This window comes from Paraburkholderia sp. CI3, assembly GCF_050436505.1.
In the GTDB taxonomy this organism is placed as follows: domain Bacteria; phylum Pseudomonadota; class Gammaproteobacteria; order Burkholderiales; family Burkholderiaceae; genus Paraburkholderia; species Paraburkholderia tuberum.
The window spans coordinates 1,324,172-1,380,688 of record NZ_JBNDMI010000003.1 but is presented as its reverse complement, the minus strand read 5'-3'; the positions used below and the strand labels follow the sequence as shown (position 1 = coordinate 1,380,688).

Genomic DNA, 56,517 nt, shown 5'->3' with positions numbered 1-56,517 from the left:
GATCCCCCAATCTTTGCTACATTCCTGCACAAGCACCGAATACGCGGCACCATGAAGATGCGTCCGCCAGCGACGCGCACGATCGGCAAATCGAAATCTTTCAAGAGGCTCAAGATGCGAATTCTGGTAGTAGGAGCGGGCGCGGTAGGCGGTTATTTCGGCGGACGTCTGGCCGCGGCCGGGCAGGACGTGACCTTCCTCGTACGCGCCGGTCGCGCGGAAAAGCTACGGAGCGACGGCCTCGTCATCAACAGCCCGCGCGGCAATCTCCAGTTGCCCGACGTGAAGACGATACTGGCCGGTGTCGCCGCCGAGCCGTTCGACCTCGTGCTGCTGAGCTGCAAGGCCTACAGTCTCGACGACGCGATCGATTCGTTCACGCCGTTCGTCGGCGAAGACACGCTGATCCTACCGATGCTCAACGGCATGCGCCATATCGACGTGCTGACCGCGAGCTTCGGCAAGGAGCGCGTGCTCGGCGGTCAGTGCGTGATCGCCGCGACGCTCGATGCCGAGCAGCACATCGTGCATCTGAACGACATGCACGCGATCACGTTCGGCGAACTCGTGGGCGGCACCTCGGAGCGCACCGAGGCGATTGCCGATGCAATGTCCGGGGCGAACTTCGACGTCGCAATCAGCGACAACATCCTGCTGCGCATGTGGGAAAAATGGGTGTTCCTCGCCACCTTGGCCGCGAGTACGTGCTTGATGCGCGGTTCGGTCGGCGATATCCTGGCTGCGCCGGACGGCAAGCGCGTGATTGAGAATCTGCTCGGCGAATGCCGCGCGGCGGCCGAGCACAACGGCTTCACGATGGCCGCGGACTTCGACGTGCGCGCCACCCAGGTGCTGCTGACGCCGTCGCCGCTGACCGCGTCGATGCTGCGCGACGTCGAAAATCGCTCGCACACCGAGGCGGATCATATCCTCGGCGACCTGATCTCGCGCGGCGGCGACGCGCAAAAGGGCGAACACGGCGTGTCGCTGCTGCGCATCGCCTATAGTCATCTGAAGACGTACGAAGCTCGCCAAACCCGCACTTCCTGACGGCTCGCCGCGGCCGACGCGAACGCGGATCGGGCGGATGGCGCGACGCACGCGAGCGCCGCCGCAACCTGACGATCGGAGGTCAAGCATGCCGGCTCCAACTGGATCGGTGCCCGCGCTCAGCGCCGCTTCCGCGACCGTGTTCTCGATCGGCATCGTGTTTCTCGGCTACTGGGGTATGTATGAGCCGACTGCCTGGCACAAGGCCGACGTCGTGGTCTTTGTGCTCGCGCTGGCCGGCTTCGCGTGCCTGGGCCTCGTGCCATGGATGGCGACGAGTCCCGTCGAGCCGGAGAACAGCGACTCACGCGTGCGTATCGCGCGGCATCTGTTTCTCGCGGGCGTGACCGCGATATGGCTCGCGGTGGCGGTCTCCGTGATCTTCTGAAGCTCCGCGAAGACGCGCCGCCGCTTACTCCGGCATCTTCCTGAACGAGACCGCAATGCGGTTCCAGCCGTTGATCGCAACGATCAGCAGCGTCAGGTCGCTGATTTCCTGCTCGCTGAAATGCGGCTCCACCGCGTCCCATACCGTATCCGGCTCTTCCCCGAGCTGTGGATCGGCTACCTGGTGCCGCCCGCGTCGTTGCACGGCCCGCTGCTGAAGGCGCGGCAGATCGCCGATTGTCACGGCTGCACGCTGACGCAAACGGCGCTCGCGTCGTTCATGCTCAATGGCGACTTCGCGCGTCATCTGCGGCGTATGCACATGGCTTACGCGGCCCGCCGCGCGATGCTGCTCGAGCATCTGCAAGGCGGTCTCGCGCGCTGGTTCGAGCCGATCGTGCCGAGCGCCGGCATCCATCTGGCGGCGCGGCTCAAGGGGCCGTTGGCGTCGCTCGGCGAAGAGGTGCTCGTTGCCGCCGCGCGTGAAGCGTCGATCGGCCTCTATGGACTCGCGCCATTTCACCATCGCGTGACACCGCAGCCTGGGTTGATCTTCGGCTATGGCAGCATCGCGGCCGAACATATCGACACGGCGCTGGCGACGCTCGCCGACATCCTGCAGCGCATCGCACGCTGAAACGGAGCTCGCCGCAAGCGAGGCGTGGGCATCGTCGAAACGTTGGGGGGTGCGTTGCTTGACGCGTCAAACGAAGAAAATGCCCTGTTTCAAGGGGCGAAAACACCGGCTCGTCCCCACGCAACCGCCTCGAAACCACGGCCGAAACGAACTGTAACGAGCGTTACTCCTGCATGTCAAAGAGCTCGCCACGCACGTTTTAGGCGCTAAAACAGGGACTAAAACGTGTTGCACCGTCGGCGCCGCGCAAAAAACTTCATCGCAATACATAAAAGAGTCGCGCAAATCGCTTTAGCGCTTGTAGAATCCGGCGTTGAAGCGTGCACATACGGTGTGCGCTTCGAGCAATTCACTGACCACAACAGGTAGGAGAAACATGCCGACTTCCGCAAAAAAGGTGGCCAAGAAGGCTGCTGCCCCGGTACCGACCAAGAAGGTTGCTGCAAAGAAAGTTCCTGCGAAGAAAGCCGTCGCAGCCAAGAAGGTCGCCGTGAAGGCGTCTGGCGCACCGTCGCCGATCAAGGACACCTTCACGAAGGCCTCGTTGGCAGCTCACATCGCTGAACGCGCTGCAGTGGAACCGAAGACCGCCAAGGCCGTGCTGGCCGCGCTCGAAGACACGATCCTCGGCACGGTGCACAAGAAGGGCGCTGGCGAATTCACGCTGTCGGGTCTGCTGAAGATCGTCGTGCAGGCTGTGCCGGCGAAGAAGAAGCGCTTCGGCAAGGACCCGTTCACGGGTGAAGAGCGCTGGTTCCCGGCCAAGCCGGCCAGCGTGCGCATCAAGACACGCGCGCTGAAGAAGTTGAAGGACGCAGCGGCAGCCTGAACGCGTTGCTCGCACGACTCAGACGTCGGCATGGCGCTGGTGTGTTTAACCATGCCTGACGTTTGAGTGCGTGAAAAAGCGCCTGCATGCAGGTGATCGAAGTCCCCGTGGATGAAGATTCACGGGGACTTTTTTATGCGCTCGCTTCGTAGTGCGCGTCGAGTCCAATGGCGAAACGGCAAGCGCGCCTCTCATAGTGTGCTCCCTGATGGCGCACACGCACCTGACTGGCGCATCATGATCCACGACAGTACGATCAAGGCAATCCGACGCCCTGCGGATGCGCCGTTAGGGGGCACGGCAACGCGCTCTATCCCGACACATTCAATGGCATAACGCTTGCTTGATCGAAGATCGAATACCGAATGCGCAGCGCATTCGCCTTCTATTTGACAACAAGACGGGGCTGACATGCGATGCTATGACGAGATGCGCCATCACGCCGATGGCGTACGGCCGCATTACGCGCGCTTTGAGCGATGGTTGGACAGTCAGGGCGATGAAGCGATCGCACGCAAGCGCGCGGAAGCGGACCTGCTGTTCCGGCGCGTCGGCATCACGTTCGCAGTAAACGGCGACCTGTCAGGCACCGAGCGGCTGATTCCCTTCGATCTGATTCCGCGCATCATCCCGCGCGGCGAATGGCAGACGCTCGAAGCGGGTTTGCGACAGCGCGTGCAGGCTCTCAATCTGTTTATCCACGACGTCTATCACGATCGCAACATCGTGCGCGCGGGCATCGTGCCGGCCGACCAGGTCTATACCAACGCGCAGTATCGTCCCGAGATGCAGGGCGTCGACGTGCCGCTCGGTGTTTACGCGCATATCGCGGGCGTCGACGTGGTGCGCGCCGGCGATGAAGGCGAATTCTACGTACTCGAAGACAATCTGCGTGTGCCGTCGGGCGTGTCGTACATGCTCGAAAACCGCAAGATGATGATGCGGCTCTTCCCCGAACTGTTCGTGCAGAACCGCATCGCACCGGTCGCGCATTATCCCGACCTGCTGCTCGATACGCTGCGCTCGGTCGCGCCCGCGGGCGTCGACGATCCGGTCGTCGTCGTGCTGACGCCGGGCATGTACAACTCCGCGTATTTCGAGCATACGTTCCTCGCGCAGCAGATGGGCGTCGAGCTCGTCGAAGGCAAGGATCTGTTCGTCGACGACAACTACGTGTTCATGCGCACCACGCAAGGACCGAAGCGCGTCGACGTGATCTACCGGCGCGTCGACGACGATTTTCTCGATCCGCTTGCATTTCGCCCCGACTCCGCGCTCGGCGTACCGGGTCTGCTCACCGCCTATCGCGCCGGCCGCGTCGCGCTCGCGAACGCGATGGGCACCGGCATCGCCGACGACAAATCGATCTACCCGTACGTGCCCGACATGATCGCGTTTTATCTTGGTGAAAAGCCGATTCTGAACAACGTACCGACCTATCAGTGCCGTAAGCCCGAGGATCTCGCCTATACGCTCGCGCATCTGCCGGAGCTGGTGGTCAAGGAAGTGCACGGCGCGGGCGGCTACGGGATGCTGGTCGGCCCCGCCTCGACGAAGGCCGAAGTCGAGGCCTTCCGCGAGCGGCTGATCGCGCGTCCGGCCGGTTATATCGCACAGCCCACGCTGGCGCTGTCCGCGTGTCCGACTTTCGTCGAATCGGGCATCGCGCCGCGCCATATCGACCTGCGGCCGTTCGTGCTGTCGGGCAAGACCACCACGATGGTGGCGGGTGGCCTCACGCGGGTCGCGTTGCAGGAGGGCTCGCTCGTCGTCAATTCATCGCAGGGAGGCGGGACCAAGGACACCTGGATGGTCGACTGACGCGGTTGCCGCCGCGCTTTTCGCCTCGCTCGCAACAGAGCAGAGCAGGGCGCGACACTCGCAACCTGATGCGCGCTGGCGCTCAACGGATAACCAGCGCGGACCTTCGTCGCTGACGAAGGCCTCGCGCGTTCAGATCACAGACATGGAACGTCGTCATGCTTAGCCGAACCGCCGATCACCTCTTCTGGATGGCCCGCTATATGGAGCGTGCGGAGAACACCGCCCGCATGCTCGACATCAACCTGAAGGCGCAACTGCTGCCGCAGACGGCCGAACAGGAGGCTCGCGCGCAGCGCTCGGTGCTGCGCATCTCCGAGCTCGAAAGCGCCTTCGCGCAGCGCTACGACGAACCGACGCGCGACCACATGCTCGACTTCATGGTCGCCGACGCAAGTAATCCGTCGAGCATTCATTCGTGCCTGCAGGCCGCGCGTGAAAACGCCCGCGCGGTGCGCGGCACGCTGACGACCGAGTGGTGGGAAACCATCAACGACACGTGGCTCGAATTCAACGAGCGGCTCGCGAGCGGGCAGGCCGCGAGTAATCCGGGCTCGTTGTTCGAGTGGGTCAAGTTCCGCTCGCATCTGTCGCGCGGCGTGACGATCGGCACCGCGCTGCAGGACGACGCGTTCTTCTTCACGCAGCTAGGCACGTATCTGGAGCGCGCCGACAACACCGCGCGGATTCTCGATGTGCGTTTCGCGAACGTCGAGCCGAATTCACGCGACGCGGCGCGCCAGCTCGAGGACTTCTATTACTGGACCTCGATCCTGAGTTCGGTGTCGGCGCTCGAGATCTACCGCAGGGTATATCGCGACGTCGTGACGCCCGCGCGCGTCGTCGAGCTGATGATCCTCAATCAGCAGATGCCGCGCTCGCTGCTCGCCTCGCTCGACGGCGTGTGCAGCAATCTCGCGATGCTGCGCACATCGGGCTCGAACCAGTGCGAGCGCTTCGCCGGCAAGCTGCGCGCCGAGCTGTTGTATGCCGACATCCGGCAGATTTTCGAAAGCGGTCTGCACGCCTATCTGACGCAGTTCCTTGCTCGCGTGTTCGATCTGGGCAATCTGGTGGCGCGTACTTATCTGATGCTGCCAGTGGCCTGACGGAGTTTTCTCATGTACCTGACGATCCGCCACGACACCTCTTACCGCTACGAAGCGACGGTTCACTATTCGATCCAGCAGTTGCGCCTGACGCCCGCGAGCGGCGCCGGACAGACCGTGCGGCGCTGGAACATCGACGCGCCGGGCAAGCTCGACGCGACGCTCGACGCCTACGGCAACGTGCTGCACACGCTCGTCATGAACAAGCCGCACGACGAGATTCATCTGCGCGTGTCGGGCGAGGTGGACACGATGCCGCTCGTCGACGGCGTGCTGGGTGATCCGCCCGGCCCGATTCCGCTCGAGCATTTCACCTGCGCGACGCGTCTGACCGACGCCGACGGCGCGATCCGCGAACTGGCGGAGTCGGTGGCGAATCTGGCGAGCCCGGCAAGCCTGCTCACGCTGTCCGAGCAGATCGTGCAGCGCGTGCAGTACCGGCCCGGCGTGACCGAGGTTACGAGCACGGCCGCCGAGGCGCTCGCGCTCGGCAACGGCGTGTGTCAGGACCATGCGCATCTGATGCTCGCGTGCTGCCGCGCGCGCGGCGTGCCGGCGCGGTACGTGAGCGGATATATCGAACCCGGCGACGTGCCGCATGGCGCGAGTCACGCGTGGGTCGACGTATGGCTCGAAGGCAAAGGGTGGATTTCGATCGACGTCACGCATGCCGGGTTTGCCAGCGAGATCTACTGCCGGCTCGCGGTCGCCCGTGACTATGAGGCCGCGGCACCGGTGCGCGGCCGACGCATCGGCGGACTCGAAGAGGAGCTTCACGTGGCGGTGGCGGTCAGCGCGCAGATGTCGCAGTAGCCGCGTTACAACGCCAACGCGCGCGACGGCATTTAACATGCCTGCCACGTGTTCGGAATCAGCTGCCAAAAGGCTGCAAAAAAAGGCTGCAAAAAAGGCCGTAAACACGGATAAAAGGCGCCTGTGCGCCGCATTACAATAGCCCCGTTCCTTGGCCTTCCGCGGATTCCTTATGACTTACTGCGTAGCGATGGCCGTCAACGACGGCCTCGTATTTTTGTCCGACACGCGTACCAATGCGGGCGTCGATCACATCAGTACCGCGCGCAAGATGTCGGTGTTCGAGCAACCCGGCGAACGCATGCTGGTGCTGCTCGGCGCCGGCAATCTGTCGATCACGCAAGCGGTGCTGCACGAGCTGTCCGAGCCCGCCGATGCCAGCGAGCCCACGCTGTGGAGCGTGCCGACCATGGCGGACGCCGCGCGCGTGGTCGGCAGCGCGGTGCGTCGCGTGCATGAGCGCGAGGCCGAGGCGATGCAGAAATTCGGTGTCGACTTCAATTGCAGCTTCATTCTCGGCGGCCAGATCGCGGGCAACCGGATGCGCCTTTTCATGATCTACGCGGCGGGCAATTTCATCGAGGCGTCGGCCGTGAATCCGTATTTCCAGATCGGCGAGGCGAAGTATGGCAAGCCGATCATCGACCGGGTTCTGACGCCGTCCACACCGCTCGACGAGGCCGCGAAGTCCGCGCTGATCTCGATGGACTCGACGCTGCGCTCGAACCTGTCAGTGGGCTTGCCGCTCGATCTGCTCGTGTACGAGAAGGATGCGCTGCGCGTCACGCGGTTCGTGTCGATCGATCGCGACAACGCGTACTTCGACATGCTTCACCGCACGTGGGGCGAGCGTCTGCGCCAGGTGTTCGCCGAGATTCCCGATCCGGACTGGCAGCAGTCGCTGGATGCGCCGTCGCCGCAGTCGGAGCGGGCGCTGGTGCTATATCGCGCGCCGGTCGGCGCCGATGGCGTCGAGCATGAGCAGGATGTGTCGCCCGCGCAGATTCTCGCGCAGGCCGACAAGGGCAAGGCGCAGCGGCGCTAGCTGCGTTGGGTTCGGAGCGCGCGTCAGGCTCGCTCGGGCCCGCACCAAAACCTCAGGACGAAAAAAAACCAGCCATCGGCATCGCCTCTGGCTGGTTTCTGGTCTCTGGCTACGCAGCTCGTCAGCTGCGTAGCAGGTCCGATTCGAAGTCCGATTAGAACTTGTGACGGATACCGAGGCTGACCATGACCTGGTTGTTGGTGCTCGACTGGTTGCCATACGAACCGATCGAAGCCGTGGACGAAACGAGTGCGCCCGTAGCCGGATCACGCTGTTGGCCGCTTGCATGCTGCCATGCGGCGACCGTGTACACGTCGGTGCGCTTCGACAGCGAGTAGTCGCCGCCCAGCGAAACCTGGTTGTACGTTGCCTTCGCGTCGCCCGTACCGCGGGTGTACGCGTAGCCGATACCCAGCAGGGCTGCCGGCGTGATCTGGTAGCCGACGTACACGCGGCCGACGTTGAAGATCTGCGTCGACGTGAACGCCGATTGTGCGTCCGGCTTGTAGCGCGCGTTGCTGTACGACAGGTTAGCCGTCAACGGGCCCGTCACGTACTGAGCAGCTGCCGAAGCGATACTGATCGACTTCGCCGTGGTGTAAGCCTGGTTGATGCCTGCGTTGTCCGGGAAGTTCGTGTCGAACGTAGCGCCGGGGACCGTCGTGCTGTTCCAGCCCGTGCGGACAGGAAGGTTGGTGCTTGCGTTGTCAGTCCTCAGGTAGCCACCCGCGAGGCTGAACGGACCCGTTGCGTACGTTGCTGCGCCGGCCCACGTTTGACCCGAACCCGTCGCGCCTGCGACGCCGCCCAGAGCGTACATGCCTTCGAACTGGAAGCCCGACCACACCGGCGACACATACTTCAGCGAGTTGTTCACGCGGAAGCTGTTGTCGTTGTTGTCGACGTCACCCGGCGTAGCGAACGTGCTGCCGAAGTAGTTGTCGCCCGTCAGCGGCTGGATCATGTCGACCAGCGGGTCGTATTGACGACCAGCTGTGAAGGTGCCCCAAGAGTCGCCCGTCAGACCGACGTAAGCCTGACGACCGAACATCAGGCCGCCTTGACCGAGCTTGCCGGTGTTGATGTCAAAGCCGTTTTCCAACTGGAAAATTGCCTTCAGGCCGCCGCCGAGGTCTTCCGTGCCCTTCAGGCCGAAACGGTTACCTTGCAGGTTGCCGCCAAACATTTGTACGAGGCTACCGCCGTGGGGCGTAGCGTTGTTCACGTACTGGACCGATTCATCCAGCACGCCATACAGGGTCACGCTGCTTTGCGCGTGAGCGATACCGGCGACGCCGAGGAGCGCCAGCGAGAGGGTAGACAGTGCGATTCGTTTCATCCATTTCTCCACGCAGATGATTGTTCGTTGTTGCGGAAAGCAGAATAGCTCACCGGCTCGGTGGGGTAGAAACGGAAAAAAAAGAGTGTCGCCAAAAACTGACAATCGATGCAAACCCTTGTATTTAAAGCTCTCAACGATTGTTTCCATTTGCGCAACATTTATTGGTCTGATGTGCATTATTGTTGAATTGTTGATAGTGGCTGGGTGAATGAACGCACTATGAGCATCGATTTGCATGCTAAATGTAATCTAGTCGTCTACACGTCCACTCGTCTTTGTAGTGAAATCATGAAAGAGACGGCTGACGAAAGGACTAGACAGGCTGGACAGAAGGGGCGCGTTGTGTGTCCAGGCGCAATCGACTGGATTGACGGCGCAACACGTGCATCTATAAGGGTATGGACGGTAGCGTGGTGAGAAGCGCCCGCTTCAGCGCCGGTCGGCGCCACGGCGCGCCATGGCCGCGGCCGTGAGCCCCGCGGCGGCCGCGAGCAGCACCGAGGTCCACGGGTTGCGTCGCACGTAGCGGTCGGCGGCCGTCGCCTGGCGGCGCGCTTCGACGAGGGCGGACGCCGCGAAACGGGTGGCTTGCGCTTCGGCGTCGAGCACCTTGCGCGTAACGTCCACCGCGGTCTCATGCGCGGAGCGCCTTTGCGCCGCCGCGTTGATTCCCGCGGGCAGCGGCGTAGCCGTTTGGCTGGCAACACCCACAGCAGCGGGAGCAGACGGCGCGGCATTTGCCGCGACGGTCGATGCCGCCAGTACCGACGCGAGCTTCGCGCGGCTGCCCGGCGGCGACTCGCCCTGCATGCCCCAGCCGCCACGCGGATCGTGCAGCCGGCCGCGCGCCGCCGAGAACTCCGCGCCGAGCAGCAGCACCAGCGCCGAGAAGTACAGCCACATCAGCAGCACCGCGAGCGAGCCGGCCGCGCCGAACGCGCTGGCCATTCCCGCATGCGCGAGATACAGCGCGAACAGCTTCTTGCCAGCCGTGAACAACACGGCCGCGACGATGCCGCCCACCACCGCATCGCGCCACAGCACCCGAGCGTCGGGCAGAAACTTGAGCAGTCCGGCGAACGCGAAGATCAGCACGAACAGCCCGACGCCGAGCTGCAGCAGATTGCCGATCACGACATACGGCGAGTCGCCCCACAGCCAGTTGCCGATAAAGACGATCACCGTATCGAGCACCAGCGACACGATCAGCAGGAACGCGACGCCGAGCACGAGCCCGAACGAAATCAGTCGCACCCGCACCAGCGCGAGCCAGCTGGAAGTGCGCGGCCCGCTGTACGGCCACACTATATTGAGCGCGCTGTTCAGCGACGAGAACGTCGCCGACGCGCCGATCGCCAGCAGCGAGAACGAGATGATCGTCGCGATGCCGCCTTTGGCGCCCGCGTGATGCGCGTTCTCGACGATCGTCTGCACGCCGGCCGCGGCCTGGTCGCCGATCAGCCCGTTGATGTGGCCGAACAGCTCGCCGCGCGCGGCCGCCGGGCCGAAGAACCAGCCGGCCACCGCGATCACCATCACGAGCGTCGGCGCGAGCGAAAACGCCGCATAGAACGCGATGCTCGCCGCCAACGCAGGACAGCGGTTCTCCGCGAACTGCCGCAGTGCGCCCATCGCCCAATTGGCCTGATGACGCGCGGCCTGCTGGAGGTTCTCGCGAGAGAGCGTGTCGATGTCCATGATCGTGTCTGAATCGTGAGGGCGCCTTCAGGGTGTTTGCTTCATTGCCTTTCGCAAACCTCGTGCCCGTCACTATACAAGTTAAGCGGCGCGCTGCATGGCCTGCGTTCATGGCCTGTTTTGCGGCCCGTTTCGCGGCCGCCCGCGCGTACCGCTAGAATGCAGCGGGTTAATGTCACCTTTCCGCTCATCATGCATTCGCACGAACTCGTACAGCAACTGGACGTCATCGAGCGCGACCAGTGGAGCGCGCATCTGCCCGCGCACGTCATCGAACAATTGCCGGCGCGCGGGATCACGGTGTTCGCCGTCACCGACGACGCCTCCGACACCGCCGCATTCAGCGCTCGCTACGGCTTCGGTCTCGAAGACTGCGCGAACACGATCGTGATCCGCTACAGGAAAGAGGGTGGCGAGCACTATGCGGCGCTCGTGTCGCTCGGCTCGCGGCGGCTCGACATCAACGGCGCGGTGAAGGCCGCGCTCGGCGCACAGCGGCTGTCATTCGCGAAGCGCGAGGCGGCGGTCGAGCATAGCCAGATGGAGTTCGGCGGAATTACCGCGTTCGGTCTGCCGGCCGACTGGCGCATCCTCGTCGACGCCGCCGTGATGGAGCGTGCGCAGATCGTGATGGGCGCCGGCGTGCGCGCGGCCAAGCTGCTTATGTCGTCCGACGTGCTGCGGCAATGGCCGCGCTGCGAGGTGGCCGCGCTGACGCTGCCTGCGGACGGAAACCCGCAACCTTGAAGCCGCACTGAAGTTTTCTTCCGTCGCGCCGTTAATCCCGACAACGACATGAAACGTTTGCGGCGTCCGTTCGCGTGGACAGCCGCCGACCACGACAAGGGATACGGAAGATGGAACGGTTTCGCCTGAAAGTGCGGCTGTGGCTCGCGCTCGCGGTGATGTGCATGGGCATTCTGGCGATCGGCCTGTGGGGGGCGTTCAAGACACGAGACACGATGATCGCCGATCGCGAGGGCGAGCTGAAAAACGTGGTCAGCATCGCGTACAGCGTGCTCGATCGCTACAACGCGCTCGTCGCGGCCGGCACGATGCCGCTCGCCGATGCGCAGCGCGCCGCGATGGACGACCTGCGCGCAATGCGCTACGACGGTGCCGGCGGCTATCTCGTGCTCGAAGACAGCCAGGCGCACGTGCTGATGCATGCCACGCGCGCCGACCTCGTCGGCAAGGACATGACCAACGTCACCGATCCGGACGGGCGCCACGTGTTCAAGGAAGGTTCCGAGCAAACGCAGCGCGAAGGCGAGGCCTTCGTTCATCTGCAGTTCCCGAAGCCCGGCACCGACAAGCTTGCGCCGAAGATCAACTACATGCGGCTTTACAAGCCGTGGGACTGGACCATCGTCACCGGCGTCTTCACGGACGACATCGACGGCGTGTTCTACCGCACCCTCGTGCAATACGTGATCGCGGCGCTGGTGCTTTGCGCGCTCGTGTCGCTGGTGATCGGCGTGATTCTGCGCAGCATTCTGCGTCAGCTTGGCGGCGAACCGGCGTACGCGCTGCAGATCGCATCGCGTATCGCGGACGGCGACCTCGACGTGGTCGTCGACGCGAAGGCCGGCGACAGCACGAGCCTGCTCGCCGCGATGAAACGGATGCAGCAGCGTCTCGCGCAGGCGATCGAGCAGATTCGCGGCGGCGCGACGCTGATTTCGTCGGTATCGAACGAGATCGCCGCGGGCAATTCGGACCTGTCGCGCCGCACCGAGCAGCAGGCGGCCGCGCTCGGCGAGACCGCGTCGAGCATGGAGCAGATCACCGCGACCGTGCGTCAGAACGCCGACAACGCGAAGCAGGCGAGCCAGCTCTCGCACAACGCGTCGGAGACCGCGGCGCGCGGCGGCGCGGTGGTCGGTCAGGTGATCGACACGATGCGCGGGATTTCACAGTCGTCGCACCGGATCGGCGACATCATCGGCGTGATCGAAGGGATTGCGTTCCAAACCAATATTCTCGCGTTGAACGCGGCCGTCGAGGCGGCGCGCGCGGGCGAGGAGGGCCGCGGTTTCGCGGTGGTCGCGGGCGAAGTGCGCACGCTCGCGCAACGCAGCGCGGCGGCCGCGAAGGAGATCAAGGCGCTGATCGAGGAATCGGCCGCGCAGATCGCGGGCGGTTCGGAGCACGTCGGACGCGCGGGTGACACGATGCAGGAAGTCGTGCAGGCGGTACGTCGTGTCAACGACATCATGGGCGAGATCAGCGCGGCGTCGGCCGAGCAGACCTCGGGCATCGAGCAGGTCAACATCGCGGTCGCGAGCATGGATCAGACGACGCAGCAGAATGCGGCGCTCGTCGAGGAGGCGAGCGCGGCGGCCGATGTGCTGAAGACGCAGACCGGGCAGTTGTCGGCGGCGATCGCGGTGTTCCGGTTGCCCGAGCAGCGCTAAAGTACCAGGCCGCGTTGTCGACGCGCGCGAGAATTCACCGTACGCGGGCTCGCAACGCGGTGCGTGTCTCACGCCAAGCCGATCCCCGCGCGGCTCAACAATTGGCGGTTGCGCTCCGACAGATTCTTCATGCGCAATTGCTTGCCTGCCTTGCGATAGCGCTCGGCCAGACCCTGCAACGCGGCGAGCGCCGAATGATCGGCGAGCAGCAGGTGACTGCAATCGACGGTCACGCTCGCCGGGTCGCGCGCCGGATCGAACAGCTCGTGAAAGCGCGTCGTCGACGCGAAAAACAGCGTGCCGCGCGGCACATAGGTCTTATGGCCCGCTCGATCCTCGGCATGCGTGTGAATTTCGCGCGCGTGCTGCCACGCGAAGTTGAGCGCGGCGATCACGATGCCGCACATCACCGCGATCGCGAGATCGGCAAACACCGTGATGACCGTGACCGCGACGATCACGAGCGCGTCGTTGCGCGGCACCTTGCCGAGCACGCGCAGCGATCCCCACGCGAAGGTTTGCTGCGCGACCACGAACATCACGCCCACCAGCGCCGCGAGCGGAATTCGCTCGATCAGCGGCGACAGGAACAGGATGTACAGCAGGATCATCACGCCGCTGACGATTCCCGACAGCCGCGAGCGTCCCCCCGAATTCAGGTTGATCATGGTCTGGCCGATCATCGCGCAACCGCCCATGCCGCCGAACAGCCCCGATGCGAGGTTCGCCGCGCCGAGCGCGACGCATTCGCGATTCGGCTGACCGCGCGTTTCGGTGATTTCGTCGGTCAGGTTGAACGTCAGCAGCGTTTCGAGCAGACCGACGATCGCGATCAGCACGGCGTACGGCAGGATGATGCGAAGCGTCTCGAGATCGAGCGGCACGTCGGGCAGATGCAGCGTCGGCAGATTGCCGGCGACATGCGCCATGTCGCCGAGCGTGCGCGTCGGCAGATGCAGCAGCTGCGTGAAAAGGCCGACGCCGAGAATGGCCACGAGCGCCGGTGGCACGGCTCGCGTAAGTCGCGGCAGCAGATAGACGATCGCCATCGTCAGCGCGACCAGCGCGCACATCGTCGCGAGCGCGCTGCCGTGCAGCCAGACTTCGCCGTGCGGCGTGACCGTTTTGAAGTGAGCGAGCTGCGCAGTCGCGATGACGATCGCGAGTCCGTTGACGAAGCCGAGCATGACCGGATGCGGGACCATGCGGATCAGTTTGCCGAGCCGCAATATGCCGAACAGCATCATCAGGAGGCCGCTCAGGATCACGGTCGCAAGCAGATACTGCGCGCCGTGCTCGACGACGAGCGCGACGATCACGACGGCCATCGAGCCCGCCGCGCCCGAAATCATGCCGGGACGTCCGCCAAATAGCGCGGTGACGGTGCAGATAAAGAATGCGCCGTACAGACCCATCAACGGATTCAGACGGGCGACGAGCGCAAAGGCGATGCATTCGGGCACCAGCGCGAACGACGAGGTCAAGCCTGCGAGCACGTTGCTGCGAATGCCGGACAGCCAGGCGGGCCGACCGGAAGCGGGACTAGCGGTGTTCATGTTCTACGAGGTGGCGCGCGTGCGCAATGCTGAGGCTTGTATGGGCTGCGCTGGACTGGCGTGGCAACGCGCGGCTGCGCGAAGGATTGCGTCCGCAAGGCGCGGACGGTCTACGAAAGGCGTGGATTCTAGCGTAGCGCGATGAACGGCGCTGGCGAAGCGGGCGGGAACGCTATGGCCCGAACGCGCGGCGCGGATCTGTCGTGCAATCGCGCGGTGCGCTCGCGCCACAAATCCGCAAGAGGGAAAGCCCCGCTCAGATACTCAGATAATCAGCCGCGACACCTTCGTGCCCTCGAGCGACACGCCGGCCATCAAGCCGCCGTTGGTCAGCACGAAAGCCTGCACCGGGCTCGTCGCGGTCGACGAATCGACCGCGCCGTTCGCGCCGACTTTCAGCACGGCGACGGTCGCGTTCGCACCGACGGCCCAGCCCTGGCTATGCATGAATTCGTCGAGCGCTTCCTGCGTCATGAACAGAAACACGAGCGCCTTCGACTGTGCGCCGATCTGCAACCCGAACGAGCCCGCGACCGTGCTGTAGTAGCCGACCGTGCGGCCGCCGATGCGCATCGCCCCTTCACCATACTGTCCGCCGACCCAGAAGCCGGCCGAGATCACCGATGGAAACACCAGCACGCCGCGCGCTTTCGCGACGAGCTCACGCGCACCGTCGACGTTTTCGTAGAGACGCGCGAGCGTCGAGTCGACGCCGGCGTTGATCGTGTCGCGCTTGCCGGCGTTGGCGGACGGCGATTCGTTCGAGGACGGCGAAGTCGTCGTGCAACCGGTGAGGCTCAGGCCTGCGACGGCCAATGCAGCGCTGCCGGTCATGATGAATTGTCGTCTGCGCATGACGGTTTTCCTTTGCGTTTCTCACGCGTGTTGTACGTTTTGGAAGAGTGCGGCGAGTCGCCTGCTTTGCTTTGTTCTCATATGCACGCTGGAGGTTCCGTGCGCGCGGTCATCGCAGCCAGGCGGCAGCGTGCCGCGACGTTCGCATCGCGGACGTCCACCGCTCAAATAGCAGGTAGCGTGCCCAAGGGCCGCGCCGCCTTGCGCGAGAGCGGCGCGGCCCTTGCAGTTCGGGTTTTTACGCCGCTTTCCGTCACGCGTCGTCGCTACGCCGTTGGGCGAATGTTCTGGTTATGGCGGAACAGGTTGCGCGGATCGTAGCGGTTCTTCACGGCGACGAGCCGCTCATAGTTGGGCCCATAGGCATCCGCGATACGGCCGCCTTCCTCCTGCGTCATGAAGTTGACGTACACGCTGCCTAGCGCAAAGGGGCGCGACGCGTCGAAAAAGTCTCGCGCCCATTTGACACAGCGCTCGTCGTCGCGCGCATCGTCCCAGCGGCCGTGCACGTTCATCGCGTATTGCGTCTCGCGACTTGGGTAAGCGGTCGCGTCGACCGCCACGCGCTGCGTTTGCGCGCCGATCAACCCGAAGAAAATTTCGCATTGCGCGGACGGCAGTGTGTCGATCGCGCGGATCAGCGCGTCGATCAGTCCATCGTCGATGGTGGCGAGGTTGTGCGACTTCCAGTAGTTGCGCGCGCCCGGCGTGAGCAGCGGATCGAAGGCCTGTTGCCAAACTTCATAAGTCATCGGACCGAGATGTTCGCCGAGCGGCTTGCCGAAGCCGCGCACGGCTTCCACCGCGGCTGGGCCTTTTTCGACCGGCCCGTTGTAGCAGATCGCGAACACGAGCACGGGTTGGCCGTGCACGTCGGGCGGCAGAAACGGCAGCGGTGGCGCGAGCCGCGCGACGGCCCAGACGGCCAGCTCGTCGGGCATCGCGGGCACGGCATCGCGGTATTTGATCAGCGCTTCCTTCGCGTCGGCGAGCGGCAGCACGACGAGGCCGCCATACACGAGCGGGCCGACCTCATGCAGCGCGAACTCGAATAGCGTAACGACGCCGAAATTGCCGCCGCCGCCGCGAATCGCCCAGAACAGATCGTCGTGCGAAGTGGCGCTCAGGCGGCGCAATTCACCGTCCGCGGTGACGATGTCGGCCGCGACGAGGTTGTCGATCGTCATGCCGTAGCGGCGGCTCAACCAGCCGAAGCCGCCGCCGAGCGTCAGACCCGCGACGCCGGTCGTCGAGTTGATACCGAGCGGCGTCGCGAGTCCGAATGCCTGCGCTTCGTGATCGAGATCGTGCAGCGTCGCGCCCGGTTCGACATAGGCGCGCCGCGCTTGCGGGTCGATGCGCACCGATTTCATCGTGGACAGATCGAGCACGAGGCCGTCTTCGCACACAGCGCTACCGCCGATGTTGTGGCCGCCGCCGCGAATTGCGAGCGGCAGGCCGTTGTCACGCGCGAAGGCGACGCCGCGGCGCACGTCGGCAACACCCTCGCAGCGCAGGATCATCGCGGGAGAACGGTCGATCATTGCGTTCCAGATGCTGCGCGCCGTGTCGAAGCCCGGCGTGTCGGGCAGCAGAAGCTGACCGCGAAGTCCGGATTTGAATTCGTCGACCGCACTGCCGGAGATAGTAACCATGTTGTACCTCGTCGAAGAGGGGAAGGCGCTCGCAGAACACTGCTCCGCAGACCAAACAAAAATGCGGGCGGTGAATGAAAGCGGATTGAGAGGTTCGGCTGCGTGCAGTAAACGGGGCGACGCGTCGAAGTCAAACAAAGGTTTACCCGCGTTCGTGGGCGATCCCGCGCGGTGGCTCGCGGGGACAGGCTTTTGCGGGCAGGGCAACGACGATACGCGGCGGTACCGCCGAAGATGGTGGGAATGCTCCGGGAAAAGCGTGCGCGCTGATGTGTTGGTTATCCGACGCGCTGGTGGTTGTGCCACGACACTTTGCATATGGGCGTGGCTCGTGATCGCGTGCGACCGAGGCACACGTTCGACGACTGTGCGAGGTAGCGCACATCGCGACAGCGATTTTCGCGACGCACGCGCATTGCCCGACGACGCGTAATGTTTCGCACGCGCGTTTCGGTGATTTTCATTGCGTTGTCTATTGGATTGCTCTCATTCGGTCTTTCCTATTTTTATTTTTATGTGCGAATGGCCACATGAATAAAACGAATGATGTGTAAATGGTCCATATTTGTCCGATAAAACCAAAGGCTGATTTTCTTTTTGCTGATCCGATTGCATTGAGCGCGATAGTTATTAACTTCCTGTCTGAAGAATATGGAGTAGCGGATTTGGCGGGCGGAACGCCGTTGAACGCCGCCTGACGGGCCGTATCGGCAATATCGCATTGCGTGGTCTAGCGCACGGTCGAGCGGTTGCGCTGCGAATAACTTCAACGTCCATCAAGCCTCGCTGTGCGGCTCTCACGATCATGTGCGCGCACGGCCAGCCGATTCTCTCGAAGCACGCCAAATCGGACCGGGGATTTTCCGTGAGAGAAGTTTTTAGTGCGAACGCATTTTTAATTCGCATAAAGCGAAGCTGCGCAGAGGCTTTGACTTTTCGTTTTGTTGGCGAGCGGAGATTCACTCGTTAATTGGACCGGTCTTTTTGGTGAAATAATTCGGAGAGTGAAATGAAGAAGCAAAACGGGGACGCGTGGATATTGGGAACGCGACGGGCGGCTTTGGCGGTCGCGGTCAGTCTTTATGCGGCGATGGCGGGTGCGCAGACGAATTCGGGGAGCACCGCCGCGCCGGCAACGAATCCCGCAGTGATGGTGCTCGCCGAGGCTAGCGTGCACGGCGGATGTCCGTCGGGCGGCGGGCCGGGCTGCACGTCGCAGGGATTCGGGCAGCTCGGCGCGGGTGCCTTCGGCGTCGCGGCGGCGGGGCTCGGCCCGACATCGCCCACCGGCTCGCCGGCGGGCAACGGGACGTCCTCGACGGGCACGGGCGCGGGAAGCGGTGGCGGGAATAGCTCGGCTAATTCCGGCCCGGGCGGGGTGGGCCCGGGAAATACCGGCGGCAACAACGGCAATGGCGGTGCCGGCGACAACGGTAACGGCGGCGCGGGTAGCGGTGGTGGCGGGAACGGCTCGGGGGATGGCGGCACGGGCGGCGGTAACGGAGGCGGTGATAACGGCGGGGACGGTGGTGGGGATGGTGGTCATGGTCATGGGCATGGTCACGGCGGCGATGGTGACGGCGATGGCGGCCATGGTCATGGCCACGGTGGTGATGGCGATGGCGGTCATGGACATGGCCACGGCGGTGATGGTGACGGCGATGGCGGCCATGGTCATGGCCACGGTGGTGATGGCGATGGCGGTCATGGACATGGCCACGGCGGTGATGGTGACGGCGATGGCGGCCATGGACATGGCCACGGTGGTGATGGTGACGGCGATGGCGGTCACGGCCATGGCCACGGTGGTGATGGTGACGGCGATGGCGGTCACGGTCATGGTCACGCTGGCGATGGTGACGGCGATGGCGGTCACGGTCATGGTCACGCTGGCGATGGTGACGGCGATGGCGGCCATGGACATGGCCACGGTGGTGATGGTGATGGTGACGGCGGTCATGGCCACGGTGGTGATGGTGACGGCGATGGCGGTCACGGCCATGGCCACGGTGGTGATGGTGACGGCGATGGCGGTCACGGCCATGGCCACGGCGGCGATGGTGACGGCGATGGCGGCCATGGTCATGGCCACGGCGGCGATGGTGACGGCGATGGCGGCCATGGACATGGCCACGGCGGTGATGGTGACGGCGATGGCGGTCACGGCCATGGCCACGGCGGTGATGGTGACGGCGACGGCGGCCATGGCCATGGCCACGGTGGTGACGGCGATGGCGGTCACGGTCATGGTCACGCTGGCGATGGTGACGGCGATGGCGGCCATGGCCATGGCCAACGCGGTGACGGCGATGGCGATGGCGGTCACGGTCATGGTCACGCTGGCGATGGTGACGGCGATGGCGGTCACGGTCATGGGCACGGTGGTGATGGTGGCGGCGATGGCGGTCATGGCCATGGCCACGGTGGTGATGGTGACGGCGATGGCGGTCATGGCCATGGGCACGGCGGTGACGGTGCCGGCGATGGCGGTCATGGCCATGGCCAAGGTGGTGATGGTGATGGCGGTCGTGGCCACGGTGACGGCGGCCGCGGCGATGGCGGCCACGGCGCCAGCGGTCACGGCGACGGCGGTCACGGTGACGGTGGTCACGGTGACGGCGGTCATGGTGACGGCGGCCACGGCGACGGCGGCCACGGCAGCAGCGGTGGCGAAGGCAAAGGCGGTTCCGGAAACGGCGGCCATGGCGGTGAAGGCGACGGCGGCCAGGGCAACGGCGGCTACGGCCACGGCGGCCATGGTGGTGAAGGCGGCGGCCAGGGTAACGGCGGTTCCGGCAACGGTGGCCATGGCGGTGAAGGCGGTGGCGGCCAGGGCAACGGCGGCTACGGCCACGGCGGCCATGGTGGTGAAGGCGGCGGCCAGGGTAACGGTGGTTCCGGCAACGGTGGCCATGGCGGTGAAGGCGGTGGCGGCCAGGGCAACGGCGGCTACGGCCACGGCGGCCATGGTGGTGAAGGCGGCGGCCAGGGTAACGGTGGTTCCGGAAACGGCGGCCATGGCGGTGAAGGCGGCGGTGGCCAAGGCAACGGCGGCTCCGGCAACGGAGGCCACGGCGGGCATGGCGGCAACGGTGGCGGCGAAGGCAGCGGCGGCTCCGGCAACGGAGGCCACGGTGGCCGTGGCGGCAACGGCGGCAACGGCGGCGGTCAAGGCAGCGGCGGCCACGGTGGCGGCTACGGCGGCGGTGGTTCCGGCAATGGTGGCCACGGCGGCGGCAACCACTAACCAGTGGCAGGAGTCCCGCGAACCTTGCGGGGCTCCCGAGGGTGGAGGCCGGCGCCGCCCGGCCTCCACACCGACCGCGCTCGCGCGCCGCGGGGAGTTTTCAGCGAAAGAGCCAGCAAAAAACCCAGCCAGCGAACCGGCAAACCAATCCGCAAACAAAAAACCAACCAGGCAACAAAGTGGACGGCCCCCGCCGTCCACTCAACTCCTCAACTCGATCACTCTCTGCTGTACCACCAGAAAAACCCTCTCCCCCAGAACGCGCCCCGTCTCACGCGCGCCTCCGGTAAAACTACCGAACGCCGGCAGCACCCCCCGATCGATCCCAAAGCGAAAGCACGGCACGCGCACTGAATCGGTCCGCGTCGCGATCCGATAGACCGGAGGCACATGCCCCGCGAGCACATACGCGTGATCGACCGCGTGCGGGTGATGGCACAGCGCCGACGCCCCGATCTGCCACGGCTCGCGCACAGACTCGACATCCAACGTAAGCGGCAACGCACCGGCATGCCGATCGTGATTGCCCTCGACGAGCACCACGCGCCTCGACGCATGCCGCGCGCGCCACGCATGCAACGCATCGAGCGTGAGCGTCGACAGCGACTCGCGAGCATGCAGCAGGTCGCCGAGAAACACCAGCGTCGCCGGCTCGAACTCGGTGATCAGACGATTGATGCGCAGCAGATTCTCCGCGGTCGAACCAGTCGGCACTGGAATGCCGCGCGCGAAACACCGCATCCTTGCCGAAATGCGCATCGGCGATAAAAAGCGCGCGCAGCGCCGGATCGAAACACGCGCGCAAGCTCGACAGCACGAGAGGTCGTCCGCCGACGTCGATCGCGAGCGAGGTCGGCTTCATCGTTGCGCCGCCCGTTCGGGCTCGGCCAGCACTCGCTCGACGCGATCGGCGAGCTTCTCGCTGCTGACTTTTTCGCGCAGGCGTCCGACGATCAACGGAAACGCGAACGGGGTCGGCTTCTTGGGCCGCGTGAGCACGACGCGGTTCGCGTTCATTCGTTCGAGCGCAAAACTAATGCGCCGCACGTCGAGTTCCTGCAGCAGTACTTCGGTATCGGCCTGGCCCAGCAGCAGATTGCCGCGATCGTGCTGACGAAAGATCTCGTAGAAAAGCCCGCTCGATGCCTGCAATTGCCGCGCGCTCTTCTGCTGTCCCGGATGCGCCTGAAACACGAGTCCCGACGCTCGCGCAATCTCGCGAAAACGTCGCAAGGAGAGTTCGGATGAATTGAAGCTCGCAAGAATGTCGTGATCGAGTTCGTCAGGTGAAAGCAGACCATTCTCTATTTGCGCGGCCCAATCGAAAGCCTGCGCGCACAGCAATTCGAAACCGTAGTCGTTGATCGAAATCGAAAACGTGCCGGGCTTGTCGCGCGCGACTCGCCAGCGAGCAGAGCGCCAAGTCCGATATGCGCAATGTGCCCCGCGAACGGATAGCAGAAGAAGTGGTGACCCTCGCGCGATTTGAGCAGCTCGACGACGAGTACGCCCGGCTCGGGCAACGCCGACCACTTCCGCTGCAATTCGAGCAGCGGCCGCACCGCGCGCAATTCCGGTTCGTCGTAGATGCCGTCGGCGGCGCGCGCGAGCATCGTCAATGTGGCGTCGGCGAGCTCGGACGATAGCGGCTGCGGCTGCCGGCCCATTGCGGCATTGCGCCACGCGATGAGCTCGCGCGCCGCACCCACGCCGTCATGTCCTGAACGCGGATCAGTTCGAGCGCGCGGCCGCCGAACGTGAACACATCGCCGGGCTTGAGCCGCGAAATGAACGATTCCTCGATTGCACCAATGCGGCCGCCCGATAGATACGCAACGTTCAACGTGCCATTCGCGACGATCGTGCCGATGTTGTTGCGATGCCGGCGCGGGAGATCGTTGCGCGGGACGCAGTACAGACCGTCGCTATCGCGCGCGACGCGATGGTAGTCGGGATATGCGCGCAGCGTCGCGCCGCCGCCTTCGACGAAACCCAGCATCCAGTCGAACTCCTGCTGCGTCAGATCACGATATGCATAGCACGATATGCATAGGTATGCAGAAGTTCATCGTACAGCTCGAGCGCGTCGAAGCCACCACCGATCGCAACGGTGACGAGGTGCTGCACCAGCACGTCGAACGGCTTTTGCGGCGTATCGCGGCTTTCGATCTGCCGCTTGTCGACGGCTTCACGCGCGGCCGCCGCTTCGATCAATTCGAGCGCATGCGTCGGCACGATCGTCACGCGAGACGGCAAACCGGGCGCATGTCCCCAGCGGCCCGCACGCTGCATCAAGCGCGCGACGCCTTTTGGCGAGCCGATCTGGAACACGCGTTCCACCGGCAGAAAATCGACGCCGAGGTCGAGACTAGACGTACACACGACATCCTTTAGCAAGCCGTTCTTCAACCCACGTTCGACCCACTCGCGTACCTGCTGATCGAGCGAGCCGTGATGCAGCGCGATCACTCCGGCCCACTCGGGGCGCGCCTCGAGCAGCGCCTGGTACCACACCTCGCATTGCGAGCGCGTGTTCGTGAAGACGAGCGACGTGTGTGCTTCGTCGATCGCGCGCGCGACCGCATCGACTTGCCGCATGCCCATATGACCGCCCCACGGAAAGCGCTCTCAACAAGTGTGGCGGATTCGCTTGCCGGCGACTCGCGCCGGACGTTCATGTGGACCGAGGGGTCGCGCGACGGTTCAGCGAGGTTCCTGATGGGCGCGCAACGACCCGCGGCATCGGGCAATATGTGGGAGCCTCGGCCGACACCCGATCCGTTACAATCAAGCGGACTACCCCACTGGAGATTCGCTTTGAAATCACTCGTTGCTTTGCTGGCCGCAGCCGTTCTGTCCTCGACCGCGATGGCTGCCGCGCCGACCACGGAGAAGCTGCCGTCCGGCGTCATCGTCGAACATCTGACGCAAGGCACGGGCCCGCAACCGTCCGCGACCGACGTGGTAAAGGTCAACTATCGCGGCACGCTGCCCAACGGCACCGAATTCGATAGCTCGGCCAAGCATGGCGGGCCGGCCACGTTCCCGCTCAATCGCGTGATTCCGTGTTGGACGCAAGGCGTGCAGAAGATGAAAGTCGGCGGCAAGGCGCGACTCACGTGCCCCGCGGCGACCGCATACGGCGATCGCGGCGTCGGCCCGATTCCGCCGAATACCGATCTGACCTTCGAAGTCGAACTGGTCGACATCGTCAAATAAAGCACTCGAGAGGCGCTAAAGATGCACTGACACCCGAGCCTCGCTGCGCCAATCGCAGCGAGGCTTTTTTACGGGCGCCGAATGGCCTGCCAGGGGATTCACCATGAAACGTGACAAAAGTGGCGTGCAGGTGGCGAGCATTGGTTTTACCGGCAAGAGCGCCCAGAAATTCTTCAGTTTGCTGAAGGACGCCCATGTGCGCACGGTGCTCGACGTTCGCCTCAACAACACGTCGCAACTCGCGGGCTTTGCGAAAAAACAAGATCTGCCTTACTTTCTCGACCAGTTGTGCAATGCGGCGTACGTGGAAATACCGGAGCTGGCTCCCGAGCCGGACCTGCTCAAACGCTACCAGGGCAAGCAATTGAGCTGGGAGAACTTTCGGGAGGAATATTTCGACCTCATCGCGCGCCGCCGCGTGGAAAGTAATCTGGATATCGCGCTATTCGAATCGGGTTGCCTGCTTTGCAGTGAACATTTACCACATCATTGCCACCGGATGTTTGCGCTCGAGTATCTGAACCAGCACTGGAATAGTCGACTTTCCGTTACACATTTGACCTGACCGGCGCCGATCGGGCCAGGTTACGTTTTTCCGCCTCATTGGCCGGCGGCTTTCCGTGCCGGCAGGTTACATCTCGCCGGCCGCGCCCGCGTTTCCTTCAGTAGCCCGAATGGTTGCATGGCGCGAAACGTGAAAAAGCGCGTCCAGTACGCATGTTTTTTCAATGCGTGTGCCGCTCGCTCGTCTACTATCTACTCACGCGCAGCTCCCTCTATTCGTCTCGCCCTATCGCCGGCCACGAACCGGCCGTGATTATGCGCGCCAGGAGCGCTTGCCATGAACATCGACTTTCATTACGGCGTGGTCTATATTGCCGCGCGCGTCGGCGGCATGACGGCCGGCGATGCGCAAACCATCGCGCATGCCTGCCAATATGTCGACGACGCAACGACGAGCGGAATACTGCGGTTCAAAGGCGGCGAGACATTCGAGCGATTCGCGACCGCGCACAAGTTATTCGATTACGCCAATACCGAGAACGACCAGAACCGGCTCGTGTGGACGCCGTTCCATTTTCTGCCGGCTGGCGAGGGTGAAAGTCTCGAGGAAAAGGCGATTTGCCGGCCCGACAGTGAAGTTGCGCGCGAAGTCGTGCGGCGCGCGATCCGGCAGCGCGATTCGGAGACCGCGTTGCACCGGCTCGGCGTGACGCTTCATACCTATGTCGATACGTGGGCGCACCAGGGATTCGCGGGCATCGAAAGCCCATGGAATCGCGTGCATCTTCTCGAGGCACAGGATTGCACGCGCAAAGGCTGGCTCGCGAGCCTCGAACTAGCGGTCGCGCATCTGATCGAGCATGTCGAGGAGGACGTTCTGACGATCGCGTTGCCGGTCGGCCACGGCGCCGCGTTGCATTATCCCGACCAGCCATGGGCGCGCTGGCATTACATCGACGGCCGCAATCACTTCATCTCACGACATAATTTGCCGGATTTCGTGCAGGCGGCCGACATGAGTTGTCGTGTCGTGCGAGCTTATCTGGCCGGACGCGAAGATTTCGAAAACCAGCCAGGCATGCCGGACGACGTTAAAGACGCACTGACCCGGCTGCTCGATACGAACCGCGAACCCGACGACAACCTGCGTCTGAGAACCGTTTGCGAATGGGTGAATGCAGGCCGTATTCCAGGTTTGAAAGAACCCGTGCCCGGCTATATCGCCAAAGGACAAGGTTCGTGGAAGTACCAGGCCACCGGTTTGTTGTGCGATGACGACACCGGGGACAGACCGGAGTGGACGACCGCCTTTGAGAAGAGCGACTACCGGCTCTTTCACGACGCGGTCAAACAGCACCGTTTCGTGACCACTCAGGAGATCTTGCCCGCGCGCGGATTACGCATTGCCTAAGTGATCGGAGCAGGGCGCGTCGCCGCGAACGGAGATTCGAAGATCATTGCCGCGTCGCTCGTGCGAACGTTTGCGGCGGCGCCCGTATTCTCCAGTCACTGCATTCGGGCTTGCTGATGCGGCGCAGCCTGAGTCGCCGCCTGCTGTTCTTCGGCGTGCTTTTTGGCCATATGCCGTCCGACGATACAGCCGCCGACCGCGCCGACCACCGCATGATGTCCCGCGTAGTGCCCGGCGACGCCGCCCACTACCGCTCCTTTCAGGCAACCGGCCGCGTTCGCGGTGCCGGCCATTGCCAACGAGACTGCCATTGCCCCGAGGGCGGTCCGAATAAAACCAGCTTTCATTGCAAGTACCATCGTGTTTGAGTGGATCGGAATTAGGGTGGCCCGGCCTCCATTTCAATAGCCGCCGCGAGCATGGCGGCTGACAAAGGACTCTCTATTGGCCATACGTGCGCCGCTGGGCCCGGATACGAAGTGTAAATGGACTTGGCCGGTACAGGAGCAACAGGTGCTGCAAGATCGGTAACGGCACGTTACCGGAGCCGGGGCCGTGTCTTTGCACGCGTCGTCAGTGGCGTTTCGCGCATGCTTGAATCCGTTCGCTATAGCGGGCCACGAAAAAAGACCGTTTTCAAATAAAAAGTGGACTACTCTCCTTTGAATATCCAAAGGCCCGGCTATAGTAGAAGCGACTAATGCCAGAAAGCACGGCGGCGCCCCTTTCTGTCGCCGATGCGGATGACGGGGAAACACAAATGACGCCATCGAATGCAGCGATCTATCAGACCAGGACTTGCACGCCGGAGTCGTTGCGCACGCTCGCGAGCTTTCTCGAATTGGCGCTCGACGAGGGAAAAAGCGTGGTCGTGATGCGGATCGGCAAGCAGGCGCGCAGCGTTTATGTCGGAAATCCATCCGGGGCATTGGAGGATTTAACGGATTCCGGCGTCGTCGACGCTTTCCAGGCAGATGAAATGCTGGTACTGACCCGCCTGGGCCTGAACCGGATAACGGCGGACGGTCAACACTACCGCTTCATACGGAGTGTGAGGTACATTGCCGATCGCCAGGTCGTCGTTTTTACACCTATCTGAGTGGTGGTGGAACCGAAATGAAAAAGAAGAATCAGGAGGGAAGGAAAAGGAAGAAAGCTTCGATGACCCGGTAGAAAACCTGAAAGCTTCGTTATTTGAACGCCGCATCGGTGCTCGTATCGATGTATTGAAGCTCGGGATAGGTCAATACACTGCCTTTCTTCCGTCATTCATGGCATAGTTCGACGATTACCACATAAGGAGCAATCAAATGCCTTCGTTAGAGCAAATCCAAGCCAAGCTTAAGAAGCTCCAGGAGCAAGCTGACGTTCTCATTGCCAGAAAAGCACAAGCCGCGGTCGACCAGATTCGCGAATTGATGCTCAAGCACGGTCTCACGACTGCCGATATCGAAGCACAGGCGAAGGCACGACGTGCCGCGCGAGGTCTGAATGGCAATCCGGCGGGTCGCGGAAGACCTGCGGGCGCGAGCAAAGCCGCCAGGTCGGCAACCCCGGCGAAGTATCGCGACCACAAAACCGGCGCGACCTGGACGGGGCACGGCCGCGCGCCTGGCTGGATCGCCGGCGTGAAGGACCGCACGGTGTTCCTGATCGACGCTGCGAGCGCAAGCAAGCCCGCGGCTGCTCCCGCCGCGAAGCGCGTCAAAGGGCAGCCGAAAGGCGCCCAGCCGCCGAAGTACCTGAATCCGAAAACCGGCGCGACCTGGAGCGGCCGCGGTCCGGCGCCGGCATGGCTCGCGGCCGTCAAGGACCGCAGCAAATTCCTGATCGATGGCGCGAGCATGGCTGCCGCTCCGAAAGCGGCGAAAACGGCGGCAAAGAGCAGCCAGGCGAAAGCGACCGCGAGTGCGGTAGGCAAGAAGACCGCGGCGAAAAAAGCAACGCGCAAGACGGCCGTGAAAAAGACCGCAGCCAGAAAGGCCACTCCGGCAAGCCGGAAAGCCGCGGTGAAGAAGTCCGCCGGCCGCAAAAGCGTTGTGAAGGCGGCAAGAAAAGCGCCGGCGCGCAAGGCTGCTGCAAAGAGTACGGCCGCACCCGTCGCGGCGGCTCCCCAAACGCCAGAGACGCAAGCAAGCGCGTAATAGCCGTGGAGTCGTGAAGTAGATGGTTAGCACGTTCGATGCACCCCGGCAGGAAGATCAGGTCTTCCTGCTGGACTCCGCTCCTCATCCGGCAGCCGATGCCGCCGAACCATTCATCGTCGCCAGCGATCGCCGCGTGATCCTCACTTATCCGATCGCGGAGTCGGACTTTGAACGGTTCGGGCCATTCGATCCCGACGACGATCCTTTTTGCGCGGTGCTGTTCGCCGACGCCATCTTTCACCGTCTCGGGCCGCCGGGCGATGACGATCTCGCCTTTCATCCGCTCGCGGCGCAAGGCCTCGTCGGCTGCGCGGTGCATGAAGTCGTCAATTCGTCGTTGTGCGCCGAGATTGCCGCCGTGGCGACAGACTCCGTCGCCATTGCTCCCGAGGCACCGGCGCGGCGGCATTTCGTCATTACGTTTCAGGCATCGACGTTCGAATGCGTGGCGTCGGACTATACGGTCATCGGCGTATTCGGCGCGGGCGAAATCGCAAGCCGCGAGGCGTTTGCATTGGTCAGATAAAGCGTTGGAACCAGAAAGCAAGGCGCGGTCCTGATCCGGGCACGCGCCGTGCATGACGTGCTGATAGTGAAAGCCAGGCACGAGTGCGGCATTCTGCCGTCGGATGCGGGACTCGTATGCCGTGACCCGCCGCCTGCCATCGAGGCCACGCATGCTGACCATTTCTATTACCGCGTTCGTCACGCTCGTGATCGTTCTCCTGATCGCCAATCTGTCGAGCGGCGAGAAGAAAATAGAACACAGAATCGAGCGGCTTTATAAGAGCGAAGATCCGCAATTCCTTCGGTCGATGGGTTTATTGCTCGGTCCACCCGTGGTGCCGGGTAATCGCTTCGAGATGCTGCTCAACGGCGACCAGATCTTTCCGTCGATGCTCGAGGGCATTCGGTCGGCGCGCGAAACCATCACATTTGAAACGTTCATTTACTGGTCTGGCGAGATCGGCGGACAGATTGCGCGTGCGCTTGCCGATAAGGCGCGCGAAGGTGTCGCCGTGCATGTACTGCTCGACTGGGTCGGTTCGTCGAAAATGGATCGGCACTATCTGCAACTGCTGCGGGAGGCCGGCGCCGAAGTGGTCAAGTATCACAAGCCGCATTGGACCGGACTCGGTCGCATGAACGACCGTACGCACCGCAAACTATTGGTGGTCGACGGCCGGATCGGTTTTACCGGCGGGGTCGGCATAGCGCCGGAGTGGACTGGCAATGCGCAGGACGAAAAGCATTGGCGCGATACGCATTTTCGCGTGACGGGTCCAGTGGTCGGCCATATGCAGGCCGTGTTCATGGACAACTGGATCAAGGCGACCAGCAGCGTATTGCACGGTCCCGAGTATTTTCCGCACATCGATGCCGAGCCGAAAGGAGCGGGCCAGGGTCTCGCGCATATGTTCAGCAGTTCGCCGTCGGGCGGCAGTGACGACATGCAGTTGATGTATCTGATGGCCATCACCGCCGCCACGCGCAGTTTGCAGCTTGCGAGCGCGTACTTCGTGCCCGACAAGCTCACCATCAACGCGATCGTCGAAGCCGCGAAACGCGGCGTGAAAGTACAGATCGTCACGCCGGGCAAACGCATCGACACGCACACGGTGCGCGAAGCGTCGCGTGCGTGTTGGGGCGATCTACTGAAAGCGGGCGTCGAGATCTACGAGTACCAACCGACCATGTTCCATTGCAAGTTGCTGGTAGTCGACGAGTACATGGTGTCGGTCGGCTCGACGAACTTCGATAGCCGCTCGTTCAAGCTGAACGACGAAGCGAACCTGAACATCTACGACCGCGATTTCGCCACGCAGCAGACTGCCGCGTTCGACGACGACATCGCGAAGTCGAAGCGCGTCACGCTCGAAGCATGGACGCGGCGTTCGTTCACCGAGAAACTCGTCGAGAAATTCGTGCGGCTACTGGACACGCAGCTTTGAATGCCGGTGCGAACGAGACGAAGCGCCAATCAGCGCCAACTGGCTGTCGATATAGTCGATGCACAACTCGCGGCAGCGCGAGGATACCGCCGCGCTCGCCGCACTGATGGAAGGCGCGGCAAACGCGGCGGCAAATGCGACCGCCGCGATCGCAGCGTATGCGCTATACAGCGCCACGCCGCCTTTGAGCTTGAATGAAAACGCCATTGTGTGCTCAGTAGTAGCCGCGCGGACGCAACGGCTCGACGCCGCCGACGCTGGTCATGTAGTCGTTCCACTGCTGCACGAGACTATCGATGATCGACTGGTTCTGCGCCGACACGTCCTGCGTTTCGCCGCGATCGGCGCTCAGGTCGTACAACTGCCAGCGACCGTCGACGGGGCCGAGCGGCGGTTCGGTCCACAGGGCGACCGCGAGGAACGTCGCGGTGTTGTCCGTCACGTGTGTGAATTCACGCAGCGTCGGCTTCTGCGAAGTCTGGCCCGGCCCCGGCCATGTACGTGTGATAGCCGCCGTCTTTCAGCAACTGCGCAACCGATAGCGCGCGATCGTTCAGATAGCCTTCGTATCCCGGCAGTCCTTTGCGCTCGTCGGTCGGCACGCCCATCGTGCCTTCGCCGACCAGATGGTGATCGGTGCCCGAGATCAGCATCGAACGCGTGATCGCGCAGACGGTGCCCGTGTGGTGATTCGTCAGGATGCGGCCGCTTTGCACCAGCGCATCGAGATTGGGCGTGTTGATTTCGCCCCCGAACGCGTGGATGTCGGAGTAGCCGAGACTACCGCGCTAATTGCCCGGATCGAGCACGGGCTTGTCCGGGTCCGCCTGGGTGCGGTAAGGCAACTGCGCGGCGTGAGGATCGGTGATCGTGTTGTCGATCACGCGCTCGACGTCCGCCGTTTTGGCGAGTTCGGTGAGGAAAGTCTTCTTGTCGAAGCCCGGCGCGACGCAGCCTTCGACGTAGATAAAGCGGCGTTGCAGCGTGAGCCATAGCGTCGATTGCTCGCGCCAGTGCGTCGCGACGTTCAGATTCGCGAGACGCCGTTGCACGCTCTCGGCGATTTCCGCGTCGTACAGATACGCGTTCGGCAAACGGCAACGGCCTTCGATCCAGCAGCTATTGCCGCGTTCGATTCTGTAATGGCTATCGTCGAGCCATTCCTTTTCGGTTTCGAATGGGCCAAGCGGAGTTGGGCAATCGGCGATCGCTTTGGATATCTGCAGGAATGGATCGTGGCCGCGATTGACGCGCGCCGGTTCGCCATAAACGCGAGCCGTGGCCACGCAAATCATCAGACCGGCAAGACTCAGTTCGAACACGCGCTTCATGCCGTGGTCGCTCCAGGTGTGGACCGCTCATTATCGCGCGCCCGCGAACCTCAACGCTTGTTGCCCCGGTTCTCGACCGCGAACTTGATCAACTCGGCCTGCCCTTCAATATCGAGCTTGCGCTTCAGATTCAGCCGATGCGTCTCCACGGTTCGCACCGACAGATCGTTGCGCTGCGCGATCTGCTTGCTCGACAGTCCCTCGGCAAGCGCATCGAGAATGTCGCGCTCGCGCGGCGTCAAGCGTTCGACCGGCGATTGCGTCGCCGACGCCTGGATCAGTCGAGCACCGATCTCCGCGCTAAAGAACGTCTTGCCGTCGAGTACCGCGCCGATCGCCTGAATGATCTCGAGCGCCGGCGAATCCTTCAGAACGTAGCCGCTCGCGCCCGCGCGCACCGCCTGCGTCACGTATTCGAGGTTGTCGTGCATCGACAGCATCAGCACACGAATCGCCGGAAAGCGCTCGTGAAAGAGGCCCGCCAACGCAATGCCGTTCATGCCGCTTTTCATGCCGACATCCATCAGCGCCAGATGCGGCGCCTGTCGTTCGGCCAGCGCGAGCGCTTGCTGCGCGTCGCCCGCTTCGCCGACCACTTCGAAGTGGCGCACTGCTTCGAGCCGTGCGCGCAGACCGTCGCGCACGAGCGGATGATCGTCGACGAGCAGCAGACGCGCGATGGAAGGAGAGGTCGTGTCGTTCATGATGAGAGTTCCTGCAGGGACGGCACCGTTGCATGCGTCGTGGGCAGCGGCACGCGCGCGGCGACGACGGTGTGCCCCGGCTGCGAGTTCAGCGACAGCGTGCCGCCGAGCGCTTCGAGCCGTTCGCGCATGTTGCGCAGGCCGACACCTTCACGTCCGCCGACGAATGCTTCGGTCACGTCGAAGCCGCGGCCGTTGTCGGAGATCGTCAGCGTGACCGCATCGCGCGAAACCTCGAGCGCAAGCGCCGCGCTCGACGCCTGCGCATGTCGCACGATGTTCGTCAGCGCTTCCTGGGCGATGCGAAACAGCACGGTGTTGACCGTGTCGGGCAACGTGGCGGCATGCGTGTGCGCGATCTGCGTGAAGCCAATCGCGATGCCGGACTCGTCGCCGAGTTCGCGCGTCAGTTGTTCGAGGGCGGCCGCGACGCCGAGATCGTCGAGCATCGACGGACGCAGCGCATGAGAAATGCGCCGGACTTCGCGCAGCGTATCGCCGAGCCGCGTGAGTCCGGTGGACAATGCGGCCTCGGCGGCGGGCACGCGTGCGTCGCCGCGTTCGAGCCGCGCGAGCGCCGATTCGAGCAGCAGCTTCACGGACACCATCATCTGGCTGATGCCGTCGTGCAATTCGCGCGACAGGCGCGCTCGCTCGTTTTCCTGCGACTCGACGACCTGCTGCGCGAGCCGCTTCAGCTTCGCGTCGGCACTGCGATATTCGGTCACGTTCAGCACGAGTGCGCACAGCGCAATGACCGCGAGGCCAGCCACCGCGATCGCGTCGATCCACTTCATCGTGCGATCGATATTGGCCGCGGCCTCCCCGTCGATGTGCGCGAGCGTCGTGTCGACGTCGTCGAGATAGATGCCGGTGCCGAGCATCCAGCCCCAGCGTTCGAGCGGCACCACGTAGCCGAGTTTCGACTCCTCCTTGCCGGTCGACGGCCGATGCCACAGATAGCGCACATAGCCGCCGCCGCGCGCGGCCGCGGCGAGTAGCTGCTGGATCGTCGGCGTCCCATGGCTATCGCGCAACGACCACAGATCCCGACCCACCAGGTCCGGCTCGCGCGGATGCATCAGCGTGCGGCCGTGCAGGTCGTACACGAAGAAGTAGCCGTCCTCGCCGAAATTCATCTTTTCGAGCACCGCGAGCGCACGCGTGCGCAGCAGCGCGTCGTCGCGTGCGTTGTCGCCGCCGGCCTCGTAGAGCGGCGCGATCGCAGTCGTCGCGAGTTCGACGTAGTGCTTTAGCTCGATCTCCTTACTCGCCATGTACGCGGCCTGGGTGGTCGCGTGCTGCCGCTCGGCGAGCGCGGTCGCTTCGCGGCGCACGCCCGTCTCGATGCTGGCGATCGCCGCCAGAAAGGGCACGATCGCGAGCAGCACTATCTTTGCTTTGAGTTTCATCGTTGAAAAAAGCCAGTCAACGGGCTACGTAATATTACGTAGACGGCTTACGTAGTTGCGCGCTTGAAAGCAAGCGCGCGAAGGCGAATACTACATGCCCGTCGCATACCGCGCCGCGCGAGACCTGGCGCTCGAGTGTGCGACGTTCCCCGGTCCTCCGCCTGACCTCAGGCAACCGGGCATTTGCGCGTCGGGCCACGAGCCATCGCGCACTGTCGATAATACTCAGGAGACGTTCGTGGAGACCTCCCCCTCGGCCGGCCGTTCATGGCTCTGGCTCATTTTGCTGATCCCTTATATCGCGCTGCTGTGGCTGCCGTTCTATAACGATACGCATCCGCCGCTCGCGGGCTTTCCGTTCTTCTACTGGTATCAGTTTCTGTGGGTGCCGTTGACCTCGCTGCTGATTTACATCGTGTATCGAGGTCTCAAATGAGCGATCTGAATCCTGTGAACCCGGTTGCGATGACGGTCTTCATCGCGTTCTTCGTGCTCGTCACGGTGATCGGCTTTTTCGCGGCGCGCTGGAAACGCGGCGATCTGACGCAGCTGCACGAGTGGGGTCTCGGCGGACGGCAGTTCGGCACGGTCATTTCGTGGTTCCTCGTCGGCGGCGATTTCTATACCGCCTATACCGTGATCGCGGTGCCCGCGCTCGTATATTCGGTGGGCGCGTATGGCTTCTTCGCGCTGCCGTACACGATCATCGTTTATCCGTTCGTGTTCGCCGTGATGCCGAAGCTGTGGAAGATTGCGCACGCGAAGAACCACATCACCGCGGCCGACTACGTGCACGGCGAGTACGGCGGCAAGTGGTTCCCGGCGGCCATCGCGCTGACCGGCATCGTCGCGACGATGCCGTATATCGCGCTGCAGCTGGTGGGCATGCAGGTCGTGATCAAGGGGCTCGGCGTCAGCGGCGAATTGCCGTTGATCGTCGCGTTCGTGATCCTCGCGCTCTATACGTATGCAAGCGGCCTGCGCGCGCCGGCGATGATCGCGTTCGTCAAGGACATCATGATCTATATCGTCGTGATCGCGGCGGTATGGCTGATTCCGGCGAAGCTCGGCGGCTATGGGCAAGTGTTCGCACTGGCCGATGCGCACTTCCAGGCGAAGGGCGGCGCGACCGGTATCCTGCTGAAGCCGAATCAGTACACGGCGTTCGCATCGCTCGCGCTCGGCTCGGCGCTCGCCGCGTTCATGTATCCGCATACGATGACGGCGGTGCTGTCGTCGGCGTCGGCAAAGACGGTGCGCAAGAACGCGATCTTCCTGCCTGCGTACACGGTGCTGCTCGGCCTGATCGCGCTGCTCGGCTATATGGCGATCGCCGCCGGCGTGAACGTGAAGTCGGCAAGCGACGTGGTGCCGACCCTGTTCCGCACGCTGTTCCCGTCGTGGTTCGTCGGTTTCGCGGCCGCCGCGATTGCGATCAGCGCGCTGGTGCCGGCCGCGATCATGTCGATCGGCGCGGCGAATCTGTTCACGCGTAATCTGTGGCGTCCGCTGGTGTCGCCGAACATCTCGCCCGAGGCGGAGGCAGCCAATGCGAAGATCGTTTCACTGGTCGTCAAGTTCGGGGCGCTGCTGTTCATCGTGTTCCTGCCGACGCAGTATGCGATCGATCTGCAACTGCTCGGCGGCGTGTGGATTCTGCAAATTTTCCCGGCCATCGTGTTCACGCTGTACACGCGCCGTCTGAACACGCCGGGTCTGTTCGTCGGCTGGCTCGTCGGTATCGTGCTCGGCACGGGCCTCGCGATTTCGCAAGGGCTCAAGCCGGTGTATGGCCTGCATTTCGGCCACGAGAACTATCCGCTGTATATCGGCCTGATCGCGCTCGTCGCGAATATCGTCGTGAGCTTCGCGGTGTCGGCAGTGTCGCCGCGACGGGCTGCCGTGACGGCCTGATCGACGGTTGTCCGGCTCGATGAAGAACGCCGCGGGGCCGTTGGCCCGCGGCGTTTTTTTAATTGCTTCGACGGCTGGTGGCTTGGTCGGAAGCGTGCCGTGAGGGTGGCTTTAGCGTGAGATGACGATAATTGCGCGATGAAGGCGGAGATTTCGAGCGGGCCTCAGACCATCCGGCTAAAACCGCTCGACTCGAAACGGCCGCGGATCGACCAGCGTCTGCTCGCCGGTCATCATCTCGGCGATCAGCCGCCCCGTCACCGGTCCGAGCGTCAGACCATGATGCGCATGGCCGAACGCGAACCACAGTCCCTGATGTTTCGTCGCGGGCCCGATGATCGGCATCATGTCCGGCGTGCACGGGCGGCGTCCCATCCACGGTTCGGCATCCAGACGTTCGCCGAGCGGAAACAGCGTGCGCGCGATCGGCTCGACCGCGTCGAGTTGCACCGGCGTCTTGGCCGCCTCGGGGCGCGCGATTTCGGCGCCCGTGGTCAAACGGATGCCGCGCGCCATCGGCGCGAGCACATAGCCGTGTTCGACGTCGAGAATCGGATGGTTGAGCCGCGCGCTCCGACGCGGCGCGTAGTGCATGTGATAGCCGCGCTTGACCGCGAGCGGCAGCCGATACCCGAGCCGCGTGCTGGCGCGATCCGACCACGGTCCGAGCGCGATCACCGCCGACTCGGCCGTGATCGCCCCGTCCCGCGTCTCGACCTGCCAGCCTTCACGCAGCGTATCGGCATCGCCGAAGAAGAACCGTCCGCCGAGCGCTTCGAAGTACCGCGCGTATGCGGTGACGAGCGCGTTCGGATCGCTGACCGAATCGGATTGCGGATAGCGCAGCCCGCCTTGCAGACGCTTGTCGAGATCGGGTTCGAGCTGTTGCAGGCGCGGCGCGTCGAGCGTTTCGAACTCGACGCCGTACTCGCGATGCCACTGTTCGGCGAGGGTGGTTTCGGCGTCGCGCGCGGCGGCATGGCGAAACACCTTGATCCAGCCGATCGGCCGCAGCAGCGCGCTGGCACCGGCATCCGCGGCAAGCGCGCGATGTTCGCTGACACAATGCTCGATCAGCGTCGCGTACGATTTCGCGATTTCCGCGTGCTTCGCCGGATGTGAGTTGCGCCAGTAGCGCCACAGGAACGGCGCAACCTGCAGCATCGCGTCGGCGTGATAGCGCACGTCGGGCGACTGGTTGCGCGCGTAGCGCAGCAGGGTGCCGAGCCCGCGCGGAAACGCGTACGGATAGACGCCTTCGCGCTGGATCAGCCCGGCGTTGCCGAACGAGGTCTCGTTGCCCGGCTGCTTACGGTCGATCAGCGCAACCGCGCGGCCGCGTTTCTGCAGATGCACGGCGACGCACACCCCGACAATGCCGGCGCCGAGCACCACGGTATCGAATTTCATGCTCCCTGTCCGCCTTGCGTGTGTTCTGTGTGTTGTCGACGCTTCGCCGTGTTCCAGTGCGCAGCGAGGCGTCAGCTTTCATCTTATACAGGGATAGGTCCGCTTCGCTATTGGCAAAAAAGCCGCGCTCGGGAAAACGCCCGAATGCCAGGTTCGATCGGGCAAAACCGTGTCTTTCGACGCACGATCGAGCGGGCGACTTCGGACTCGCTGGCGTCAGCGTGTAAACTGCTGACTTTTTTGCGTCCGGTGGTATGTTGCAAGCCCCTCAGCGCAGCGCCCTCACTGGGCCTGCGCTCGTTCGCTTACTGGCCCGTCTCGCCGAGGCCGACGTCGCCGAATCGCGACAATCGCTGGCGGATCGGCTGAGCCAGTGGCTCGGCTGGACCGACGCGATCGCGTTGTCGTCGGCGCTGGATGGCAAGCCGCCGTCCGTCGCTGGTGGCGCGCGCGCGTTCGGCCGTGCGGAAGAGGAAGAGTGCACGCGCGTGCGCCGCTCGCTGGTGAGCGCAATCGTGAGCGATAGCGTGCTCGCCGGCTCACGGCGGCGTGGCCCGTCGCCGTCGTCCGCCCGGATGTCGGCGCCGCGCGTGGCGGTCGACACGCAGGCCGACTACGCGGTGTTCCGACAGCGCTATCTCGCGCTTCAGCAGTCGATGGAAACGGCGATCGGCACGTTGCGTGGCCGGCTGCGCGCGCTGCTGGCGACGCAGGCGCCGTCGCTCGCGCGGCTCGCGGTCGTCGATGCGGTGATGGAGCGTGCGCTCGGCGAGCGCGAGCGGAGTTTGCTCGGCGCGGTGCCCGGATTGCTCGGCGGGCATTTCGAGCGCTTGCGCGAGGGTGAGAAGCGGAGGTTGGCGGAGGCGGAAGCAGCGGCCGAAGTTGCCGCCGATGCCGATCCCACGCGGCAGCAGTCGGCCGAAGTCGAAGCCGGCGCTGCAGCCATGCAGCTGGAAGCAGCCTTGGCTCACGTCAAAGCGAGCACCGCAGCCACGCGGCTCGCCAGGTCGACCGATGGCGGCAACGCTGCCGTGCCGCTCGCGTCCGAGGCGTGGCTCGACGTCTTCCGCAAGGACATGCAGAGCGTTTTGCTGGCCGAGCTGGATGTTCGTTTTCAACCGGTCGAAGGGCTGCTCGCGGCTCTTCGCGCCTGCTAACTGGGACCCCATGTCCAGATATCGTATCGATCTCGTTGTATTTCTCGCGGGGCTCTCCGCGGCGTGCTGGATCGCCGTCGGTTATGCCGTTTCCAATCCGCTCGCGTTCGTCGTCACGCTGCTGATCGGCGTCTTCTACGTGCTAGGCGCGCTCGAATTGCGCCGCTATGGTCAGGCGACCGCCACGCTGACAAGCGCGCTCGCCGCGTTGTCCGGACCACCGCCGAGCCTCGCCGCGTTTCTCGAAGCTGTCCATCCGAGTCTGCGCAATAGCGTGCGGCTGCGCGTCGAAGGCGAGCGCGTCGCGTTGCCGGGACCCGCGCTGACGCCGTATCTGGTCGGTCTGCTGGTGCTGCTCGGCATGCTCGGCACGCTGCTCGGCATGGTGATGACGCTGCGCGGCACCGGCCTTGCGCTGGAGAGCGCGAGCGACCTGCAGGCGATCCGCGCATCGCTGGCCGCGCCGGTCAAGGGGCTGGGCTTCGCGTTCGGCACGTCGATCGCGGGTGTCGCGACGTCCGCGATGCTCGGGCTGCTGTCCGCGCTGTCCCGCCGCGAGCGGCTCGAAGCGGCGCAACAGCTCGACGCGAACATCGCGACGACTTTGCGCGTCTACTCGCAGAGCCATCAGCGCGAAGAAAGCTTCCGGCTGCTGCAACGCCAGGCCGAAGCGACACCGCTGCTGGTCGAACGTCTGCAGACGATGATGAGCGCGCTCGAACAGCAGAGCGCCGCGTCGAACGAGCGGCAGATCGCGAGCCTCGACGCGTTTTACGGCCGCACCGAAGCCGCCTATCTGCGTCTCGCCGGTGTGATCGAGCAGTCGCTGAAGGACAGCGTGGCCGGCAGCGCGCAGGCCGCCGGCAAGGCCCTGCAGCCGGTCGTCGAAGCGACGATGGCCGGCCTCTCGCGCGACACCGCCGCGTTGCACGACGCGGTGACCCAGGCCGTGCAGCGCCAGCTCGACGGCATGTCGAGCGGCTTCGCGGCCACCAGCGCAAACGTCGCCGAGATTTGCCACAGCGCGCTCGCCGGACATCGGCAGGCGAGCGACGAGTTGGCTGCGCAACAGTGCGCTTCGGTCGAACGCGTTGCCGAAGCGTTCGAACAGCGCTCGCTCGCGCTGCTCGACGGCGTGTCCGCGCGGCTCGAAGCGACGGCGAGCGGCATCTCGCAGGCCTGGGGCGACGCGTTGGCTCAGCAGCAAAGCGCGGGCGACAAACTCGCCGCCAACAACGAACAGGCGTTGGCGCGCGCCGCCGCGACGTTCGAGCAGCATGCCGCGGCGTTGCTGAGCGCGGTCGGTAGCTCGCATGCGAACTTGCAGACCGAACTGAGCGCGCGCGACGAGCAGCGTTTGGGCGCGTGGGCCGAGGCGCTCGACGCGATGGGTGCGAAGCTCAGCGAACAATGGCAGCAGAGGGGTGCGCAAGCCGCCAGCCATCAGCAGCAGATCTGCGACGCGCTTGCGCAAACGGCACGCGATATCTCCATGCAGACGCAAACGCATGCCAGCGCGACGATCGCGGAAATCGATCGACTGGTTCAAGCCGCGGCTGAAGCACCGAAGGCGGCGACAAACCTGCAAGCCGAACTCGCCGCGCGCGACGAACAGCGCTTCGCGGCATGGACCGAATCGCTCGCCGCGATGACCGCAAAGCTCGACGAACAATGGCAGCAAACGGGTATGCAAACTGCGACCCGTCAGCAGCAAATCTGCGACGCACTCGCGCAAACCGCACGCGATATCTCCACGCAGACGCAAACGCATGCCAGCGCGACGATCGCCGAAATCGGGCGCCTCGTGCAAGCGGCGTCCGAAGCGCCGAAGGCCGCTGCCGAAGTCGTCGCGGAGCTGCGCCAGAAGCTCTCCGACAGCATGGTCCGGGACACCGCGATGCTCGAAGAGCGCAGTCGTCTGCTCGCCACGCTGGAGACGCTGCTCGACGCAGTCACCCACGCGTCGACCGAGCAACGCACGGCCGTCGATGCCTTGGTCTCGACGTCGGCGGGTCTGCTCGAACGCGTCGGCAATCGCTTCACCGAACACCTCGAGCACGAGACCGGCAAGCTCGGCACGGTCGCCGCGCAGGTCACCGGCAGCGCGGTCGAAGTCGCGAGCCTCGGCGAAGCATTCGGCGCGGCCGTGCACACCTTCGGCGAAGCGAACGACAAGCTCGTCGCACATCTCGAACGCATCGAAGCAGCGCTCGACAAATCGCTCGCGCGCAGCGACGAACAGCTCGCCTACTACGTCGCGCAGGCGCGTGACGTGGTCGACCTCAGCGTGATGTCGCAGAAGCAGATCGTCGAAGACCTGCAGTTGCTGGCCGCGCAGCGCGCGACCGCCGGAGCCGACGCGGTATGAGCGAGGACATCGACGGCGGCGTGGAAACCTCCGCGCCGATCTGGGCCGCGTTCGGCGATCTGATGTCGGTGCTGGTCGGCGCGTTCGTGCTGATTCTGGTCAGCGTGATCGGCGTGCAGCTCGAACTGTCGAGCAAGCTCGAGCAGGAGGTCAAGCAGCGCCAGGCTGAAACGCAGCGCCGCAAGACGCTCGAACAGGCACTCGCGGGACCGCTCGCGGCGGGGCGCGTGACGCTCGTCAATGGGCGCATCGGCATTAGCGGCAACGTGCTGTTCGCGCTGAACTCCGCCCAGCTGCAGCCTGAGGGTCGCGCGCTGCTGAAGAGTCTCGCCGGGCCGCTGTCCGCGTATCTGCGCGCGAGCGATCAGATTCTGATGGTCAGCGGCTTCACCGACGATCAACGCCTGCGCGAAGGCAATCGACGCTTCGCCGATAACTGGGAGCTGTCGGCGCAGCGCGCGTTGACGGTCACGCGCACGCTGATCGACGAGGGCGTGTCGGCGTCGTCGGTGTTTGCGGCGGCGTTCGGCTCGGAGCAGCCGGTCAGTTCGAATGCCGACGAACCCGGCCGCGCGAAAAACCGCCGCGTCGAAATCGCGCCGGTGCCGCGGCCGTCGAGTGCGGCGGCGGAGAAGTCCGGTGCTTGACGACGCGATCCACGCGGCTCGCGCGAGGCTCGATGCATGGCGCGCGAGCGGCGCGGCTCGGCTCGATCCGGTGCGCTTTCATCTGCTCGACGCACTTACGCGGCGCGCGGCACAGCACGGCGGCGAGACGCGACGAGTGCTCGAGCAACGATTGGCAGGACTGCTGGCCGAATATACGGCCGAGGTCGAGCGTGCCGCTGCGGACGAGAGCGCGTCGCAAGCCACGTCCGGTGAAGCCCACGCGGCCAACGACGCCACGCTCGCGGCGCTGATCGAACGCCTCGCCCGCCACCACGCGCGCGCCGATGCGCCGCACGCCGCCGCCTATCCCGATCTGCCCGCAGTCGACTACTTCCGCGAAGTCTGGTCCAAACTGCGCACCGAAAAGCAGTTGCGCCAGTCGCTCGCGCAGGTGCCAGGCAACGCGGGACCGCTCAATTCGAGCAGCCTCGTACATCGCGCGCTGTCGTTGATGCGCGAGCTGTCGCCGGAATATCTGAAGCAGTTTCTGTCGTATGTCGATACGCTGTCGTGGCTCGAGCAGATGAACGGCGGCGCACCGCTCGAGAAGGAAGCGCCGCGCGCCGCGACGACCGGCAAGGGCGCTCGCAAGAAGGCGCGCTGATGCGCTAACGGCGGCTGGGATTTGCGTGCGCCAAGCCGCCGAAGCGTTCAGTCGAAGTCGAACACATCGAAAATCGAGCGCTTCTTTTGATACCCGCGATGTTCGTCGCGACGCTCCTCGTAACGCTGCCGCTCGCTTTCCAGGGCACGCTCGCCGCGCCGCGAGCCGTCGCCGTCATCCTGCGCAATCAACTTGTCCAGTTCGCCGCGATCGAGCCATACGCCTCGGCAGTCCGGACAGTAATCGATTTCGATCGAGCGGCGCTGGCTCATCAGCAGATCGGTCGTTTTGCAGACTGGGCATTTCATCACGGCATCACTCCTCGCTGCTTGCCAGACGTTTCGTTTTCGCGCGCCGCGCGAGCATGTTCATCGCCTCGACGAACGCGGAAAACGCCATCGCCGCATAGATATACGCCTTCGGAACGTGCGAGCCGAAACCATCGGCGATCAGTGTCATGCCGATCACGAGCAGGAAGCTCAGCGCCAGCATCACGATGGTCGGATTGCGATCGATGAAGCGCGCAAGCGGCTGCGCCGCGAACAGCATCACCATGATCGACACGATCACCGCGATGAACATGATCGGCAGGTGCTCGGTCATGCCGACCGCGGTGATGATGCTGTCGACGGAAAACACGAGGTCGAGCAGGATGATCTGGCCGATCGCGGCCGCCACGGTCAACTGCACGGTCGAGCTGGTTTTCGCGGCGAGTTCGTCATCGGGGATCATGTGCTGACGGATTTCGGTGGTCGCCTTCCACACGAGGAACAGGCCGCCGCCGACGAGGATCAGATCGCGCCACGAAAAGCCATGATCGAACAGCGTGAACGCGACCGCGGTCAGCTTCGTGATCCACGCGATGGTGCCGAGCAGAAGCAGCCGCATCACCAGCGCGAGCAGCAGCCCGATGCGCTGCGTGCGTGCGCGTTGCGCTTCCGGCAAGCGGTTGCTGAGGATCGAAATGAAGATCAGGTTATCGATGCCGAGCACGATCTCCATCACGATCAGCGTGACGAGCGCGGCCCACGCGGCGGGATCGGCAACGAGTGCGAACAGGGAGTCCATGAGGTGGCGGAATCGAGTGCGCCGCGAGCGGCGGAACAGCCATCATGGGCCTATTCGCGGATCGAATGAACCAGTCGTTTCGGATTTTTCGAAGTATCGGATCAGCATGCTCAACTATCGTCACCTGTACTACTTCTGGATCGTCGAGAAGGAGGGCGGCTTTGCGCGAGCGGCCTGGCGCGGCGTCGCGATGACCGAGGCCGGCGAGCAGGCGTTCGATCGCGCGGAGCAAATCTTCCAGCTGGGCGAGGCGTTGCTCGACGAGATGCGCGAAGCGAGCGGCGCGGACTCGGTGCGGCTCGCGGTTGGGCTGTCGGATGGGATTTCGAAGCTCGCCGCGCATGCGTTGCTCGCGCCGGTGCTGGCCACGCCGTCGCTCAGGCTGCTGTGTCACGAGGGGGAGCCCGCGCAGCTGTTGTCGGAGCTTGCGCTGGCTCGGCCGCGCGGACGGCGTGATCGAGGAGATTCACGCAATCCGCTCGCGACGCGGCCAGCATCATGCGCTCGCGTCGCAGGTGATCGCGGCGGCGCAGTCGTGAGGGCATCGCACTGTCGCGGCGCGCCACGCCTGCGCCGCGCGAGATCAGAACGCGTGACGCATGCCCACCGTCACCGCGACTCGCGTATTCGTCGACGACGGCGGCAGCGTGTTGATCATCGCGTGCGACAACACCGAATCGGCCGGCGGGCCCTGCGCGTACGAAAGGCCGAAGCCGTACGAGCGGTTGTTCGCGAAGTTGCCGGCCTTTGCTGAACGAGTACATCGTCTCGAACGTGAGACCGTGGTAAAGCGAAATCGGGGCAAATACGCGCCCATCTGTGGGAATTTGCGCACATCGTGTAGAGACCGTGAGCGTCGTCAAGGGCGACGATCCGCCCTGGCCGTTTCATCGACACATGGCATAGTGATTGAACCCATCATCACCGGAGGCCGGCATGCGCATCCAGACATCCTTTCTTTTCGACCTCGACGGCACGCTCGTCGACAGCGTCTATCAGCACGTGCTGGCGTGGAAAGAGGCGCTCGACAGCGAAGGTATCCCGCTGTCCGTCTGGCGTATCCATCGCAAGATCGGCATGAGCGGTGGGCTGTTCACGGACCAGTTGCTGCGTGAGACACACGGCGAGATCAGCGTCGAACGCGCCGAACGGCTGCGGCACGCGCATGCCGCCGCCTATCAGCGGATGCGCGCCCAGGTCTGTCCGCTGCCGGGCGCGTGCGAACTGCTCGACGCGCTGACCCAGGCCGGCACGCCGTGGGCCGTCGCGACGAGCGGGCGGATGGAAACCGCCGCGCTGAATCTGGCGGCGCTCGGCGTCGATCCGGCAAAGGCGGTCGTCGTCACGCGCGACGACGTCAAATACGCGAAGCCCGATCCCGACCTGTTCCTCGCCGCGGCCGAGCGGCTCGGCGTGTCGATCGAGCACACGGTCGTGGTCGGCGACAGCATCTGGGACATGCTTGCGGCCCGCCGCTGCCGCTCGCTCGGTGTCGGCCTGCTGTCGGGTGGCTATGGCACCGAGGAACTGGAGCGCGCGGGGGCGTTGCGCGTCTACGACGATCCGGCCGATCTGCTCGCGCACCTCGACGAGGTGGCATCGCGGCCGTGAGCCCCGCGTCGCTCAGGGTTTGATGAAGGGCGGCTCCGCGGCGGGCTGCGTCGGTCCCACCTTCGACGATTCGCGGACGAGCCGATCGGTCATCGCCGACGCGACCGGATTCGTGCCGCGGCCGCTACCCGCGCCAGCCCCCGGGGGATTGGCAGACTGCAACGGCACGGTGACGCCGGACGGCATCGGCAGCGACGGGTCGGGTTTCGCCGATTCCTTGACCAGTTGGTCCGTCAGCATCGCGGCGACCGGGTTGGCGCCATTCGCGTGCGTGTCGTCGCGCCGGCGGGCATGGGTCTGGTCGATGCGCGGCCCGTACTGCGGCCTCGGTTGAGCTTTTTGCTGCGCGTACGACTGCGACTTCGAGGGGGCGTGCGCGTCTGCGGCCGGATTAGCCGCGGGCGGCGCCGCGTTATCGATGCGGCCGCTCGCGGTCTGACTCGACTGGGGCGTGACGCTCGGCACGGGCGCGGCCGCTGTGGCGGGCAGGGACGGGGCGGGGGCGGGCGCCGCAGCAGGTGCCGCAGCAGGCGCCTGAGCGGCTCCCGGAGCCGGAGTGGCCGACTCCATCTGCGGCAGCGCCGATTGCGGCGCGGGCGGACTCACGGGTTGCGCAGGCCTCACGCTGGCGCCAGCGGCACGCGTCGCATCGGTCTGCGGTTCCGACTCCACCGCGCCGGTGACGCTGCGGGTCACCGCGCCGGTCACGGCCGGCGCCTGATCGTCCCTGGGGTACAGCAGATAACCGGCGACGCCCGCATCGACCACGAGCAGCCCGACTATCATCATCTTGCCGGTATTCGTCATATCTAAGCAACAACCATTAAGCAACTGCGATTGACTGATGATAAACGACCATTTCGACATCGACGCTTCTTGTGGGCATATTGCGGCGCGTCACGATGATTGATGTCCGAACGGACCTGGCACGAACGGCGCGCGCTTGCCGCTAAAGCCATTCGCCGGCACGACGGAAGCGGACATTTTTTCCGCGTGCCCGCGATTTTTTTTCGACCAGTTAGTCCCCCGCAATTGCGCGGCCGGCGCGTGCAGGAATGCGATTTAAGTTGTGCCGCCAATGCGCGGAGCCTGTACTATACGAACCATTGCAGACGACCGGCAGCCACGGTTCGATTATCCGGCATGTGAAAGCGACTTGCAGCGACTGGCTCGCAGCGCACATGCCGGCAGGCCCGCGCCAGGCTGCGCCACCCGAGACGCGCGAACAGCGTCGATAGCGGCGCGAACAGCGACGGCAGGCGGTCACCGGTAGTAGCGACAAGACCCCATTGATCATGCGGACCCGCGGGCGAGGCATCGCCCGGCATTCCTTGGGCAGTCGCCTGGCGAAACGTCAGATCGACCGACCGGTCGGTCGAGGGCCTTCGCGGCGGCGTGAGAAACACGTGAAGATATGAACAACTTTATTCGACCTCCCGTTTTTTATCCGTCCACAGTGGTTTTCGTCGACGACAACGACAGCTACCTCGACGCGCTCCGCCGTTTCTTCCCGGGCACCTACACGAACCTGTTTTTCACGCGTCCGCAAGCGGCCCTCAACTATATCCGCCAGCACGCACGCGAGAATTCGCTCGAATTCGCGGCAGCGTCGGCGTGTCTGAGCGAACCGGGCGTCGAGCGCTTCGTCGAGACCTCGGCGGAGCGCGACATCGTCGCGCAGCCGTCGCGCTTCGAGGAAGTGGCGGCGGTCGTCGTCGACTACGACATGCCGGGCATCGACGGCGTCGAGTTTTTGTCGTCGATCTCGCACCTGCGTTGCGCGAAGGTATTGCTCACCGGCGTCGCCGATGAAACCGTCGCGGTGAAGGCCTTCAACGCCGGCATCGTCGACCTGTACCTGCGCAAGACCGACGCGGATTCGGCCAATCGCCTCACGCACTTCCTGAAGGACGCCAAAAGCCGCCATTGCGCGGAGTCGGGCTGGCTTGCGCTCGGCGAAAACGGCATGACCTACTGCGATCCGCGCACGCGCAAGATGATCGACGAAGTGGTGGCCGCTCAGGGCATCGTCGAGTATTACTGGCGGCCCGAGCAGAACGTGATCCTGATGTTCGACGCCGCGGGCAACCCGAGCGTGTTCGTCGCGTGGGCCGAGAACGACTGGATCTCGCAGGGCGAGATCGTCGCCGACGAGGGTGGCCCGTCCGACCTGCTGCGCCAGCTCGCCACGCGCGAGGTGATGCCGCTGTTCTGGCCGGACCTCGCGTATCGTGGCGGCATGAAGTTCCGGTCGCTGACGCCCCAAAGCATTCCTGGCTGGGACGACGCGTTCTTCGGCTGGACCCGCATAGAGCCGGCTGAAGTCGGCCTCGATCTCGTCACGTTCGCGCAGTGGCGCGGCGACCGCAATCGCTGAGCCGCAATAACGCGCCGGGCGCGGCGGTGCATATCGCCGCGCTAATGGCGTGCGTTTTCGCGGAGAAATTCGCATACAGCCCTGTGCATGGCCTGCACGCCGGGGCTTGTTTCAAGCGCGCGCCAGCATCCATGCACGAGCCCCGTGCCGACCAGCAGCCGGGCATCTCCACCAGCTTCGCGAATTCGCTCGACGAACACGCGCGCGTCGTCGCGTAGGGGATCGTGCTCGGCGCCGATGGCAAGCGTCGGCGGCAGCCCGTCGAAGCGGGTTGCGGCGAGCGGGATCGTCCACGCGGGGCCGGGCGTTGGGTCGGCTTCCTCTCCTTTTCCCCAGTAAGCGTCGCGAAACTTATGCACGTCCGCGAGCGTCAGCATCGGCGCATCGGACTCGGTGTCGCGCGCGGGCAATTGCGGCTCGGTGCCGAGCATGGGATAGACGAGCGCGATGCCGCGCACGCTGCTCGCACATTCGTCACGCAGGCGTAGCGCGACGCTTGCCGCGAGCGTGCCGCCGGCGCTATCGCCCGCGAGTTGCAATGCGGCGCGCTCTGGGAGGTCGAACGGCAGGCGGTGGTTCAACGCGGCACGCGTGATCTCGAGGCAGTCGTCGTGCGCGGCCGGCACGCGATACTCAGGCGCGAGCCGGTAGTCGACCGCGATCACGTCGAGGCCGGTGTCGGCGGCGAGGCGCGCCGTCACCATCTGATGACTGTTCAGCGAGCCGAGCACGAAGCCGCCGCCATGAAAATACAGCACCGTGCCGCGGATCGTGCCGTGTTCGCTTGCCTTCGCTGGATGCCGGTAGAGCCGTAGCGGGATCGCATGGCCCGCGTCGGTGCGAAAGCTTGCGTCCCGTGTGGTGAGTTCGCTGGGCAGTGGCGGCGTCAACGTCGCGGCGTAACGGTCATACAGCTCGCGCTGCTCGCGCGGCGTCATCGCCGCGTGATGCGACGGATAGAGCGCGCTCGCTCGTTCGATAAAGGCGGCGATTTCCGGCTCGAGCATGGTCACTCCGTTTGAGTAGTGTTTCCCGTTTGCACTGCGCATGGCAAAGCGATCACACGTCCCGCGAAACGCGCCGGCGGCAATGCCGCATGGGCTTGCGCGAGTTCGTGTACGCGCGCTTTGACGTCCGGATCGAAAGCAACGCCGCGCGGTCCGCTGGTATCGACGTGCAGCAGCATCTGCTCGCCCGCGGCGACGGGGCCGGTGCGTTGGCTTTGCGTCGTGTCCAGCGCAAACATTTCGAAGTACACGTGAATACGTTTCGCGTCGCAGCCGAGCACGCGCATGTCGACACGCACCTGCTTGCCTTGTTTGATTTCATGCAGATAGTTGAGATGCGCCTCGAGCGTGTAGATCGATCGATGCCGCTCTTTGCGCACCGCATCGGGCAGGCCGATCAGATCGATCAGCCCGTCGACCGCAAGACTGAAGATCAGCAGGTAGAACGCGTCGCGCATGTGGCCGTTGTAATCGACCCATTCGGCGCGCACGCCGTCGCGGTAAGAGGGCAGGGCAACGGGATGCGACATGAGCGTCTATCTCCTCGATCGAATGCGATGGCTGCGGCGCGTCGTTGGGCGTTATCAGTGTAGTGCATCGCGTTGAGGCTGCGCCGGAACGTGGTGGCCTCGAATTGTGGCCGCTATAGCAACAGTGAATTCATGGTTCAGGGCTTACTACGTGGCTCGACCGGCTTCTAAACTGCCTTAACCGCTGCGGATGGCCGATGGTCGCACCAGGCTCCGCGGCAATCGCATGAAGCCATCTCGGGAGGTTGGAAATCATGAAGTCCATCAGGTCGCTGATCGAAGCAGGGGCTATCGCCGCTCTCGTTGCCGCGCCGCTCGCGGCGTTTGCCCAGTCGAATCCGGCCGATCAGCCGCTCGCGCGCGCCCAGGTCCGCGCCGAGCTGATTCAGCTCGAAAAGGCGGGTTACGATCCGTCCAATGCGAACGTGATCGACTATCCGGCCGATATCCAGGCGGCCGAAGCAAAGGTCGCGGCGCAAAACCAGGCTGCGCAGAATAGCGGCTACGGTGCGCCGTCGAATGGCTCGTCGCAGCGCAGTGGCCGCACCGATTTCGCGCCGACTTCGTATTCCGTGCCGGTGGTGAATTACACGCGTTGATTGCAGCGTGTACAACTAACGTCACTTCCGAAGCGCAGCAACGCGACGCCGTCGAATCTGACGAGCGGCGCGGTCGACAGCACGGGCTGAGGCTTCAGTTCACCGTTCGTCGTGAGCCCGACGGGCGCGGGCACTGACCAGCAGCGCATCCTCGGTGCGGGCCACGCGGCCAGCGCCGGCAGCGGCAGCAAGAAGGCCGGAATGGCGGAGTGGATGATCGAAGCGAAGGGGCTTTGTGCGGTGGAACGCGGCGGTATGAGGCGCGGAAGAAGTGTTGGCATTGCCCGGTGATCGAGATCACCCCCCCTGCAGCACCGAGCGCAGGTGACGCGGAAAAAAACGGGCGGAGCGGCAGTGCGCTTCGCCCGTGGTGTCAGCTTTGAATCCGGCTGCTCAGTGCCGCGCGCGCGTACGCGCGCCATCCTCAGATCACCCGTTCACGCAGCCACGCCGAGCCGAGATCGATCACCGTCACGACGACGATCACCATGATCATCACCGCGGCCGTCTGCGCATAGTTGAACGAGCGGATCGCTTCGTACAGCACGACGCCGATGCCGCCCGCGCCGACCATGCCGACCACCATCGCCGAGCGCACGTTCGACTCGAAGCGATACAACGCGTACGAGATCCACAGCGGCAGCACTTGCGGCAGCACCGCATAGACGATTTCGTCGAGGCGCGTCGCGCCGGTTGCGCGCACGCCTTCGGCCGGACGCGGATCGATCGCCTCGGCCGCTTCTGCGAACAGTTTGGCGAGCACGCCCGTCGTATGTACCCACAGCGCGAGCACGCCGGCGAACGGCCCGAGGCCGACCGCGACGATGAACAGCATCGCGAAGACCATTTCGTTGATCGCGCGGCACGCGTCCATCAGGCGGCGCATCGGCTGCACGACCCACTGCGGCGCGAGATTGTGCGCGGACATCAGGCCGAAAGGCACCGCGCAGACGAGGGAGAGCGCGGTACCCCAGATCGCGACCGCCAGCGTCACGTACATCTCGTGCACGTAGCTGCGCCACTCGGTGAAGTCGGGCGGGAAGAAGTCCGCGGCGAACTGGCCCATGTTGGCCGAGTCGCTCAGCAGATCGAGCGGCCGCATGTCGGCGCCGTGCCACGCGCCGCCGAGTACCGCGAGCACCGCGATCCAGCCGAGCAACGACCACCAGTTGCGCTTGCCGGCACGATCTTTATCTTGCGCCGTCCGCGCGGCGGCCGCTTCGCTCGCGCACGCGGGCGACGTGCTCAGATCGGCGGAGTTCATTGCTTCGACTGTGCGTTGTTGAGCGCGCTCAGCTTCGCGTCGAGAGCGGCCAATTGCGTCTTGCGGTCGCTATCGGACAGATGTGCATCGTTCTCGATCTTCTGCTTCTGCTGGAACAGCACGATCTCGCGAATCGGCAGCAGTTGCCGATCCGACGATGCCTCGAAGCCGCTGTACTCGGTGATGCCGGCCATCACCGCTTTTTCGTGCAAATCGGTTTTCGCGTAGTTCAGGAAAAACTTGCGCAGCTTGTCCTTCGTCGCTTCCGGCAGATCCTTGCGCCACACGAGCGGGTCCGAAGGAATCAGCGGCGAGGTCCACAGCACGCGCACCTGCGCGAACTTGTCCGGATGCTCGCGCTTCAGCGTTTCCATCATCATGCTGTTGTTGGTCGCGATGTCGATCTTGTTGTTGACGACGGCCAGCAGATTCGCTTCGTGGCTCGACGGCAGCACGCTCTTGAACGACGTGTAGACCGGCGCGTTGTGCTTCGCGAACAGGTAGTAGCCAGGCACCAGCGTGCCCGACGTCGAGTTCGGATCGCCGAACCCGAGCGTCACGCTCTTCGTGTCCTTGAACACGTCGTCGAGCGTCTTGAAGCGGCTGTTCACGTTGGTGATCAGCAGCGAGTAGTAGCCGCTGTCGCCGTTCGCGTGCTGCGCTTTCGCGAATACTTCGCCATTCGAACGATCGACGGCTTCGATCGCCGACGCGTTGCCGAAATAGCCGACCTGCACCTTGTTGAAGCGCATGCCTTCGATGATGCCCGCGTAATCGGTCGCGAAGAATGCCTTCACGTTCAGGCCGGTCTGTTTCTTCATGTCATCGATCAGCGGTTCCCAGCGTTGCTTGAGCACCGCCGACGAATCGGTCGAGATGATCCCGAGGTTGATGTCCTCGGCGTGGGCCGCGGTGATGCAGGCGAAAGCGGCAGCGCCGGCCGCGAGCGTGATCAGGGAGCGCAGGAATTTCATCAGTTGAGATCCGGTTGAGTGGACGGAGAGAATCAAAAGCGCGCGATAGCGTGCGTGGTTCAGTTCGACGGCGCAGCGTTCAACGCGAACGCGTAGCGCGCGGCGGCGGTGTCGGGGGCGTCAGGCTCGTCGTGAGTTTCGTCTGCGTCGTGCGTCGCGTCGTCGAGCAGTTCGCGCGCATCGCCGCCGTAGAGTTTCTTTAGCAGCGCCGGTGTCAGCGCACTGGAAGGGCCGTCGTAGACCACCTTGCCGCGACGCAGCGCGACCGTGCGCGGGCAGTACTGCATCGCGATGTCGACCTGATGCAGCGACACCAGCACCGTGATCCGGTGCTCGACGTTCAGCGCTTGCAGCATGTCCATCACGCGGCGCGACGACTCGGGATCGAGCGAGGCGATCGGCTCGTCGGCGAGCACGATTTGCGCACGTTGCACGAGCGCCCGTGCGAGCGCGGCACGTTGCTGTTGACCGCCCGACAGGTTCGCGGCCCGCTCGCGCGCATGTTCGCCGATCCCGACCTCGTGCAGCGCGGCCCGCGACAGCGCGCGTTCCGCGCGCGGGAAGCGGCCGGAGAGACGCCGCCACCACGGCAGGCGCGCGAGCGCGCCGATCAGCACGTTGGTTTCGACCGACAGCCGGTTCACCAGATTGAACTGCTGGAACACGAAGCCGATGTCGCGGCGAATGCTGCGCACCTCGCGCACGATGCGGCCGTTCTGCTGGATCGGCCGGCCGAGAATCTCGATTTGCGACGGCTGCGCGTCCGACGCGGTAAAGCCCGCGATAAGCCGCAGCAACGTCGATTTTCCCGAGCCGGACGCGCCGATCAGCGCGACCATTTCACCGGGCGCGACGCGCAGATCGATTTCGTCGAGCGCTTTGCGGCCGTTACCGAACGTCTTGCTCAAACGCTCGATTCGAATAGCTTCATGGATCGCTTCCATCTGTATTCCCTCTTGCATCCGGCCACTGCCGGCAGGTGTGGGCACATTCTAGGAAGCGACTGTGACGGTTGAGTGAAGGCATCGCAACGTCTAGACGACTACATCTTTATGCGTCGCGTTTTCCGCTGTGTCATGTGTCGTCAGGATGGCAAAACGAAGTCAGAGCGAAGTCAGTGATTCGAACGAAAAGTGACATACGGATGACACGATTCGCGTGCAGACGTGCGCGCTCGCGCGTGCTGACACACAGCCAGGCTATAGTGCGGGTTTTCCGGCCGTCCTTAATAATCCGACACTCCGGTCACGCCGTCATGCCGACTCCTTTGAGCTTTCTTCCGGACAGTTTTGCCGAATATGAAGATCTCAAGTCGATACTCGACCAGGGCAGGGCGAGCTTCGAAATCCGCGCGGTCTGCGAGACCGAGGTACGCGGCCGGCGCTTTTCGATCTACACCGCGAGCATCGGTTCATCCGATCCGCTCGCGCCAGCCATTGGCTTTTTCGGCGGCATTCACGGGCTTGAGCGAATCGGCTCGCAACTCGTCCTCGACTATATGCGCGCGCTGCTCGCTCGGCTCGAATGGGACGAATTGCTGGTGCGGCAATTGCAGTCCATCCGGCTGATCTTTTTACCGATCGCGAATCCCGGCGGCATGTGGGCAGCGACGCGCGCGAATCCGCGCGGCGTCGACCTGATGCGCAACGCACCGCAAGACGCCGACGCGCGCGTGCCGCTGCTGGCGGGCGGCCAGCGCGTCGGCGCGTGGTTGCCCTGGTATCGCGGCCGCGCGGGCGAGCCGATGGAGGTCGAGGCGGCCGCGCTGCTGCATGTAGTCGAGACGCAGCTCGCCGCGCGGCCGTTGAGCATCGCGCTCGATTGCCATTCCGGCTACGGCTGGAGCGACAGCATCTGGTTTCCGTACGCCCGAACCCGCCGGCAGATGCGGCATCTGCCCGAAATGTACGTGTTGAAGAGCATGTTCGAACACGCGCATCCGCATCACGGCTACACGTTCGAGCCGCAAAGCCATCAGTATCTGGTGCACGGCGATCTGTGGGACTACGCGTATGACCGCACGCCGGCGCCGAACGTCTTTCTGCCGATGACGCTCGAACTCGGCTCGTGGCTGTGGATCAAGAAAAACCCGCGGCAGTTGTTTTCGCGGCAGGGCATGTTCAATCCGGTCATGGAGCATCGCACCGCGCGCGTGCTGCGGCGCCATGCGAACCTGTTCGACTTCCTCGCGCGCGCGGCGTTTTCGGCGCAGCGCTGGCTGCCGCAAGGCAACCGTCGCGAGCAGTTGCTGCAAAGCGCGCTCGATCACTGGTACAGGCCGGATCGCGTATGAGCACATGGATTCTGCTGCGCGGACTGACGCGGGAAACGCGGCATTGGGGGCGCTTGCCGGCGGCGTTGCGCGAAACCCTGGGTCAAATTTCGGGCGATCGCTTGCGCGAAGCAACCCCAGCCGCAACGAGCACGACCGGCTTGCGTTTGCTGCTGCTCGATCTGCCTGGCAACGGTGAATACGTGCGGCGGCGCGCGCCCGCGAGCGTCGCGGGCATGGTCGCATTCGTGCGGCAGGCAGCGCTCGAAACGGGTGTGCCGGGCCCCTACAACTTGCTCGCGATGTCGCTCGGCGGCATGGTCGCGACCCACTGGGCACAGCGTCATCCCGGCGAGATCGAACGGCTCGTGCTGATCAATACGAGCATGCGGCCATTCAGCCGCATGCACGAGCGGCTGCGGCCGTCGGCGTGGCCTGGTCTGCTTGGCGTCGCGGCGCATTGGAGCGATGCCGCCGATGCCGAGAGCGGCATCCATCGACTCACGTGCAATAACCTCCACACCTTGGGCGCGGATCTCGCTGCCTGGACTGCGATTCGCCGCAGCGCGCCGGTGAGCCGCGCGAATGCGCTGCGGCAATTGTGGGCGGCCGCGTGCTTTAGCGCGGCGCCCGCCGCGCCGGAGTGTGCACTGCTGATTCTGTCGTCGGAAGCCGATGGGCTCGTCAACCCGGTCTGTTCGGCGAAGCTCGCGGTGGCGTGGGGCGCGCCGCATCGCAAGCATCCGTGGGCTGGCCACGATCTACCCCATGACGATCCCGCGTGGACGGCCGCGCAGATTCGCGCGTGGCTCACCCAGCGCGCCGAGAATAGCGATGCGGCCGCGCCGGCACCGGCGCCCGCAAAGCCCGCGCGTTGAGCCGCGCACGGCGTTGCCGCGCCGCAGCGATGCCAGGGCCTGGCGATTCTTCGACGACCGGTCAGCGGGTATTACCTGACTGCGCGAAACGGCCGTATCGCGTACGCCAGGCGCATAATTCCAAGTCAGACGTTGCCTGCGAATCACGCGATACTCACCATTGCCGCCAGCCAGGGGAGTCGATCATGCAAGCAAAGAACGAAGAAGCCGTCACACACCTGCTGAACGATGTTGTCGAATTTGCGCGGGGGCGGTTGCCGGAGCCGACCTTCAATATCGTCGAACCCTTCCTGCGGCATTACTACGATTTCGTCGACGCGGGCGATCTGCAAAGCCGCTCGATCGCCGATCTGTACGGCGCGGCGCTGGCCCACTGGCAGACCGCGCAGCGCTTCGTGCCGGGCGAGCAGCGGCTGCGCGTGTATAACCCGATCCTCGAACAGCATGGCTGGCATTCCGATCACACGGTGATCGAAATCGTCAACGACGACATGCCGTTCCTCGTCGATTCGGTCTCGATGTCGGTCAACCGGCATCGGCTCGCGCTGCATTCGGTCGTCCATCCGGTATTTCGGGTCTGGCGCGCGCCGGACGGCAGCATCGCGCGCGTGAGCCAAGGTGCCGAAGAAGCCGGCGATACGCGCTCGCATCTGACCTCGTGTATCCATTTCGAGGTCGATCGTTGTGGCGATGCCGCAAAACTCGACGCGTTGCGCGACGACATCGCGCGCGTGCTCGGCGACGTGCGCGCGGCGGTCGAGGATTGGCCGAAGATCATCGAACGCGCGAAGCAGACCATTCAAGATATGAAGGTGCGTGAAACCGGTCCCGAGGGCGTCGAAGCGCGCGCGTTCGTCGAATGGATGGTCGCCGATCATTTCACGTTCCTCGGCCACCGTGATTACGAACTGGTGCAGCACGACGGCGGCTTCGGTTTGCGGGCGGTCGCGGGCTCCGGTCTCGGCATTCTGCGCGATGCGCTGCAGCCGGGCGGTGCGGCGGAAGTCACGCCGTTGCCGCCGGCGGCCGCGGAGATCATCTCCGGGTCGTCGCCGATCTTTCTGACTAAGGCCAATTCGCGCGCCACGGTGCACCGGCCCGGCTATCTCGACTATGTCGGCATCAAGCTGAGCGGCGCCGATGGCAAGGTGACGGGCGAGCGGCGCTTCATCGGCCTGTATACGTCGACCGCTTATTTCGTGTCGGCCGCGGAGATTCCGATCGTGAGGCGCAAATGCGCAAATATCGTCAGACGCGCCGCATTCCTGCCGAAAGGTCATCTGGCGAAATCGCTGGTGACGGTGCTCGAGACCTATCCGCGCGACGAATTGTTCCAGGCCGACGAGGACCAGCTGTACGACACCGCCCTCGGCGTGCTGCGTTTGCAGGAGCATCAGCGCACGCGGCTGTTCGTGCGGCGCGATCGCTTCGATCGCTTCGTATCGTGCCTCGTGTTCGTGTCGCGCGACAAGTACAACACCGATCTGCGGCAGCGCATCGCGAACCTGCTCGCCGACGCATTCAATGGTGAGAACGTCGAATTCACGCCGCTGCTGTCGGAGTCGACGCTCGCGCGAATTCATTTCGTCGTCCATGCCAAGGCGGGCGGCATGCCGAGCGTCGACACGCGCGAGCTCGAAGCGCGCCTCGTGCAGGTCGCGCGACGCTGGCAGGACGATCTGGCCGACGCATTGCTCGACGCGTACGGAGAAGAGCAGGGCAACCGATTGCTGCAGCACTACGCCGATTCGTTCCCGGCCGGCTATCGCGACGACTATCCGGCGCGCACGGCCGTGCGCGATATCGAACTGATCGAGCGCGTGCAGGGCAGCGAGCGGCTCGCGATGAACCTGTACAGGCCGATCGAATCGGGACTGCGCGCGTTCCGTTTCAAGGTGTATCGCGCGGGCCTGCCGATCGCACTGTCGCGCAGCTTGCCGATGCTCGAACATCTGGGGGTGCGCGTCGACGAAGAGCGGCCTTATCTGATCGAGGCGCCCGGTGCGATGCCCGCTTGGATCCACGACTTCGGCCTCGAACTCGCGGACGATACCGAGTTCGACATCGAGCGGGTCAAGGATCTGTTCGAACAGGCGTTCGAGCAGGTGTGGACCGGCACGATCGAAAGCGACGACTTCAACCGCCTCGTGCTGCGCGCGCAACTCAATGCACGCGAGGTGACGATTCTGCGCGCTTACGCGAAGTATTTGCGGCAAGTCGGTTCGACGTTCAGCGACGCGTATATCGAACGCGCGGTGACCGGCAATCCGGCGATTGCGCGCATGCTGGTCGACCTGTTCATCGCGCGCTTCGATCCGGCGCTCGGCGCGGTACGCGAGGCCCGCGTCAACGTTTGTCTGGAGACGATCGACAGCGCGCTCGACCAGGTGCCTAATCTCGACGAAGACCGCATCCTGCGGCAGTTCCTCGGCGTGATCAAGGCGACCAAGCGCACCAACTACTACCGCCATGACGCTCTGGGCCAACCGAAGCCGTATCTGTCGTTCAAGTTCGATCCCGCCCAGGTGCCCGGCTTGCCCGAGCCGAAACCGATGTTCGAGATCTGGGTCTATTCGCCGCGCGTCGAGGGCGTCCATCTGCGAGGCGGGCGCGTCGCGCGCGGCGGCCTGCGCTGGTCTGATCGGCGCGAGGATTTCCGCACGGAAGTGCTCGGC

General features: G+C 64.3%; 51 protein-coding genes and 4 pseudogenes (1 of these 55 running past the window's edge). 31 read left to right on the top strand and 24 right to left on the bottom strand.

Annotated features, from left to right (window positions below; genetic code table 11):
* Positions 1-114 precede the first annotated feature (114 nt).
* From panE to OKW29_RS14960, 8 genes and pseudogenes are all read left to right on the top strand, one after another.
* Positions 115-1,050, top strand: coding sequence for a 2-dehydropantoate 2-reductase (panE, locus tag OKW29_RS14995; RefSeq protein WP_184025167.1), 936 nt, complete (start codon positions 115-117; stop codon positions 1,048-1,050).
* 88 nt (positions 1,051-1,138) lie between these two features.
* Positions 1,139-1,438, top strand: a complete 300-nt coding sequence (locus OKW29_RS14990; RefSeq protein ID WP_184063128.1) for a hypothetical protein — start codon at positions 1,139-1,141, stop codon at positions 1,436-1,438.
* Positions 1,439-1,591: 153 nt separating this feature from the next.
* A pseudogene (locus OKW29_RS14985) lies at positions 1,592-2,074 on the top strand (PLP-dependent aminotransferase family protein); the annotation flags it as partial.
* Positions 2,075-2,450: 376 nt separating this feature from the next.
* Entirely contained in the window at positions 2,451-2,903 is a 453-nt protein-coding gene (locus OKW29_RS14980) for an HU family DNA-binding protein (RefSeq protein WP_090807144.1), read from the top strand.
* Between the two features lie 411 nt (positions 2,904-3,314).
* Entirely contained in the window at positions 3,315-4,724 is a 1,410-nt protein-coding gene (locus OKW29_RS14975) for a circularly permuted type 2 ATP-grasp protein (RefSeq protein WP_187631537.1), read from the top strand.
* Positions 4,725-4,882: 158 nt separating this feature from the next.
* Positions 4,883-5,833, top strand: coding sequence for an alpha-E domain-containing protein (locus OKW29_RS14970; protein ID WP_429291600.1), 951 nt, complete (start codon positions 4,883-4,885; stop codon positions 5,831-5,833).
* Between the two features lie 12 nt (positions 5,834-5,845).
* Entirely contained in the window at positions 5,846-6,646 is an 801-nt protein-coding gene (locus tag OKW29_RS14965) for a transglutaminase family protein (protein WP_429291599.1), read from the top strand.
* Positions 6,647-6,818: 172 nt separating this feature from the next.
* The gene (locus OKW29_RS14960) at positions 6,819-7,691 is read left to right on the top strand and encodes a proteasome-type protease (protein ID WP_184025193.1); all 873 of its coding nucleotides are present in this window, start codon (positions 6,819-6,821) and stop codon (positions 7,689-7,691) included.
* A gap of 154 nt (positions 7,692-7,845) precedes the next feature.
* On the opposite strand, the gene OKW29_RS14955 is transcribed toward OKW29_RS14960, so the two are convergent.
* Together OKW29_RS14955 and OKW29_RS14950 are read right to left on the bottom strand one after the other, a co-directional pair.
* Positions 7,846-9,030: a porin gene (locus OKW29_RS14955; protein ID WP_429291598.1), complete on the bottom strand. Its 1,185-nt coding sequence runs from the start codon at positions 9,028-9,030 to the stop codon at positions 7,846-7,848.
* A gap of 432 nt (positions 9,031-9,462) precedes the next feature.
* Positions 9,463-10,731 carry a YhjD/YihY/BrkB family envelope integrity protein gene (locus OKW29_RS14950; RefSeq protein ID WP_429291597.1) on the bottom strand — a complete coding sequence of 423 codons (1,269 nt, stop codon included), beginning with the start codon at positions 10,729-10,731 and terminating at the stop codon, positions 9,463-9,465.
* Positions 10,732-10,923: 192 nt separating this feature from the next.
* Here OKW29_RS14950 and OKW29_RS14945 point away from each other — a divergent pair, with 192 nt between their 5' ends.
* Together OKW29_RS14945 and OKW29_RS14940 are read left to right on the top strand one after the other, a co-directional pair.
* Complete coding sequence (locus tag OKW29_RS14945) at positions 10,924-11,478, top strand: YbaK/EbsC family protein (protein ID WP_429291596.1); 555 nt, start codon at positions 10,924-10,926, stop codon at positions 11,476-11,478.
* A gap of 110 nt (positions 11,479-11,588) precedes the next feature.
* On the top strand, positions 11,589-13,148 hold the full coding sequence (locus OKW29_RS14940; protein ID WP_429291595.1) for a methyl-accepting chemotaxis protein: 1,560 nt from the start codon (positions 11,589-11,591) through the stop codon (positions 13,146-13,148).
* Positions 13,149-13,216: 68 nt separating this feature from the next.
* Here OKW29_RS14940 and OKW29_RS14935 read toward each other — a convergent pair whose 3' ends face one another.
* From OKW29_RS14935 to OKW29_RS14925, 3 genes are all read right to left on the bottom strand, one after another.
* Positions 13,217-14,704 carry a SulP family inorganic anion transporter gene (locus OKW29_RS14935; protein WP_429291594.1) on the bottom strand — a complete coding sequence of 496 codons (1,488 nt, stop codon included), beginning with the start codon at positions 14,702-14,704 and terminating at the stop codon, positions 13,217-13,219.
* A gap of 264 nt (positions 14,705-14,968) precedes the next feature.
* The gene (locus tag OKW29_RS14930; protein ID WP_429291593.1) at positions 14,969-15,559 is read right to left on the bottom strand and encodes a BPSL1445 family SYLF domain-containing lipoprotein; all 591 of its coding nucleotides are present in this window, start codon (positions 15,557-15,559) and stop codon (positions 14,969-14,971) included.
* Between the two features lie 266 nt (positions 15,560-15,825).
* Entirely contained in the window at positions 15,826-17,214 is a 1,389-nt protein-coding gene (locus OKW29_RS14925; protein WP_429291592.1) for an FAD-binding oxidoreductase, read from the bottom strand.
* A gap of 554 nt (positions 17,215-17,768) precedes the next feature.
* Here OKW29_RS14925 and OKW29_RS14920 point away from each other — a divergent pair.
* The gene (locus OKW29_RS14920) at positions 17,769-17,912 is read left to right on the top strand and encodes a hypothetical protein (protein ID WP_429291591.1); all 144 of its coding nucleotides are present in this window, start codon (positions 17,769-17,771) and stop codon (positions 17,910-17,912) included.
* A 197-nt stretch (positions 17,913-18,109) separates the two neighbouring features.
* Here OKW29_RS14920 and OKW29_RS14915 read toward each other — a convergent pair whose 3' ends face one another.
* From OKW29_RS14915 to OKW29_RS14905, 3 genes and pseudogenes are all read right to left on the bottom strand, one after another.
* Positions 18,110-20,443, bottom strand: a complete 2,334-nt coding sequence (locus OKW29_RS14915; protein ID WP_429291590.1) for a hypothetical protein — start codon at positions 20,441-20,443, stop codon at positions 18,110-18,112.
* Between the two features lie 219 nt (positions 20,444-20,662).
* Positions 20,663-21,323 (bottom strand): annotated as a pseudogene (pdeM, locus tag OKW29_RS14910) (ligase-associated DNA damage response endonuclease PdeM).
* Positions 21,320-23,089, bottom strand: a pseudogene (locus tag OKW29_RS14905) (helicase-related protein); the annotation flags it as partial. The pseudogenes pdeM and OKW29_RS14905, both read right to left, overlap by 4 nt.
* A gap of 240 nt (positions 23,090-23,329) precedes the next feature.
* On the opposite strand from OKW29_RS14905, the gene OKW29_RS14900 reads away from it, so the two are divergent.
* The 3 genes from OKW29_RS14900 (at position 23,330) to OKW29_RS14890 (ending at position 25,595) form a co-directional block, all read left to right on the top strand.
* Positions 23,330-23,680 (top strand): FKBP-type peptidyl-prolyl cis-trans isomerase, encoded by a 351-nt coding sequence (locus OKW29_RS14900; protein ID WP_373685682.1) that lies wholly within the window; start codon positions 23,330-23,332, stop codon positions 23,678-23,680.
* 103 nt (positions 23,681-23,783) lie between these two features.
* Complete coding sequence (locus OKW29_RS14895) at positions 23,784-24,245, top strand: DUF488 family protein (RefSeq protein WP_429291589.1); 462 nt, start codon at positions 23,784-23,786, stop codon at positions 24,243-24,245.
* A gap of 276 nt (positions 24,246-24,521) precedes the next feature.
* Positions 24,522-25,595 (top strand): DUF6765 family protein, encoded by a 1,074-nt coding sequence (locus tag OKW29_RS14890; RefSeq protein ID WP_187631357.1) that lies wholly within the window; start codon positions 24,522-24,524, stop codon positions 25,593-25,595.
* 95 nt (positions 25,596-25,690) lie between these two features.
* Here OKW29_RS14890 and OKW29_RS14885 read toward each other — a convergent pair whose 3' ends face one another.
* Positions 25,691-25,942, bottom strand: a complete 252-nt coding sequence (locus OKW29_RS14885) for a hypothetical protein (protein ID WP_184063095.1) — start codon at positions 25,940-25,942, stop codon at positions 25,691-25,693.
* A 413-nt stretch (positions 25,943-26,355) separates the two neighbouring features.
* Between OKW29_RS14885 and OKW29_RS14880 the strand changes: the two genes are divergently transcribed.
* The 4 genes from OKW29_RS14880 to cls all read left to right on the top strand — a co-directional run bounded on the left by OKW29_RS14880 (position 26,356) and on the right by cls (position 29,694).
* Positions 26,356-26,694 (top strand): hypothetical protein, encoded by a 339-nt coding sequence (locus tag OKW29_RS14880; protein WP_090807114.1) that lies wholly within the window; start codon positions 26,356-26,358, stop codon positions 26,692-26,694.
* Between the two features lie 211 nt (positions 26,695-26,905).
* Positions 26,906-27,739 carry an H-NS family nucleoid-associated regulatory protein gene (locus tag OKW29_RS14875; RefSeq protein WP_429291588.1) on the top strand — a complete coding sequence of 278 codons (834 nt, stop codon included), beginning with the start codon at positions 26,906-26,908 and terminating at the stop codon, positions 27,737-27,739.
* 22 nt (positions 27,740-27,761) lie between these two features.
* Complete coding sequence (locus tag OKW29_RS14870; protein WP_429291587.1) at positions 27,762-28,268, top strand: hypothetical protein; 507 nt, start codon at positions 27,762-27,764, stop codon at positions 28,266-28,268.
* 151 nt (positions 28,269-28,419) lie between these two features.
* Positions 28,420-29,694: a cardiolipin synthase gene (gene cls, locus OKW29_RS14865; RefSeq protein WP_429291586.1), complete on the top strand. Its 1,275-nt coding sequence runs from the start codon at positions 28,420-28,422 to the stop codon at positions 29,692-29,694.
* Here the strand turns inward: cls and OKW29_RS14860 are convergent.
* From OKW29_RS14860 to OKW29_RS14835, 6 genes and pseudogenes are all read right to left on the bottom strand, one after another.
* Positions 29,674-29,901, bottom strand: a complete 228-nt coding sequence (locus OKW29_RS14860; protein WP_429291585.1) for a hypothetical protein — start codon at positions 29,899-29,901, stop codon at positions 29,674-29,676. The genes cls and OKW29_RS14860 overlap by 21 nt on opposite strands.
* A gap of 7 nt (positions 29,902-29,908) precedes the next feature.
* Positions 29,909-30,136, bottom strand: a complete 228-nt coding sequence (locus tag OKW29_RS14855; protein WP_429291584.1) for a hypothetical protein — start codon at positions 30,134-30,136, stop codon at positions 29,909-29,911.
* A 46-nt stretch (positions 30,137-30,182) separates the two neighbouring features.
* A pseudogene (locus tag OKW29_RS14850) lies at positions 30,183-30,473 on the bottom strand (sulfatase-like hydrolase/transferase); the annotation flags it as partial.
* A 9-nt stretch (positions 30,474-30,482) separates the two neighbouring features.
* The gene (locus OKW29_RS14845) at positions 30,483-31,025 is read right to left on the bottom strand and encodes a hypothetical protein (RefSeq protein WP_429291583.1); all 543 of its coding nucleotides are present in this window, start codon (positions 31,023-31,025) and stop codon (positions 30,483-30,485) included.
* A gap of 50 nt (positions 31,026-31,075) precedes the next feature.
* On the bottom strand, positions 31,076-31,729 hold the full coding sequence (locus OKW29_RS14840; protein WP_429291582.1) for a response regulator: 654 nt from the start codon (positions 31,727-31,729) through the stop codon (positions 31,076-31,078).
* Positions 31,726-33,141: a cache domain-containing protein gene (locus OKW29_RS14835; protein WP_429291581.1), complete on the bottom strand. Its 1,416-nt coding sequence runs from the start codon at positions 33,139-33,141 to the stop codon at positions 31,726-31,728. Before OKW29_RS14835 ends, OKW29_RS14840 begins: the two co-directional genes overlap by 4 nt.
* A 238-nt stretch (positions 33,142-33,379) precedes the next feature.
* Here OKW29_RS14835 and OKW29_RS14830 point away from each other — a divergent pair, with 238 nt between their 5' ends.
* Positions 33,380-33,577 carry a DUF3311 domain-containing protein gene (locus tag OKW29_RS14830; RefSeq protein WP_090807102.1) on the top strand — a complete coding sequence of 66 codons (198 nt, stop codon included), beginning with the start codon at positions 33,380-33,382 and terminating at the stop codon, positions 33,575-33,577.
* A complete protein-coding gene (gene mctP, locus OKW29_RS14825; protein ID WP_187631363.1) occupies positions 33,574-35,055 on the top strand; it encodes a monocarboxylate uptake permease MctP in 1,482 nt (493 codons plus the stop codon). Before OKW29_RS14830 ends, mctP begins: the two co-directional genes overlap by 4 nt.
* A gap of 177 nt (positions 35,056-35,232) precedes the next feature.
* On the opposite strand, the gene OKW29_RS14820 is transcribed toward mctP, so the two are convergent.
* The gene (locus OKW29_RS14820) at positions 35,233-36,465 is read right to left on the bottom strand and encodes an NAD(P)/FAD-dependent oxidoreductase (RefSeq protein WP_429291580.1); all 1,233 of its coding nucleotides are present in this window, start codon (positions 36,463-36,465) and stop codon (positions 35,233-35,235) included.
* 254 nt (positions 36,466-36,719) lie between these two features.
* Here OKW29_RS14820 and OKW29_RS14815 point away from each other — a divergent pair, with 254 nt between their 5' ends.
* From OKW29_RS14815 to OKW29_RS14800, 4 genes are read left to right on the top strand one after another with little or no spacing between them, the layout of a single operon-like run.
* Positions 36,720-37,622, top strand: coding sequence for a DUF3348 domain-containing protein (locus OKW29_RS14815; RefSeq protein WP_187631364.1), 903 nt, complete (start codon positions 36,720-36,722; stop codon positions 37,620-37,622).
* A 10-nt stretch (positions 37,623-37,632) separates the two neighbouring features.
* On the top strand, positions 37,633-39,990 hold the full coding sequence (locus OKW29_RS14810; protein WP_429291579.1) for a DUF802 domain-containing protein: 2,358 nt from the start codon (positions 37,633-37,635) through the stop codon (positions 39,988-39,990).
* Positions 39,987-40,637 carry an OmpA family protein gene (locus tag OKW29_RS14805; RefSeq protein WP_429291578.1) on the top strand — a complete coding sequence of 217 codons (651 nt, stop codon included), beginning with the start codon at positions 39,987-39,989 and terminating at the stop codon, positions 40,635-40,637. Before OKW29_RS14810 ends, OKW29_RS14805 begins: the two co-directional genes overlap by 4 nt.
* A complete protein-coding gene (locus OKW29_RS14800) occupies positions 40,630-41,262 on the top strand; it encodes a DUF2894 domain-containing protein (RefSeq protein ID WP_429291577.1) in 633 nt (210 codons plus the stop codon). Before OKW29_RS14805 ends, OKW29_RS14800 begins: the two co-directional genes overlap by 8 nt.
* Before the next feature lie 47 nt (positions 41,263-41,309).
* Here OKW29_RS14800 and OKW29_RS14795 read toward each other — a convergent pair whose 3' ends face one another.
* Both OKW29_RS14795 and OKW29_RS14790 read right to left on the bottom strand, forming a co-directional pair.
* The gene (locus OKW29_RS14795) at positions 41,310-41,570 is read right to left on the bottom strand and encodes a zf-TFIIB domain-containing protein (protein WP_429292508.1); all 261 of its coding nucleotides are present in this window, start codon (positions 41,568-41,570) and stop codon (positions 41,310-41,312) included.
* Between the two features lie 7 nt (positions 41,571-41,577).
* A complete protein-coding gene (locus OKW29_RS14790) occupies positions 41,578-42,330 on the bottom strand; it encodes a TerC family protein (protein WP_429291576.1) in 753 nt (250 codons plus the stop codon).
* Positions 42,331-42,436: 106 nt separating this feature from the next.
* On the opposite strand from OKW29_RS14790, the gene OKW29_RS14785 reads away from it, so the two are divergent.
* Both OKW29_RS14785 and OKW29_RS14780 read left to right on the top strand, forming a co-directional pair.
* Positions 42,437-43,084 carry a hypothetical protein gene (locus OKW29_RS14785; protein WP_429291575.1) on the top strand — a complete coding sequence of 216 codons (648 nt, stop codon included), beginning with the start codon at positions 42,437-42,439 and terminating at the stop codon, positions 43,082-43,084.
* A 182-nt stretch (positions 43,085-43,266) separates the two neighbouring features.
* Positions 43,267-43,941 carry an HAD family hydrolase gene (locus OKW29_RS14780; RefSeq protein ID WP_429291574.1) on the top strand — a complete coding sequence of 225 codons (675 nt, stop codon included), beginning with the start codon at positions 43,267-43,269 and terminating at the stop codon, positions 43,939-43,941.
* A 12-nt stretch (positions 43,942-43,953) separates the two neighbouring features.
* Here OKW29_RS14780 and OKW29_RS14775 read toward each other — a convergent pair whose 3' ends face one another.
* Positions 43,954-44,748: a hypothetical protein gene (locus OKW29_RS14775; protein WP_429291573.1), complete on the bottom strand. Its 795-nt coding sequence runs from the start codon at positions 44,746-44,748 to the stop codon at positions 43,954-43,956.
* 607 nt (positions 44,749-45,355) lie between these two features.
* On the opposite strand from OKW29_RS14775, the gene OKW29_RS14770 reads away from it, so the two are divergent.
* A complete protein-coding gene (locus OKW29_RS14770; protein ID WP_184063064.1) occupies positions 45,356-46,318 on the top strand; it encodes a response regulator in 963 nt (320 codons plus the stop codon).
* 41 nt (positions 46,319-46,359) lie between these two features.
* On the opposite strand, the gene OKW29_RS14765 is transcribed toward OKW29_RS14770, so the two are convergent.
* Both OKW29_RS14765 and OKW29_RS14760 read right to left on the bottom strand, forming a co-directional pair.
* On the bottom strand, positions 46,360-47,325 hold the full coding sequence (locus tag OKW29_RS14765) for an alpha/beta hydrolase (protein WP_429291572.1): 966 nt from the start codon (positions 47,323-47,325) through the stop codon (positions 46,360-46,362).
* A gap of 2 nt (positions 47,326-47,327) precedes the next feature.
* Positions 47,328-47,855: a thioesterase family protein gene (locus OKW29_RS14760; protein WP_429291571.1), complete on the bottom strand. Its 528-nt coding sequence runs from the start codon at positions 47,853-47,855 to the stop codon at positions 47,328-47,330.
* 254 nt (positions 47,856-48,109) lie between these two features.
* Between OKW29_RS14760 and OKW29_RS14755 the strand changes: the two genes are divergently transcribed.
* Positions 48,110-48,454: a DUF4148 domain-containing protein gene (locus OKW29_RS14755; RefSeq protein ID WP_429291570.1), complete on the top strand. Its 345-nt coding sequence runs from the start codon at positions 48,110-48,112 to the stop codon at positions 48,452-48,454.
* 424 nt (positions 48,455-48,878) lie between these two features.
* Here OKW29_RS14755 and phnE read toward each other — a convergent pair whose 3' ends face one another.
* From phnE to phnC, 3 genes are read right to left on the bottom strand one after another with little or no spacing between them, the layout of a single operon-like run.
* A complete protein-coding gene (phnE, locus tag OKW29_RS14750; RefSeq protein WP_429291569.1) occupies positions 48,879-49,718 on the bottom strand; it encodes a phosphonate ABC transporter, permease protein PhnE in 840 nt (279 codons plus the stop codon).
* Positions 49,715-50,692, bottom strand: a complete 978-nt coding sequence (gene phnD, locus OKW29_RS14745) for a phosphonate ABC transporter substrate-binding protein (RefSeq protein WP_429291568.1) — start codon at positions 50,690-50,692, stop codon at positions 49,715-49,717. The genes phnE and phnD overlap by 4 nt, the downstream gene beginning before the upstream one ends.
* A 59-nt stretch (positions 50,693-50,751) precedes the next feature.
* A complete protein-coding gene (gene phnC / locus OKW29_RS14740; protein WP_429291567.1) occupies positions 50,752-51,636 on the bottom strand; it encodes a phosphonate ABC transporter ATP-binding protein in 885 nt (294 codons plus the stop codon).
* A 311-nt stretch (positions 51,637-51,947) separates the two neighbouring features.
* Here phnC and OKW29_RS14735 point away from each other — a divergent pair, with 311 nt between their 5' ends.
* The 3 genes from OKW29_RS14735 to OKW29_RS14725 all read left to right on the top strand — a co-directional run.
* Positions 51,948-52,985, top strand: a complete 1,038-nt coding sequence (locus tag OKW29_RS14735; protein ID WP_184063052.1) for a M14 family zinc carboxypeptidase — start codon at positions 51,948-51,950, stop codon at positions 52,983-52,985.
* Complete coding sequence (locus tag OKW29_RS14730) at positions 52,982-53,842, top strand: alpha/beta fold hydrolase (protein ID WP_429291566.1); 861 nt, start codon at positions 52,982-52,984, stop codon at positions 53,840-53,842. The genes OKW29_RS14735 and OKW29_RS14730 overlap by 4 nt, the downstream gene beginning before the upstream one ends.
* 185 nt (positions 53,843-54,027) lie before the next feature.
* Positions 54,028-56,517, top strand: the 5' portion of a protein-coding gene (locus tag OKW29_RS14725; protein ID WP_429291565.1) for an NAD-glutamate dehydrogenase. Its footprint extends 2,349 nt past the window's final position; only the first 2,490 of its 4,839 coding nucleotides appear in the window; the start codon lies at positions 54,028-54,030; the stop codon falls past the right edge of the window.

Bases quoted from the DNA above. Each gene is read 5' to 3' on its own strand.
- OKW29_RS14815 (WP_187631364.1), top strand. From the start codon at position 36,720: ATGTTGCAAGCCCCTCAGCGCAGCGCCCTCACTGGGCCTGCGCTCGTT.
- OKW29_RS14900 (WP_373685682.1), top strand. From the start codon at position 23,330: ATGGCTGCCGCGCCGACCACGGAGAAGCTGCCGTCCGGCGTCATCGTC.
- OKW29_RS14785 (WP_429291575.1), top strand. From the start codon at position 42,437: ATGCTCAACTATCGTCACCTGTACTACTTCTGGATCGTCGAGAAGGAG.
- OKW29_RS14880 (WP_090807114.1), top strand. From the start codon at position 26,356: ATGACGCCATCGAATGCAGCGATCTATCAGACCAGGACTTGCACGCCG.
- OKW29_RS14925 (WP_429291592.1), bottom strand. From the start codon at position 17,214: ATGGTTACTATCTCCGGCAGTGCGGTCGACGAATTCAAATCCGGACTT.
- OKW29_RS14930 (WP_429291593.1), bottom strand. From the start codon at position 15,559: ATGCGCAGACGACAATTCATCATGACCGGCAGCGCTGCATTGGCCGTC.
- OKW29_RS14975 (WP_187631537.1), top strand. From the start codon at position 3,315: ATGCGATGCTATGACGAGATGCGCCATCACGCCGATGGCGTACGGCCG.
- OKW29_RS14895 (WP_429291589.1), top strand. From the start codon at position 23,784: ATGAAACGTGACAAAAGTGGCGTGCAGGTGGCGAGCATTGGTTTTACC.
- OKW29_RS14765 (WP_429291572.1), bottom strand. From the start codon at position 47,325: ATGCTCGAGCCGGAAATCGCCGCCTTTATCGAACGAGCGAGCGCGCTC.
- OKW29_RS14860 (WP_429291585.1), bottom strand. From the start codon at position 29,901: ATGGCGTTTTCATTCAAGCTCAAAGGCGGCGTGGCGCTGTATAGCGCA.
- OKW29_RS14965 (WP_429291599.1), top strand. From the start codon at position 5,846: ATGTACCTGACGATCCGCCACGACACCTCTTACCGCTACGAAGCGACG.
- OKW29_RS14960 (WP_184025193.1), top strand. From the start codon at position 6,819: ATGACTTACTGCGTAGCGATGGCCGTCAACGACGGCCTCGTATTTTTG.
- OKW29_RS14920 (WP_429291591.1), top strand. From the start codon at position 17,769: ATGGTCCATATTTGTCCGATAAAACCAAAGGCTGATTTTCTTTTTGCT.
- cls (WP_429291586.1), top strand. From the start codon at position 28,420: ATGCTGACCATTTCTATTACCGCGTTCGTCACGCTCGTGATCGTTCTC.
- OKW29_RS14810 (WP_429291579.1), top strand. From the start codon at position 37,633: ATGTCCAGATATCGTATCGATCTCGTTGTATTTCTCGCGGGGCTCTCC.
- OKW29_RS14760 (WP_429291571.1), bottom strand. From the start codon at position 47,855: ATGTCGCATCCCGTTGCCCTGCCCTCTTACCGCGACGGCGTGCGCGCC.
- OKW29_RS14730 (WP_429291566.1), top strand. From the start codon at position 52,982: ATGAGCACATGGATTCTGCTGCGCGGACTGACGCGGGAAACGCGGCAT.
- phnC (WP_429291567.1), bottom strand. From the start codon at position 51,636: ATGGAAGCGATCCATGAAGCTATTCGAATCGAGCGTTTGAGCAAGACG.
- mctP (WP_187631363.1), top strand. From the start codon at position 33,574: ATGAGCGATCTGAATCCTGTGAACCCGGTTGCGATGACGGTCTTCATC.
- OKW29_RS14775 (WP_429291573.1), bottom strand. From the start codon at position 44,748: ATGACGAATACCGGCAAGATGATGATAGTCGGGCTGCTCGTGGTCGAT.
- panE (WP_184025167.1), top strand. From the start codon at position 115: ATGCGAATTCTGGTAGTAGGAGCGGGCGCGGTAGGCGGTTATTTCGGC.
- OKW29_RS14990 (WP_184063128.1), top strand. From the start codon at position 1,139: ATGCCGGCTCCAACTGGATCGGTGCCCGCGCTCAGCGCCGCTTCCGCG.
- OKW29_RS14770 (WP_184063064.1), top strand. From the start codon at position 45,356: ATGAACAACTTTATTCGACCTCCCGTTTTTTATCCGTCCACAGTGGTT.
- OKW29_RS14840 (WP_429291582.1), bottom strand. From the start codon at position 31,729: ATGAACGACACGACCTCTCCTTCCATCGCGCGTCTGCTGCTCGTCGAC.
- OKW29_RS14795 (WP_429292508.1), bottom strand. From the start codon at position 41,570: ATGAAATGCCCAGTCTGCAAAACGACCGATCTGCTGATGAGCCAGCGC.
- OKW29_RS14755 (WP_429291570.1), top strand. From the start codon at position 48,110: ATGAAGTCCATCAGGTCGCTGATCGAAGCAGGGGCTATCGCCGCTCTC.
- OKW29_RS14735 (WP_184063052.1), top strand. From the start codon at position 51,948: ATGCCGACTCCTTTGAGCTTTCTTCCGGACAGTTTTGCCGAATATGAA.
- OKW29_RS14780 (WP_429291574.1), top strand. From the start codon at position 43,267: ATGCGCATCCAGACATCCTTTCTTTTCGACCTCGACGGCACGCTCGTC.
- OKW29_RS14940 (WP_429291595.1), top strand. From the start codon at position 11,589: ATGGAACGGTTTCGCCTGAAAGTGCGGCTGTGGCTCGCGCTCGCGGTG.
- OKW29_RS14955 (WP_429291598.1), bottom strand. From the start codon at position 9,030: ATGAAACGAATCGCACTGTCTACCCTCTCGCTGGCGCTCCTCGGCGTC.
- OKW29_RS14805 (WP_429291578.1), top strand. From the start codon at position 39,987: ATGAGCGAGGACATCGACGGCGGCGTGGAAACCTCCGCGCCGATCTGG.
- OKW29_RS14935 (WP_429291594.1), bottom strand. From the start codon at position 14,704: ATGAACACCGCTAGTCCCGCTTCCGGTCGGCCCGCCTGGCTGTCCGGC.
- OKW29_RS14945 (WP_429291596.1), top strand. From the start codon at position 10,924: ATGCATTCGCACGAACTCGTACAGCAACTGGACGTCATCGAGCGCGAC.
- OKW29_RS14890 (WP_187631357.1), top strand. From the start codon at position 24,522: ATGAACATCGACTTTCATTACGGCGTGGTCTATATTGCCGCGCGCGTC.
- OKW29_RS14820 (WP_429291580.1), bottom strand. From the start codon at position 36,465: ATGAAATTCGATACCGTGGTGCTCGGCGCCGGCATTGTCGGGGTGTGC.
- OKW29_RS14875 (WP_429291588.1), top strand. From the start codon at position 26,906: ATGCCTTCGTTAGAGCAAATCCAAGCCAAGCTTAAGAAGCTCCAGGAG.
- OKW29_RS14885 (WP_184063095.1), bottom strand. From the start codon at position 25,942: ATGAAAGCTGGTTTTATTCGGACCGCCCTCGGGGCAATGGCAGTCTCG.
- OKW29_RS14835 (WP_429291581.1), bottom strand. From the start codon at position 33,141: ATGAAACTCAAAGCAAAGATAGTGCTGCTCGCGATCGTGCCCTTTCTG.
- OKW29_RS14980 (WP_090807144.1), top strand. From the start codon at position 2,451: ATGCCGACTTCCGCAAAAAAGGTGGCCAAGAAGGCTGCTGCCCCGGTA.
- phnD (WP_429291568.1), bottom strand. From the start codon at position 50,692: ATGAAATTCCTGCGCTCCCTGATCACGCTCGCGGCCGGCGCTGCCGCT.
- OKW29_RS14870 (WP_429291587.1), top strand. From the start codon at position 27,762: ATGGTTAGCACGTTCGATGCACCCCGGCAGGAAGATCAGGTCTTCCTG.
- OKW29_RS14790 (WP_429291576.1), bottom strand. From the start codon at position 42,330: ATGGACTCCCTGTTCGCACTCGTTGCCGATCCCGCCGCGTGGGCCGCG.
- phnE (WP_429291569.1), bottom strand. From the start codon at position 49,718: ATGAACTCCGCCGATCTGAGCACGTCGCCCGCGTGCGCGAGCGAAGCG.
- OKW29_RS14950 (WP_429291597.1), bottom strand. From the start codon at position 10,731: ATGGACATCGACACGCTCTCTCGCGAGAACCTCCAGCAGGCCGCGCGT.
- OKW29_RS14970 (WP_429291600.1), top strand. From the start codon at position 4,883: ATGCTTAGCCGAACCGCCGATCACCTCTTCTGGATGGCCCGCTATATG.
- OKW29_RS14845 (WP_429291583.1), bottom strand. From the start codon at position 31,025: ATGAAGCGCGTGTTCGAACTGAGTCTTGCCGGTCTGATGATTTGCGTG.